Source organism: Bradyrhizobium sp. ISRA430 (genome assembly GCF_029909975.1).
Taxonomy (GTDB): Bacteria; Pseudomonadota; Alphaproteobacteria; order Rhizobiales; family Xanthobacteraceae; genus Bradyrhizobium.
Genome location: NZ_CP094516.1, coordinates 1,841,987 through 1,898,177 on the forward strand (window position 1 = coordinate 1,841,987; position 56,191 = coordinate 1,898,177).

The window sequence follows — 56,191 nt, forward strand, 5'->3', positions numbered from 1 at the left end:
GTGCAGTTGACGCGCGAGCAGGAGCACGCCTGGGAGCCCAAGGGCACCGCGCAGCTCATCGACGTCAATGGCGGTTTGAACGCCGACGGCAGCGTTGCCGGCTACGACCTCGCCACGCGCTATCCTTCGAACGCGGCGCCGACGTTGGCGCTGCTGCTCACGGGTCGGATTTCGCCGGAGCCGGCCGTGCTGCAAATGGGCGACCGCACCGCGATCCCGCCTTACGACTACGACCACATGCGCGTCGTCGCCCATGACATGCCGCCGATCGCGCGCGCCTCCTGGTTTCGCGGCGTCTCGGCGCTGCCGAACACCTTCGCGCATGAATCCTATATCGACGAGCTTGCGGCGGAGGCCGGCGTCGACCCGATCGAATATCGCCTGCGCTATCTGAAAGACCAGCGCGCCATCGATCTCGTCAACGCGGTCGCCGAGCGCGCCGGCTGGACGCCGCGGCCGGTGCGGCAGGACAAGGACGGTGAGGTCGTGCATGGGCGCGGCTTTGCCTATGCGCTCTATGTCCACAGCAAGTTCCCGGGCTATGGCGCGGCATGGTCGGCCTGGATCGCCGATGTCGCGGTGAACAAGACGACCGGCGACGTCAGCGTCACCCGCGTCGTCGCAGGCCAGGATTCCGGATTGATGATCAATCCGGATGGCGTGCGTCACCAGATCCAGGGCAACGTCATCCAATCCACCAGCCGCGCGCTGATGGAGGAGGTCTCCTTCGAGCGCGGCACGGTGGCGGCGCGCGAATGGGGCGCCTATCCGATCATCCCCTTCCCGGACGTGCCGAAGATCGACGTCCTGATGCTGCCGCGGCCGGACCAGCCGCCGCTCGGCGTTGGCGAGTCGGCTTCGGTGCCGAGCGCGGCGGCAATTGCGAATGCGATCTTCGATGCCACCGGCGTGCGCTTTCGCGAGCCGCCGTTCACGCCGGAGCGCATCCTGAAGGGACTATACGGCGAAGCGGCGGCGCCGCCGCAAGCCTTGCCGGCAGCCGCTGCCGCGCCTCCGTCACGCAGTTGGCAGAATCCTTTCGCCAAGCGCGCCGGCATGTTCGCGACGATGGCCGCCCTCTGCACCGCCGCGATCGGTATCGGCGCCGCGCTGCTGCCCGGGCGCGCGATCGCGCCGATCGCCCGGCCCGATGCCTCGGTCTATTCGGCGGCGACGATCGCGCGTGGCCAGCAGCTCGCAGCGCTCGGCAATTGCGCGGAGTGCCATACCAATATCGGCGGCGCGCTCAATGCCGGCGGCCGCGCGCTGGAGACGCCGTTCGGCACGATCTACAGCACCAACATCACGCCGGATGTCGAGACCGGCATCGGTGCCTGGTCGTATCCCGCCTTCGAGCGCGCGATGCGCGACGGGCTTCATCGCGACGGACGCCAGCTCTATCCCGCCTTCCCGTACACGCACTTCTCACGAACGAGCGATGCCGATCTCCAGGCGCTCTATGCCTACCTGATGGCACAGCCTTCGGTGCGCGCGAGCGCGCCTGCGAACACACTCGCCTTCCCGTTCAATCTTCGCCCTCTGCTTGCGGGATGGAATGCGTTGTTTCATCAGACCGGCTTGTTCAAGCCTGATCCAGCGAAATCCGAGCTGTGGAATCGCGGCGCCTATCTGGTCGAAGGTCTCGGCCATTGCAGCGCCTGCCATTCGCCGCGTAATGCGCTCGGCGCCGAGCAGCGCGAGGCCTATCTCGCCGGCGGCTTTGCCGAAGGCTGGGAGGCGCCGCCGCTGACCTCGCTCTCGCATGCGCCGATTCCATGGAGCGAGGACGAGCTCTACACTTATTTGCGCACCGGCCATTCGCGCTATCACGGCGTCGCCGCCGGCCCGATGGCGCCGATCGTCAGGGACCTTTCGGCCCTGCCCGACCAGGACATCCGCGCCATGGCGGTCTATCTCAACGCGTTCAACGACAGCGCGACCGATCCGCAGACGCAGGATGCACTTGCCGCGAAGCTCGAGAGCGCAACACAAGTTAGCGTCGGCGCCTCCGCCGGCGCGCGGCTTTATCTCGGCGCCTGCGCCGTCTGCCACGAGGTCGGGGGCCTGCCGCTGTTCGGCAGCCGGCCCTCGCTCGCGCTCAACAGCAATCTTCACAGCCAGGCGCCGGACAATCTCGTGCAGGTGATCCTGCACGGCATTGCCGAGCCGGCATCAAGCGATCTCGGCTACATGCCGGCCTTCAAGCACAGCATGAGCGACGCGCAGATCGAAGAACTCGTCACGTTCCTGCGCAAGCAGTTCGCGCCGGACAAGCCGGCCTGGACCGGCGTGCGCGAGACGATCGCGCGCGTGCGTGGGTCTGCGAATTAGGCGTGCTTCTTGACCTCCACCGGCGGCGTGCCGTGGGTGTGAAAGGATTCGATCGTCTTCAGGCCCCACGCCTGGCCCTTCTTGCGCTCCTCCTCGGTCCACACGATCGGCTTCCAGTCGGGCGCGAGGATCAGGCGCGCGCCGGCATTGGCGACCTCGACGCGGTTGCCGCCGGGCTCGTAGACATAGAGGAAGAAGGTCTGCTGGATTGCGTGCTTGTGCGGGCCGGTCTCGATGTAGACGCCATTCTCGAGAAAGATGTCGGCGGCGCGCAGGATTTCCTCGCGGCTGTCGAGCGCGTAGGTGACATGGTGGAAGCGCCCGGGCACGCCGGAATGGTCGAGCGAATAGGCGAAGTCGTAGCTCTTGTTCGACATCGTCAGCCACATCGCAGCTTCACGCCCGTCGTTGAGGACGATCTGCTCGGTGAGGCGGCATCCGAGGTAATTCTCGAAGAACTCGCGGTTGGCCTTGATGTCGACGGCGAGACAATTGAGATGGTCCAGGCGGCGGACGTTGACACCGCGCGCGGGAAAACGTTGCGCCTGGTTCTTTAGCGCCGGCTGCAACTCGGGCGGCGCCTGATACCATTCGGTCTCGTAATAGAGCTCGACGATATGGCCGTCGGGATCGCGGCAGCGGAATGTCGGCCCCTGCCCCATGTCGCCGTCAATCCAGCCGATGTCGAAGCCGGAACCTTTGAGCGCGGCGACGCGGCGCTCCAGCGCCTGCTGGCTGCGCGCGCGCAGCGCCATGTGGCCCATGCCCGAGGTCTTCGACGCCGTGAGCTTCAGCGAATATCGCTCATAATCGTCCCAGCCGCGCAGGTAGACCGACTCGCCCTTCTGTCCGCTGACGGTCATGCCCATGACGTCGACGAAGAATTTGAGGCTCTCGTCCGGCTTCGGCGTCAGGAGTTCCATGTGACCGAGGTGGGCGAGATCGAAAATCGGTTCGGGCTGCATGGTTTTCTCCAGGGCAAGGCGTGCAATCCTCTGCTTCGGATCGCGCAATCGGGCGCAGTACGCAACACGCGCGCACGGCCGGCGCGGTGCCGATGAACGCGGGTTTCATTTGTACTAATGTACAAATGATTAGGTCCCGTCAACAAACAGAACGTCCTGGACCCTCTCGGCGGTCGCATCGGCTTCGTTCCGCAGGGGGCATCGGTCGGTTGCTCAAATGGTAAAATCTTCCTTAAGCGTTTTCGGGGGGCAGACGGCCCCGGAAATCCAGCATTTTCCGGCCGATTCTGCCGACGCGTATACATCGGGGACAAACGTCTCGACCGAATTGTCGCGATTTAACAAAGCGGCCGCGTCTGCCGTTTAACAGTTTGTCCAGCGACGGCCCGCATAGTCGGGACAAACCCCTCGTTGTTGCCAGGTTCATCTATCGTGACATCCTTTGGACGCGTGATTTCGGTTCGCGGATCGCTCGCCCGGGTCGGGCTATTGGCTGAAGGCCGGATGCCGATCGCGGAGGTGCGGGCGACGGTCGGCCGTTTCGTCAGCATCCGCTGCGGCAACTCGGTCATCGTTGCCATGATCACCGAGGTTTCCTGCGAAAACTTGTCGAGCACCGACAATTACATCGCGATCGCCTCGGTCGACCTTCTCGGCGAAATCCTCAACGCCAGCGACAAGCCGAAATTCCAGCGCGGCGTCACCAACTATCCGACCATCGGCGACGCCGTCGACCTGATCACCAGCCAGGAGCTGCGTACGATCTACGCGCCGACGGGATCGGACCAGATCAATGTCGGCTTCCTGCAGCAGGACCGCTCCGTCGTCGCCTATGTCGACGTCGAGGAGATGCTGTCCAAGCACTTCGCCGTGCTGGGATCGACCGGCGTCGGTAAATCGACCGGCGTGTCGCTCCTGCTGAACGAGATCCTGAAGTCGCGCCCGAACCTGCGCATCTTCCTGCTCGACGTGCACAACGAATATGGCCGCTGCTTCGGCGACCGCGCGCTGGTTCTCAATCCGCGAAACCTCAAGCTGCCGTTCTGGCTGTTCAACTTCGAGGAAATCGTCGACGTGCTGTTCGCGGGCCGCCCCGGCGTGCCCGAGGAGCTCGACATCCTCGCCGAGGTCATCCCGATCGCGAAGGGCGTCTACACCCAGTATCAGAACACCGATCGCCTCGGTTTGAAGCGCATCGATCCCAAGCAGGTCGGCTACACCGCTGATACCCCGGTGCCCTACCGCCTGGTCGACCTGATCTCGCTGATCGACGAGCGCATGGGCAAGCTCGAGAACCGCTCCTCGCGCATCGTCTATCACAAGCTGATCTCGCGCATCGAAGCGGTGCGCAACGACCCGCGCTACGCCTTCATGTTCGACAACGCCAATGTCGGCGGCGACACCATGGCCGAGGTGATCAGCCATCTGTTCCGCCTGCCCGCCAACGGCAAGCCGATGACGGTGATGCAGCTTGCCGGCTTCCCGGCGGAAGTCATCGATTCGGTCGTCTCGGTGCTCTGCCGCATGGCCTTCGACTTCGGCCTGTGGAGCGATGGCGTCTCGCCGCTGCTGTTCGTCTGCGAGGAAGCGCACCGCTATGCGTCCGCCGACCGCAATGTCGGCTTCGGGCCGACCCGCAAGGCGGTGTCGCGCATCGCCAAGGAAGGCCGCAAATACGGCGTCTATCTCGGCCTCATCACCCAGCGTCCGGCCGAGCTCGACGCCACCATCATCTCCCAGTGCAACACGCTGTTCACGATGCGTCTTGCCAACGACCGCGACCAGGCGCTGCTGCGCGCCGCGGTGTCGGATGCGGCCGCGAACCTGCTCTCCTTCGTCCCCTCGCTCGGCACCCGCGAGGTGCTGGCGTTCGGCGAAGGCGTCGCGCTGCCGACCCGCCTGCGCTTCAAGGAGGTGCCGCCGCACCAGTTGCCGCGCGGCGAAGCCACCATCAGCAGCGTGCCTTCCGTTACCTCCGGGCACGACATGCATTTCGTCAGCGCCGTGCTCGAACGCTGGCGCGGTGCGACCTCGCAGCGCGACGTGCCGAACGATCCGGTGTTCTCGGCACCGCCTGCGAAATCGTTCTCCAGTGTGGATGCCCCAATGCTGCAACCCTCGATGGGGCTCGATCCGGACCGCTTCTCGCTGTTGAAGAAGCCGCTGCGGTAAGAGCGCCGCGTTCGCCCACGTTCCGCTGTCGTGCCCCGGCTTGACCAGGGCATCCAGTACGCCGTGGCGTCGCCGTATCCAATCACCGTCTCTGGAATACTGGATCGCCCGCCCAGTGCGCAATTGCGCACAAGGCTGGCGATGACACTGAGAGCGTGGCACGCGCGTTCCCCAATTCCGCCATTGCGAGCGCAAGCCCGATCGTCAGAGCACGTTGAGCGCGGGGCCCGCATCGACTATCCTTTGCCGCCATATCCGGAAAAACATGCCAATGACAAAGCCCCAACGCTTTCCCGCCCCCGCTCTCGACAGCCTGCCCGAGGACATCCGCACGCGTCTCCTCGCCGTGCAGGAGAAGAGTGGCTTCGTGCCGAACGTGTTCCTGACCCTGGCCTATCGCCCCGACGAGTTCCGTGCGTTCTTCGCCTATCACGACGCACTGATGGAAAAGGACTCGGGCCTCACCAAGGCCGAGCGCGAGATGATCGTGGTGGCGACGTCGGCGGCCAATCAGTGCCAGTATTGCGTGATCGCGCATGGGGCGATCCTGCGCATCCGCGCCAAGAACCCGCTGATCGCCGACCAGGTCGCGGTGAACTACCGCAAGGCGGACATCACGCCGCGGCAGAAGGCGATGCTCGACTTCGCGATGAAGGTTTCCGCCGACGCACAGCGGATCTCCGAGGACGATTTCGCCGCGCTTCAAGCCCACGGCTTCCGCGACGACGACATCTGGGACATCGCCGCGGTCGCCGCCTTCTTCGCGCTGTCGAACCGGCTGGCCAATTTCACCGGCATGCGGCCGAACGAGGAGTTCTACTTGATGGGACGCCTGCCCAAACAATGAACGAGCTCGACTGGTCCGATATCCTCCTGCGCCTCGCGGTTGCGACGCTTGCCGGCGGCGCGATCGGACTGGACCGCGACATTCACGGCAAGCCGATCGGGCCGAAGACGCTTGGCATCGTCAGCCTTTCCACCGCCACCGTCGTGCTGCTGGCCGTGCAGTTCACGGAACCGGGCAAGATGTCGGACGCGGCAAGCCGCGTCATCCAGGGCATCCTCACCGGTATCGGCTTTCTCGGTGCCGGCGTCATCGTGCGCGAGAGCCACCGTTTCCGCGTCCACGGACTGACGAGCGCAGCCTGCGCGTTTCTCGCTGCGTGCCTCGGCGTCGCCTGCGGCGCCGGACAATGGAAGATCGTCCTGATCGCGTTCGCGCTCGCCTTCATACTGCTCACGGTCGGTCGTCCCGTCGAGCGTTGGCTGCACCGCCTGTTCGGTGGCGAGGACGAAGCGCGTGAGGGCGATAAGCCGCACTGATCTGATCAACTGCTGCCACGACCGACCTGTACCTCGCCTGTCCTCGTAACAACGTAGTCGGGCATGGCTCGGTCGGGATAAAGCTGCGCCCAGGCGGCGGCCACATCCCTCTCGATCGATGCGCGATGCGGGCTGTCGCGACGAATGGCGAGGCCGTAGTTGAAGGCGCCGGCGATCACGACGTAGTGCTCGTAGAGACGAGGATCGGACAGCATTTTGGATCGCAGGCCGGTGTAGTCGCCGTGCGGAAACCAGATGACGTCGGGCTTGAAGCCGAGCAGATAGTCCATGCTGAGGCCGCTGCGGCCGATCTGGGTGTCGTTGAGGCCGACGAGATCGACGATGGCGACATGCGGCGCCACGCTTCCGATGTATCCGATCTCGGAGGCGGCAACGACGGCCCCCGCCGGCAATCGCGATACGATGTGATCGCCGATCTGCTGCACGACCGCGAACCACGACTTCACTGGCAGCGGCGTCGCCGCGCGATAGTCGAGCCTGGGCGCGGCGACCGCCTGAGACGTAAGCGCCGCGACGTTGAGGCGGCCGATGCCGGACTGCAACACGAGCACGCCGAGGAGAACAGCGAAGCCGCCCGCGATGCCGCGCGCCAGCGGGCGACCGAGATCGGACCAATTCAGCCCGCGCGCCAGCATCGCGTCGAGCGACAACAGGCCCGGGATTACGAGATAGGGCAGGAACGGAATGAAGAAACGGCCGTCCCAGCCCATGATCTGGCGCACCGTGAGCAGGTAGCAAACCGTCAGGCCGGCCGGCATCGCGAGCACCAGCATGGGCGGGCGGATGCCGTGGCGCATGCCCGTGATCAGGGCCGCGATGAAGGGAATGGCGCAGGACAGCGCCACGGCGAGATAGCGGATCGCGCTCTCGGGATTGAGGAAGCCGTCATAGCCGTGCGCCGATTTCGCGTAGAAGCTCAGCGGCAACGCGGAGCCGTAATAAAACTGCGCGAGGGCCAGAGAGGCCACTAGGAGCAGGAGCGGAAGCACGACGATATAGACGAGATCGCGCCAGCGCTTCGCCGGTGCTTGTGCCGCGAAGGCAAGGAGCGGCACGCCGAGCGCGCAGATGCCGTTTTCCGGCCGGGTCAGAATGGCGGCCAATGACACCAGACCCGATACGATCGCGGCGCCGGTTGACGGCACCTTGGCGTATCTCATGGCGACCAGCATGACCGCAGCGTTGAGCAGCAGCGACAGCATCGTGTCCATGCCGGTCGTGAGCTGCGCCGCGAAGGCCGGATGAAGCAGCAGCGGCAGCCCGACAGCGCCGATGGCCGCCGCAGAAGCGGAAAGCAGCGGGCTTTGCGCCTCGCGCGCGACGGTACGGCCCATCACCGCAACCGCCAGTCCGCCCGTCAGCCAGGACGCAAGCTGCAGCGCGCTGGCGGCCGACAACGGCAGCATGAACAGCGGCAGCAGCAGGAAGAGCCAGAGCTGGCTCGTCAATCCGTAGGTCGGCGCACCACCTTCGTTCCAGACGACGCCCAGCCCGCTCAGCACATGCGTGCCGTAGCGGTGAAACATGTAGGCATCGTCGAAGGTCAGGGGCCCGCGGCACGCGAACCAGAGCACCCACACCGTGACCGTCGCGCTGAGCAGGATGCTGCCCAGAAATGGGACGGCACGGGCCCTGGCATTGCTCCGCCCGAGCGCCGGCAAAGGCCCCGCTGATACCTCATGCGCCATGCCGCGAGCTTGTACGGCAGACACATTGAGAAACAGTTGCAGGGTCCGGCTAAACTTCCATCTGGTTGCGCAGGTTTTGCGGGCGGACCGCTAGTCGTCCGCCGCCGGCCCGCACCAGCCGGGCAGATAGATTGCGTCCTTGCTCTTGGCGGCGACCATGGCTTTCTCGATCGCCTTGTCAAAATCGGCATCCACCGCCTTGCGCGACAGTTTTCGACGCAAATAGTCGGCCCACAAGAATTCGGAAAACGGCGTGGTGTCCTTGGCGAAGCCGCCCATACGGCGAAGCTCGCCGGCAAGGCTCCGGAAGGGATCGTCCTTGAGGTCGGCGACCGATTTCGGCAGATCGCGGAAATGCCGCCGCTCGCCCTTGGCATCGTACGGATAGACCCAGCGCTTGTTGTCCATCACGCCCCAGAAGGCTTCGCGCTCGACCATCCTGAGATCGCCAACGACCGTTACCAGCACATCCTTGATGCCCTCGTCATGCAGTGCGCGGCCGAGATGGTGGTGGTCGATGACGTAGTAGCGCTCGTCCGGCCCGTACACCACGGGGATCATGTGCTTGCCGAGGAGATCGGCCTGCTTCTTCTTGTCGTGCTCGCGCCAGCGCTTGCGCTTCTCCTTGACCTCGCGCATGCCGACCGTCATCTGCGTCGGCCGCAGTGACAGGATCGGCACGGGATGCACTCTCGGTTCGCGCGTGGTCATGATCGAAGGCCCCTCGGATGGTTGCAATGGCAGTTTAGGACTACCCGGACTATGCCACGTGCCCGGTGGCGGCAAAATGCATTGGGCTGCGCCAGAGATCACAAGGCGATGTTCATGGGAATGACAGGCGCAAGCCCGGCGGTTGTTGCGACGCAACCGTACATGCGCGGCACTGGGACGGCGGCGGTTCCGGGCGCGTTCGAAACACCCATGAAAGATAATGCGAAAGCACAATTGCGCGTGCGCGCTCGGAAGATTTTCTGCAACGCCTGAAGTCCCTGTGCTATCTAAAATCGCTGCTTCGGAGTGATCCCACCGCGCCATGAAAACCCAGCGGCCCATAAGCTCGGACGAGGAGCATCGGGTGCTCCAGTTCAGGCCGCGCACCTCACCCTCCCCGTCGGTCCGGCAAGGCAACGGAACGGTGCAGCCGCTACGCGCGGTAACCCCGGAGCCCCTCGACCTGTCGCGCTACGAGCAGCCCCGCGAGGAGCCGGACGACTTCCGCCATCGCATGCTCGCCAACATCGCGGCGCTCGCCTTCACGATCGCACTGACGGCGATCGGAATCTGGCTCGCAGTGAGCATCGCCGACCTGCGCCGGACCCAGGATTGCGTGCTGATGGGCCGGCGCGACTGCGTCAAGATCACGACGCCGCATATCTAGGCAGCCGCGTCCCGGTCCGCCCTCCGTTTCGACCCCTGTGCGACAGGCATCCCCAGGGTGGCCCTCGGCCCTGTCCGGCTCCATTGAACTCAGGGCGGCGCTCCGATATACGGGCAATCGACCCGGCCAGAGGGGGGTTTGAGGGCGTCATCTGGGGCGCGATGCCCGCCCACCGTGCCACTCTGGAAAATCTGACAAATACCTACAATATATCAAAGGCTTAGTGATGTCCTCCACATTCGATCAGGTCGCCACGATCATCGCTGAAACCTGCGACATCCCGCGCGACACGATCACGCCGGATAGCCATGCCATCGATGACCTTGGCATCGACAGTCTCGATTTCCTGGACATCGCGTTCGCGATCGACAAGCAGTTCGGCATCAAGCTGCCGCTGGAAAAGTGGACCCAGGAAGTCAACGACGGAAAAGCGACCACCGAGCAGTATTTCGTGCTGAAAAACCTGTGCGCGCGCATCGACGAGCTGGTTGCGGCCAAGGGGGCGAGCGCCTAATCGCGCGGTCATGCAACTCGAATACTTCCACATGATCGATCGCATCGTCGACCTCAACGTCGACGAGAAGCGAATCGTCGTCGAGGCCCAGGTTCCGAACGCGAGCACTATCTTCGAGGGGCACTTCCCGGGCTATCCGCTGATGCCCGGCGTGCTGCTGATCGAATCGATGGCGCAGGCCTCCGGCTGGCTGCAACTCGGCGTGCTGAAGTTCGAGCGCATGCCGATCCTCGCCGCCGTCAAGGAGGCCAAGGTCCGCGGCTCGGTCTTCCCCGGCGATCTCATGAGCATCGAGGCGACCCTCACCCATCAGGGCTCGGGCTATGCGGTGACCGAGGCCAAGATCCGGGTCGGCGGCAAGCTGCGCGCCAACTCGACACTCACCTTCACGCAGATCCCCTTCCCCAATGCGGATATGCGCGGACACATGGACGCGATCGCCAAGCGCGTCGGATTTCCGCAACAGGCCGTTTCGCCATGACCGAGAATTCCGCTACGAAGCCCGACCAGACGGAAGTCTGGATCACCGGCATTGGTCTTGCCACCTCGCTCGGCGAAGGGCTCGACGCCAACTGGGCCGCGCTCGGCGAGCGCCGCATCAACGTCGACGAGACGGGCTTTGCGCCTTACATCGTGCATCCGCTGATGCCGGTCAGCTTCGACAGCCAAATCCCCAAGAAGGGCGACCAGCGCCAGATGGAAGCCTGGCAGCGCATCGGCACCTATGCCGCGGGGCTGGCGCTCGATTCCGCCGGGATCAAGGGCAATAAAGACATTCTCGCCAAGATCGACATGGTGATCGCCGCCGGCGGCGGCGAGCGCGATCTCAGCGTCGATTCCGGCGTGCTTACGGCCGAAGCCAAGGGCGCCAATGCGCCCGGCTTCCTCAATGAGCGGCTGATGAGTGACCTCAGGCCGACGCTGTTCCTGGCCCAGCTCTCCAACCTGCTCGCCGGCAACATCGCCATCGTGCATGGTCTCGGCGGCACCTCGCGCACCTTCATGGGTGAAGAGGTGGCGGGCGCGGATGCCGCGCGCATCGCGTTGGCGCGGATCGCCTCGGGCGAGAGCGACATTGCCCTGGTCGGCGGTTCGCATAATGGCGAGCGCAAGGACCTGCTGGTCCTCTACGAATTCGGCGACTTCAACCTGAGGGACAAGTTCGCACCCGTCTGGGCGCGGAAGGATCACGCCGGCTTCGCGCTCGGCTCGGCCGGCGCATTCCTGGTGCTGGAGTCCAGGGCTCACGCCGAGGCGCGCGGCGCAAAGCCGTTCGCAAAGCTGACGAGCGTGGTCGCCGATCTCGCCAAGCGCAAGCAGTCGGGCGACATGGCGGCAACCCTCGAGAAGCTGTGGGCGAAGCTGCCCAAACGCGAGGGCAAGGGCGCGATCATCACCGGCGCCACCGGCGCGGAGCCGGCGACCTCCGAGGAGCGAAGCTTCCTGCAGGGCCATACCGATTTCCCAGTACGCGCGACCGGTACGATGTTCGGCCACACCATGGAAACGCAATTCCCGCTGGGGATTGCGCTCGCCGCACTCTCGATCTCGCGCGGCGCGCTGTTCCCGCCGAACGATTCCACCGGAACCGAGATTGACATGCAGGGGGCCCCCACCCAGATCGTGGTGGTGGGAGCCGGACACTGGCGCGGCGAAGGCATGGCGCTGGTGGAGGCGGTTCGCTAAAGCGCGTCGCGCTTTAGCGGGTTATTGTTTGAGCATGATCTTCTCGAAAAACCGCGCCACACTTTTCCGGATCATGCTCTAGCTAGCGGGGGAAACATGACTGCAGCACGCGACAAATTCGGACGTCCCGTCGTCGTCGTCACCGGCATGGGCATCATGACCTCGCTCGGCACCGGCAAGGCCGACAACTGGTCAAAACTCGTCGCGGGCGAATCCGGCATCCGCACCATCACGCGCTTTCCGATCGACGGCCTGAGGACGACGATGGCCGGCACGGTCGATTTCGTCAGCGTCGAACCGTTCTCCTCCACCGCCCTCTCCGAGCGGATGGCGGAGATCGTCACGGAGGAAGCGCTTGAGCAGGCCGGGATCGGCGCCAAGGGCGATTTCCCGGGTCCGCTGTTCCTGGCGGTCGCACCTGTCGAGGTCGAGTGGCCGCAGCGCAGCGAGCTCGGCCGCGCCGTCGGCAAGCCCGATATCAACTACGACGATCTCCTGCGCATCTCCGGCGGCGGCAAGTACAGCGCCTATCATCATCGCTTCATGTTCGGCTCGGTTGCCGCCCACCTCGCCGAGACCTTCGGCACCAAAGGTTCGCCGATCTCGCTGTCGACCGCCTGCGCCTCGGGTGCGACCTCGATCCAGCTCGGCGTCGAGGCGATCCGCCGCGGCGAGACCGATGCCGCGCTGTGCGTTGCGACCGACGGCACCGTGAATCCGGAAGCCCTGGTGCGCTTCTCGCTGCTCTCGGCGCTGTCGACCCAGAACGATCCGCCGCAGGCGGCTTCCCGCCCCTTCTCCAAGAATCGTGACGGCTTCGTCATGGCCGAGGGCGCCGGCGCGCTGGTGCTCGAAAGCTATGAGGCGGCGACTGCGCGCGGCGCCAAGATCCTGGGCGTGCTCGCCGGCTGCGGCGAGCTCACCGATTCCTTCCACCGCACCCGCTCCTCGCCGGACGGCAAGCCGATCATCGGCTGCATGAAGAAGACGCTGGCCGATGCCGGCATGGAGCCGGACCGGATCGACCACATCAACGCCCACGGCACCTCGACGCCCGAAAACGACAAGATGGAGTACAATACGACATCGGCCGTGTTCGGCGAGCTCCTGCAGAAGATCCCGGTCACCTCGAACAAGTCGATGGTCGGCCACACCATCTCGGCGGCCGGTGCGGTCGAGGCGATCTTCTCGCTGCTCACCCTCGAGCATCAACGGATTCCGCCGACGATCAACTACGAGACCCCGGATCCCACGATCCTGTTCGACGTCGTCGGCAACAAGGCGCGCGACGCCCGCGTCACTGCCGTGATGTCGAACTCGTTCGGCTTCGGCGGCCAGAACGCCTCGCTGATCCTCACCCGCGAACCGGCCTGACCGGACGCATGGCACTGCTTCCTGCGAGCACGAAGGCCCGCGCGCGGGAGGCTGCCAAATCGCTGGGCGGGAGCCTGATTGGCGCTGCGACCGTCGGCATGCTGCGCACCACGCGCTATTTCGATCCGGTCAAGACATCGGATTTCTTCGCGCGCGTCACCCGCCTGATCGGCCCGCGCCTGCGCGAGCACCGCATCGGCCGCGCCAATCTCACCGCCGCCTTCCCGGAAAAGTCGCCGGAGGAGATCGAACAGATCCTGATGGGCGTCTGGGACAATCTCGGCCGCGTCGGTGCCGAATTCGCCCATATCGACCACGTCTGGGACTATGACCGCGACCATCCGGAGAAGAGCCGGATCGAGCTGACGCCGCGCAGCATCGAGCTGTTCGACCAGATCAAGGACGACGGCAAGCCGGCGCTGATCTTCGCCGCGCATCTTGCCAACTGGGAACTGCCGGCACTCGCCGCCGTCGCGCACGGGCTGGACACCGCGATCCTCTACCGCCGGCCGAACATCGCCTCCGCCGATCGCATCATCCAGCAGATGCGCCAGGTCAACATGGGCACCCTGATCCCTGCGGGGCGCGACGCGCCGCTCCGCCTTGCGCAGGCGCTGAAGGACGGCAAGCACGTCGCCATGCTGATCGACCAGTATCTGACCGCCGGCGTTGAGGTCACTTTCTTCGGCCGCAAGACCCGCGCCAATCCGATGCTGGCGCGGCTTTTGCGCCAGGTCGAATGCCCCATCCACGGCGTGCGCATCATCCGCCTTCCCGGTGGCCGCTTTCGCGGCGAGCTGACCGAAGAGATCCAGCCGGTGCGCGACGCCGACGGCAAGATCGACATCCAGGGCACGACGCAGGCGATCACGAGCGTGGTCGAAGGCTGGGTGCGCGAGCATCCGGAGCAGTGGCTGTGGCTGCACCGGAGATGGCGGTAGTTACTCCGTCATTGCGAGCGAATCGAAGCAATCCAGTCTGCCTCCGCGGAGAGATTCTGGATTGCTTCGCTTCGCTCGCAATGACGATGTGGAGGCAGATGCGCGCCAAACACCCAACTGTCATCGCCCGACTTGGTCGGGCGATCCAGTATTCCAGAGGTGCCGACGAATACGGAGAAGCCGCGGCGTACTGGATGCCCCGCCTGCCGCCTACGCTAAAGCTTCGGCGCCCCTAGACCGAAACCCCGGCGAAGCCTTGGCGTAGCCGGGTCGCGGGGCATGACCGCGAGGGTTAGGAAGCCGCTTGCCCCTCCTGACGCATCGAGAGCGGTATTGACCCTCATTGCCACGATGCAATTTTGCCGGTGTTTTGCCCGACAAGTCAAACGAGCAGAGGCTGATGACATCAGGCTCGTCCTGCGAAGTGCTTCAGGTTTTTTGCGCCTGCGGGGCGATTAAACCAAACCGCATCCCGACTTAAGCACCGTCACCGCCGGCAACGCGCCGGTAGCGGTTCTACTTTGCATGGGGTTGTTTTACGGAATTGAGTTGCCGGGTTGATCCCCGGAAGGATCGCGGCCCCCTCTACCTTCCCGTCTTCACCTTGGTCCAGAGCCGGTTGATGATGCGCTGGGTGGCGGGTTCGCGGGCGGTGATGACGAAGAGTTTTGCGAGCGTCGCTTCGTCCGGATAGATGTTCCGGTCGTTCAGGATCTTCGGATCGACCAGCTTCTGGCTGGCAAGGTTGCCGCTCGCGTAGGACAGGAAGTCCGAGTTCTTCGCCGCGACATCCGGGCGGTAGAGATAGTTGATCAGCTCGTAGGCTTCCCCAACGTTCTTGGCATCCGCGGGGATCGCCAGATTGTCGAAGAACATCTGCGCGCCCTCCTTCGGGATGGCGTAGCCGATTTCGATGCCGCTCTTGGCTTCAGTGGCGCGGGCGCGCGCCTGCATGATGTCGCCGGACCAGCCGACCACCAGGCAGATCTCGCCGGTCGCAAGCGCGCTCAGATATTCCGACGAGTGAAACTTGCGTACGGAGGGGCGGACCTTTGCTACGACGTCCGCGGCCTTCTCGAGGTCAGGCTGCTTGGTCGAGTTCGGATCGAGCCCGAGATAGTTCAGCGCCGCCGGGAAGATGTCGTCGGCGGAGTCGAGCATGTGCACGCCGCAGTCTTTGAACTTGGCGAGGTTCTCCGGCTTGAAGACGATGTCCCAGCTATCGATCTTCGCGTCCGCTCCCAAGATCGCCTTCACCTTGGCGACGTTGTAGCCGATGCCCGTCGTGCCCCACATGTAGTTGGCAGCGTAGACGTTGCCGGGATCGTAGGTCGCAAGGTGCTGCGTCACGAAGGGCCAGGCGTTGGCGAGGTTCGGCAGCTTCGACTTGTCGAGCTTCTGGAAGATGTTCGCCTTGATCTGGCGCTGCAGGAAATAGGCGGTCGGCACCACGACGTCGTAGCCGGACTTGCCGGCCATCAGGCGCGTCTCCAGCGTCTCGTTGGCGTCGAAGGTGTCGTAGACCACCTTGATGCCGGTCTCTTTGGTGAAGTCTTCAAGGACACCCGGCGCCATGTAGTTGGACCAGTTGTAGAAGTTGACGACGCGCTCCTCGGCCACCGAGGGCCGGGAGAGCAGCGTCAGCGCTGCGGCGATGGCCAAACCAAAGCAGAGCCCCGAGCGGCTGACGTTCGTCATCTCATCTAACCCTTGCGCCGGCGCACCGCGTCCGACAGCCGCTCCAGTGCGGTGTCGAGCGTCTGGTCCTTCTTGGCAAAGCAGAAACGCACCACCGAAGTCACCGGGTCTTGCTCGTAGAAGGCCGACACCGGGATCGCCGCCACCTTGTAGTCCCTGACGATCCGCCAGCAGAACTCGGCGTCGCTCTCGTTCAGCCCGAGCGGCGAGAGGTCGACGGTGAGGAAGTAGGTGCCTTGCGACTTCAGCACGGGGAAGCCGAGGCTCTCCAGGCCCCTGGTCAGGCGGTCCCTGCTGCGCGTCAGGTCCTTGCGCATCGACAGGAAGTACTCGTCCGGCTTGCCGAGGCCGTAGGCGACGGCGGCCTGGAGGTTCGGCGCGGTGGTGAAGGTGAGGAACTGATGCACCTTGGCCGCAACGCGGAGCAGCGGCGGCGCGGCGCAGACGAAGCCGATCTTCCAGCCGGTCAGCGAGAAGATCTTGCCGGCCGAGCCGACCTTGATGGTGCGCTCGCGCATGCCGGGGATGGTGATCAGCGGGATGTGCTTGTGCTCGTCGAAAGTGACGTGCTCCCAGACCTCGTCGCAGATCGCGATGACGTCGAACTCCTGGCAGTAGCGGGCAAGCAGCTCGAGGTCTTCGCGTGGATAAACCACCGCGGACGGATTCAGCGGATTGTTGAAGAGCACCGCCTTGGTCTTTGAATTGAAGACGCTTTTCAGCATGTCCTCATTCAGTCGCCAGCCCGGCGGCTCGAGCCGCACGAGGCGCGGAACACCGCCGGCCTGGCGGATGATCGGCAAGTAGGAATCATAGACCGGCTGGAAGCAGACGACCTCATCGCCGGGCTGAACCACGGACAGGATGGCTGAGGTCAGGGCCTCGGTGCCGCCGGAGGTCACCATCACCTCGCTCATCGGATCGAGCTTGAGGCCGTGCCAATGGCCGTAATGCGTCGCGATGGCCTGGCGCAGCTCCGGGATGCCCATCATCGACGGATACTGGTTGTAGCCGTTGAGCGAGGCATCGGCCGCGGCGCGGCGGATGTCCTCGGGACCCGGATCGTCGGGAAAGCCCTGGCCGAGATTGATGGCGGCATTGTCGCGTGCGGCCTGCGACATCGCCTCGAAGATGGTGACGGGAAGGTCGGCGAAGACCTTGTTCAGCGAGGAGCTCTTGGTCGTCATTACGGGGTCAGCCACCGACCTTGGTGGGAAGACCCGCCGCCTTCCAGCCGAGGATGCCGCCGGCCAGATGCTTGTCGTAGGCAAGGCCGGCCGCCTGCGCCGCCAGCGAGGCCGTCACCGAGCGCTTGCCGGAGCGGCAGGCGAACACGACCTCTTTGCCTTGGGGATCGGGAATCGCCTTGGGGTCGAAGGTCGAGAGCGGTACCACGACGCCGTAGGGATAGGCTTCAGCGGCGACCTCGTTGGGCTCGCGCACGTCGACGAGCAGATAGCGCCCTTCCGAAACACCCTTGGAGACCTCGTCCGGGGTGAGATCCTGTACCTGGTTTGACAAATCATCCTCCAACGTCCGAGCGCGCGCCGGAAAGCGATCCCGGCGGCGGCAACCTCGCCTCTCGGCTCACGAAAATCAAGCGCTACAAAGGCTTGAGCGATGCCCTGCAAGTTAAAGCTAAATCGCACGGACTTGAAGCGCAGCTTTCGGAACGGGCGCCTCAGATCGTCACCTGCGTTCCGACCTCGACCACGCGGCCGCTGGGGATCTGGAAATAATCGGTGGCGTCGTTGGCCGAGCGGCTGAGCGAGATGAACAGCCGGTCCTGCCAGCGCGGCATGCCGGAATGGGCGGCAGGCTTGAGCGCCCGGCGCGACAGGAAGAACGAGGTTGACATGATGTCGAATTGCCAGCCGAGCTTGCGGGCGATCGCCAGCGCCTTCGGCACGTTGGGCGATTCCATGAAGCCGAACTTCAGCGTCACCTTGGAGAAGGTCGGGCTGATCTGCTCCAGCTTGACGCGCTCGGCCGGATCGATGCGCGGGGTCTGCGCGGTTTCGATGGTGAGAATGACATTCTTCTCATGCAGCACTTTGTAGTGCTTCAGACTATGCATGAGCGCCGTCGGCGCGCTGAGCGGGTCGCTGGTCAGGAATACGGCGGTTCCGGGCACGCGCTGGGGTGGCCGCTTCTCCAGCATCGCCACGAGGTCGGCGAGCGGAAATTCGAGCTTGCGCGACTTGTCGAACAGCAGCCGGCTGCCGCGCCGCCACGTGTACATCAAGAGGATCATCAGCGAGCCGAGCGCCAGCGGCACCCAGCCGCCCTCGAACACCTTGAGCAGGTTCGCGGTCAGGAAGGTCAGGTCGAGGAAGAGGAAGGGGGCGATCAGCGCGGCCGCGGCGAGCGGCGACCACCTCCAGACCTTCCAGATCACGACAAAGCCCATCATCGCTGTGACCACCATGGTGCCGGTGACGGCGATGCCATAGGCAGAGGCCAGTGCGCTGGAGGAGCGGAACAGGAGCACCATCAGCATCACGGCGACAAGCAGAAGCTGGTTGATGCGCGGAATGAAGATCTGGCCGGAATGGGCCTCAGAGGTATGACGAATTTCAAATCGCGGCAAAAGCCCGAGCTGGATCGCCTGGCGCGTCAGCGAATAGGCGCCGGTGATGACGGCTTGGCTCGCGATGACGGTCGCCATGGTGGCCAGCACGACCATGCTCCCGCGGAACCAGCCTTGCGGAAACAACTGGAAGAACGGGCTCACGATCGCCCCGGGATCATCCAGGACCAGCGCCCCCTGCCCCAGATAGTTCAGCGCCAGCGACGGCAGCACGATGAACAGCCAGGCGGTCTGGATCGGCCGCTTGCCGAAATGGCCGAGGTCGGCGTAGAGCGCCTCGGCGCCCGTGACCGCCAGGAACACCGCGCCCAGCGTGACGAAGCCGATGATGCCGTGGTGGAGCATGAAGGACACTGCGTAGAGCGGGTTCAGCGCGTACAGCACCTGCGGCTGCTGGATGATCGGACCGACCGCTGCGACCGCGATCACCGCAAACCAGACGCACATCACCGGCCCGAAAAACGCCGCGACGCGGGCAGTGCCGTGCGATTGCACGGCGAACAGACCGAGCAGGATCACCACGGTCAGCGGGACGATGTAAGGCTCGAACGTCAAGGTGACGTCCTTCATGCCTTCGATCGCCGATAGCACCGAGACCGCCGGCGTGATCACGGCATCGCCATAGAACAGGGCGCCGGAAATGATGCCAAGCAGGACGATCGTCGCTCCGCGGGTGCCGACCGCGCGCTGTGCCAGCGCCATCAGGGCAAGCGTACCGCCCTCGCCATTGTTGTCGGCGCGGAGCAGGATCACGACGTATTTGAGCGTCACCACGACGATGAGCGCCCACAGGATCAGCGAGACCACGCCGAGCACAGCGGCGGTCGTGGGCGCCCCTTCCACGCCCGAGGCCACCATGACCGCCTCGCGAAACGCGTAGAGCGGGCTGGTGCCGATATCGCCATAGACGACGCCGATGCCGCCAAGCGTCAGCGCGCCGAACCCTGCGGTGGTATGGGCCTCGCCATGCCCATTGGCCGCCACCGTCGCCGGGGCGGGAACTGCTACGTCACTGGTCATGGGAGAGACTGGTGGCCTCTAAAAATGCTTCACTGCACAATGGCGGAAGAGAGCGCGCGGCTTATAGTCCTGCGCTGCCGGCATGGCCTAGCCCGATTTTGGGCCCTCGCCATGCAAAAATCGCATAAGTCCGCCAATCGCGTTCAAATAGTGACCTGCGTGCCGACTTCAACCACTCGGCCGGTGGGAATTTGGAAATAGTCGGTCGCATCATTGGCGGACCGACTCAGCGCGATGAACATATGGTCCTGCCAGAGCGGCATGCCGGATTGCGCCGAGGCTTTCAGTGACCGGCGCGACACGAAGAACGACGTCGACATGATGTCGAATTGCCAGCCCTGCTTGCGGGCGATCGCCAGAGCCTTGGGCACGTTCGGCTGCTCCATGAAGCCGAAGCGCAAGCGCACCTTGGAGAACTTGTCGCTGATCTTCTCCATGCGGAACCGCTCCGACAGATCGACCCGCGGTGTCTGCGCGGTCTCGATGGTCAGGATCACGTTGTGCTCGTGGAGCACTTTGTTGTGCTTCAGGTTGTGCAACAGCGCGGTCGGCACAAAGGCGGGATCGCTGGTGAGGAAGACCGCGGTGCCCCTGACGATGTGCGGCGGCCGCTTCTCCAGACTTCGGATCAGGTCGTCCAGCGGCACCTCGATACGGCGGGTCTTCTGCAGCAGAATCCCCGTGCCCCGGCGCCAGGTCCAGATCATCGCCACCATGGCCACGCCGAACAGCAACGGCACCCAAGCGCCCTCGAGTAGCTTGAGAAGATTGGCGCTGAAAAAAGTGATGTCGACCATGACGAGGGGCAGGATCACCGCCGCGGCGGTTGCCGCACGCCAGTTCCACAGCTTCCAGATCACGATGAAGCCCATGATGCCATCGGCGACCATGGTGGTGGAAACGGCGATGCCATAGGCCGAGGCCAGGCCGCTGGGGGTGCGGAACAACAGCACGAGCAGCATCACGCCGATCAAAAGCAGCCGGTTCACGCGCGGCAGATAGATCTGGCCGGCGTGGGTTTCGGAGGTGTATCGAACCTCGAAACGCGGCAAGAGACCAAGCTGCACCGCCTGATACACCAGCGAATAGGCGCCGGTGATCACCGCCTGGCTCGCGATCACGGTCGCGGCCGTCGCGAGTCCGACCAGCGGCAGCACCAATTGCTCGGGCACCATGCGATAGAAGGAGTGTTCGATCGCGCTGGGATCGGACAGCACCAGCGCGCCCTGCCCGAAATAGTTGATCAGGAGCGAGGGCAGCACGAAGAACAACCAGGCGGACTGAATCGGCTTGCGGCCGAAATGGCCGAGATCGGCATAGAGCGCCTCCCCGCCGGTCACCGCCAGGAAGACGGCGCCGAGCGTCACCAGGCCGATCGTGCCGTGCGATAGCAGGAATTGCAGCGCGTAGTACGGATTGATCGCAGCCAGCACCGACGGGTCATCGGCGATGTGAACGATGCCCATCACAGCCAGGCTCGCGAACCACACCACCATGACCGGACCGAAGGCGGACGCCACCAGCGCGGTGCCCTTGCTCTGCACCGCGAACAGCACCGCCAGGATGAGCACCGTCAGCGGCACCACGTAGTGTTCGAACGCCGGCGTCGCGAGTTTGAGGCCGTCGACCGCCGACAGCACCGAGATCGCCGGCGTGATCATGGAATCGCCGATGAACATGGAGGCGCCGACCACGCCGAGCGCGAGCAGGAACCAACTTCGCCGCCCCAACGCGCGCTGGCCGAGCGCCATCAGCGAAAGCGTGCCACCCTCCCCTTTATTGTCCGCACGCAGCAAGAGCAGGACGTATTTGGCGGTGACGACGATCAGGAGCGCCCATAGGATCAGCGAAAGCACGCCGAGCACGATGACGCGAGAGACCGGCTGACCATGGGCCGCGCCGCTGACCGCCTCGTGAAACGCGTAGAGTGGCGAGGTGCCGATATCGCCGAAGACGACGCCGATGCTCCCGAGCGTGAGGGCCCAAAAACCCGAGGTGACCGGCCCTTCCTGGGCCTCGGTCGATGTGATGCTCGCCGTCATGAGGGTGGAGAACGCTTCTTCCCTGGAATTGATCCGGCGCCTTTTGACGCTTCCGGCGCGCCTGTCAATTGTCACAGCATATAGCAGGCGCCGGAGCCGACGCTGTGACGGCGCCGCCACGCCCATCACCAGCGCGACGACATGCCTCAGGTAAAATGGTAGCGCAAGAGCGTTACGGCTTCAAATTCGGCGGCAACGGCGGATCTTCGCGCATCAGGGTGATCGTCACCCGCCGATTGGCGGCGAGCGACGGGTCGTCGGGAAACAGCGGCTGGGTATCCGCCTTGCCGGAGACGGCGAAGATGTGCGACGGCGGCAGGCCCTCACGTTCGAGAATCTGGCGCACGGCGTTGGCGCGATCGGCCGACAGATCGAACGCGCCATAGTCGCCGCGCGTCGGCACGAGGCCGGCAGCCGTATGTCCGGCGATGGAGACTCGCAACGGCGTCGATTTGAGCGGGATCGCGAGCTTCTCGATCAGGCGGCGGGTGCGATCATAGGGCACCTTGGAGCCGTCGGGAAACATCGAGCGGCCGTCCTGGTCGACGATCTCGAGATTGAGGCCCTGCTTGGTCTCCTCGAACATGATGTGCTTGGACATCTCGGTCAGTTCCGGCATGTCCTGCAAAGCCTGGCGGAGCGAGGCCGCGGCAAGCGCAAAGTCACGATCGACCTTGATCTTGGCGCCCGAGGTCCGGTTGCGATCCTCCTGGTCCGGCGTCGGCGTGTTGGAGGCATCTTCGGGCTGGATGTGGTCGATGTTCTTCAGCCGCGGACGCGTCGGCAGGCCGTCGGCCTCGACGATGCCGGCATAGCGCGCCTCGCTCTGGATGCCGAAGGCGTCGCGCATGGAGCCGGCGACGATCTTCAGCTTGTTCGCGTCCTGCGTCGAGAACGCGACGAGCATCACGAAGAAGCTCATCATCAGGCCCATCAGGTCGGCGAAGGTCACGAACCAGCCGTGACCGCCTCCATGTGCATCGCCGCGCTTCTTCTTGGCCATGTCTTACGATCCCGGCGGGCGGCGTCAGGCCGGCACCGGCTCGCCCTCGGCGTGGCGATGTTTCTCCGGCAGGTAGGCCAGCAGCATTTCGCGCACGAGCGTCGGGCTCTTGGAGTCGCGGATCATCAGGATGCCGTCGATGATCAGCGTGCGGTTGGTCTCCTCGTCGAGCAGCTTGCCGTGAAGCTTGTCGGCGATCGGCAGGCAAAACAGGTTCGCCACGAGCGCGCCGTAGAGCGTCGCGAGCAGCGCGGTCGCCATGAACGGGCCGAGCTTGGAGGGATCGGTCATGTTGGCAAACATCTGCACCATGCCGATCAGGGTGCCGATCATGCCAAAGGCCGGGGCGCAGTCGCCGATGGCGCGGTAGATCTTGCTGCCCTCGTCGAGATGCATGAGGAAATTGTCGCGGTCGCGCTCGAGATTGTCGCGGATGAAGTCGAGGTCGTAGCCGTCGGCGACGTAGCGGATGCCCTTGGCGAGGAACGGCTCGTCGGTCTCGACCTTTTCCAGGCCGACCGGACCCTGCTTGCGGGCGATCTCGGCGATGCGGGCGAGTTCGTCGACGAGATCATGCGCCGACAGCCGGCTCATGGTGAAGGCGAACTTGGCGCCGAGCGGGAGGCCATGCAGTAGCGCGCTGAGGGGAAAGCGGATCATGGTGGCGGAGATCGAGCCGCCGAAGATGATGATCATCGCATGTTCTGAGATGAACATGTGGAGGTCGCCACCCATGATCATCATCACTGAGATGACGATGATGCCTGCAACGAGGCCGGCGCCCGTCATGATATCCATGGGAGACTCCAACGCGAACGCAACAACGGCCGTCCTGGCCGATGGCACGGCCCAACCCCGAACCGCATCGGAAACCCTAATTGGCCGCCATTAAAGACGCGTAAAGGTTAAGTGCGGACGACGCGGCGAACCGGCGCGGGACGTGCCGAGAGGACGCCGGCTTCGCCGTCCGGCGACCGGAAACTCAACACTTTGCTAACCATAAGCGGCCGCCCTGAGGTCTAGGACGACAGCCCCACGAGCTTGAGGCTAAGCGCGCGCAGGCGCTTGCGGGCGTCGGCATCGTAGGCTTGCGGATTGGCGCGCGCCTCGTTCATGCCGTTGAAGAACAGGCCGCTACGGCCGGCGATGTCGTCGCCTTCGATGAGATGCAGGATCGCCGCACCGCCCTGCTCCACCGTCGAGATCGGCGTGATGCCGCCGGCGCGCACCATCGTGGTGTTCATGTAGGTCGCCGGATGCAGCGAGTTCACGGTGATGCCCATGCCCTTCACCTCTTCCGCGAAATCGATGGTGAACATGATCTGCGCGAGCTTGCTCTGCGCATAGGCGCGCGAGCCGCTGTAGCCCTTCGTGATCATGACGTCGTCGAAATCGATCGGATGCTGGCCAAGCGAGGCAACGTTGACGATGCGCGAAGGAGAAGCGGTCTTGAGCAGCGGCAGCAGGAGATGCGCGAGGAGGAAGCCGGAGAGATAGTTCACGGCGAAGCGCAGCTCATGGCCGTCCGCACTCTCCTGGCGTTGCGGCCCGCCGTTCTGCGAGCCGATGCCGGCACTGCTAACGAAGACGTCGAGACGGCGATGATCGCGTATCACGGCCGCGGCGAGCTCTTGCGTGCCCGACAACGACGACAGATCGGCCTGGTAAAACGTCGGCGCGACATGACCGGCCTTCACGATCTCGTCGATCAGCGTTTTGCCACGCAGGGCGTCACGGCCATGAATCAGGACCTTTGCACCGTCTTCGGCCAGCCGGCGAGCAACGTAGCGGCCGACGCCGTCCGTTGAGCCGGTTATCAAGACTGTCTTGTCACTCATCTTCATCGTGCCAGCACCTCCGGCTGCGGCCCTGCGCCACGGGTCGGGAACATCAAGGACAAGGTATTATCTGGGTGCGGCATGCTCTATCGCGAGAGCCATTCGCAATGCTGATGCTGTTCAGTCTTCTCACCGCGCTGCCCGCGGTTCTGGCGCTCCACCTGCTTGAACCGGAGCTTGTCCTACCGGCATTCAGCATCGTGCTTTTTGTCGAGGCCGCCTTCGCCGTGATCGCCGCGCGCCTCATGAGAGCCCCGGACAATGCGGAAGGCATCACTCTATGGGATTTTGCCGGCGGATTCATCCTGATTGGCTGCGCCGCCGCAATGCTCGGCGAGCCGGATCAGGCCGCCCTGTTCCTGGAGCAGGGCGGCCAACGACCGACATCGCGGCCGTAGATCGTTCACGCCGTCAGTGAATCTCCGCCGAACGCTTCAGCGCGGCCTTCAGCTTCTCCAGCGAGAAATCGGGGCTGCGCGCGATCTCCAGGATCGGCGTCTCGCGGCGGCCGCAGAGCTCGGCGGCTTCAGGAAGCTTAGCGGCGACGTCGAGCGGGATCACGATAGCGCCGTGCTGGTCGGCGTGGATCAGATCGTCGGACTTCACGGTCATGCCCGCGACGCGAACCTCGCCGCCAAAGCTCTCCGCATGGACCCAGGCATGCGACGGGCCGATCGAGCCGGCGAGCGCCTGGAAGCCCGGGGCCCATTGCGGGATGTCGCGGATCGAGCCGTCGGTGATGACGCCGAGGCAGCCGAGCGCCTTGTGCACGTTGCTCTGCACCTCGCCCCAGAACGCACCATAGCCGACGTCGGGACCGTCGATGTCCTGGATCACGGAGATACGCGGGCCGTGGCCAGTGCCGACATATTCGTAGTATTCGATGCGGCGCTTGGCCTGCTCTTCCGCCGGCAGCGAGGATTTCAGGACGGAGCGGATCGCAACCGTGCGGGCATAGCCGACGATCGGCGGCAGATCCGGAAACGGGCAGACCAACTGCTTCGTGGTGTAGCCGATGAGCCGGCGCTCCGGCGCCACGATCTCCATGGCGTTGCAGATCGTCGGCGTGTCATAACGGCCCAGCGCTTCGAGGACGGAAGCAGGCAGCAGCCCGGTCGCGGAATTCGTCACGGCGTTCTCTCCCAGATTGGCGGCTGCTTTGGCGCGATGCCGCCGGCACAGGGCGATATAGCCGAGATCGGGCCTCAACCCAACTCACTGGGCCTCATGGCAGATATTTGCACGCGACCGCTCAGTGCAGCCGTTCGGGCCGGTCGTCGTGCGCCTGATCCGGCAGGTTTGCCGCGAGCGCCGCGGATGATTGCGGCTGCGCCACCTCACTGGTTGACGGCGCTGTGGCCCCCGCGGCGCGGGCCTGGTCGCGGTACGACTTGTAGCCAAGCGGCAGGCTGAGCAGATACAGCACCGTGCCGGCCGAGAGGATGTACCAGGGATAACTGATCAGCAGCGCGATGAAGAAGATCACCGCGACGAAGGCCGGCAGCACCAGCTCAGGCGGTACGCGCATGCGCATGGTCTTGCCGGAGAACACCGGCAGGCGCGACACCATCAAGAAGCCTATCAGGAGCGTGTAGGCCGCCGTTACCGCGGCAGGCCAGCGCCCGAGTTCCAGGAACGCAACATAGATCGGCAGCAGCACCGTGATCGCGCCGGCGGGCGCCGGCACGCCGGTGAAGAAATTGGCGGCAAAGGCCGGCTTGTCGGGATCGTCCATGGTGGCGTTGAAGCGCGCGAGGCGCAGGCCGCCGGAAATCGCGAATACCATGGCGGCGATCCAGCCAGCGTTGCCGAGCTCGTGCAATTGCCAGAAGTACAGCATCAGGCCCGGCGCGACGCCGAAATTGACGAAGTCGGCAAGGCTGTCGAGCTCGGCGCCGAATTTCGATTGGCCCTTGATCATGCGCGCGATGCGGCCGTCGATGCCGTCAAGCGCCGCCGCGAACACGATGGCGTAGACGGCGAGCGACATCCGTCCCTCGATCGAGAGGCGGATCGCCGTCAGGCCCGCGCAGATTGCCAGCAGCGTGATGACGTTGGGCACCAGCATCCGCACCGGGATCGGGCGGAACCGCCGGCGGCGCGCAGCATCCGGATACTTGAAGTCATAGGGCGTCATGGCTCGTCCTCACCTTAAGGCGAGATATAGCAAGCCGCTTCCCCCTCCGCCATTGCGGCGGAACGCCCCTTTCGCCGATGTAATGGTTAATTGGCGCGGTAGGTGCGGCCCGGGTCGTCGGCGGAAAGATCGGCCAGGATCGTTTCGCCGGCGATCGCGGTCTGCCCTTCCGAGACCAGGGCCTTGGTGCCGAGCGGCAGATAGACGTCGAGCCGCGAGCCAAAGCGGATCAGGCCGAAGCGCTCGCCGGCCCCGATCGCCTGCCCTTCCTTGACGAAGCAGACGATGCGCTTTGCCACCAGCCCCGCGATCTGAATCACGCCGATCCGCGCCGTGGGCGTCGAGATGACCAGCGAATTGCGCTCATTGTCCTCGCTCGCCTTGTCGAGCTCGGCATTGATGAACAGGCCGGGCCGGTAGGCGATGCGGTCCACCCTGCCCGCCACTGGGCTGCGGTTCACATGGCAATTGAACACGCTCATGAAGATCGAGACCCGCGGCAGCGGGCGATCGCCGAGGCCGAGCTCGGCCGGCGGCAGCGCCATCGTGATCATCGACACGCGCCCGTCGGCCGGCGACACCACGAGCCCCTCGCGCACCGGAGTCACGCGCACGGGGTCGCGGAAGAACAGCGCACACCACACCGTGAGCACGGTCCCGATCCAACCGAGCGGCGACCACAGCCAGAACAGGACGAGGCTTACCAGCGCGAAGGCGCCGATGAAGGGATAGCCTTCCTTGTGGATCGGCGGGATCTGACGCTGGATCGAATCGAGAATGGACATCGCTATCTGCCGCTGAAGAGTTGATTGCGCGCCACGCGCGCCGGAGTTGTTTAGGCCAGAGTTGGGATCAGAGACAAGGTCACTCGGCGGCCGCAGGCGTCGTCAGGACATCCTGGACCGGCGGCGGCTCCCGGTTGGGCGCCTCGCTGCTCTCGCCCATCCTTGCCAGTTTCTCGCGCGCCGCCTCGGCCTCGCGCTGCCTGTTCCACATGCCGGCATAGAGGCCGCCGAGCGCGAGCAGGCTCGTGTGGGTGCCGCGCTCGGCGATGCGGCCCTGCTCCAGCACGATGATCTCGTCGGCGCCGACGATGGTGGAAAGCCGGTGCGCGATCACAAGCGAGGTGCGGTTCTTGGCGACGCGGTCGAGCGCACCCTGGATCTCGTGCTCGGTATGCGTGTCGAGCGCCGAGGTCGCCTCGTCCAGCACCAGGATCGGCGGCGCTTTCAGGACGGTGCGCGCGATCGCCACCCGCTGCTTCTCGCCGCCCGACAGCTTCAACCCGCGCTCGCCGACCTGGGTCTCGTAACCCTTCGGCGCCATGCGGATGAAATGGTCGATCTGCGCGAGCCGTGCCGCCTGCTCGACCTCGGCGTCGCTGGCGTCCCAGCGGCCATAGCGGATGTTGTAGCGGATGGTGTCGTTGAACAGCACGGTATCCTGCGGCACCATGCCGATCGAGGCACGCAGCGAGCCCTGCGTGACGTCGCGAATGTCCTGGCCGTCGATCAGGATCTTTCCGCCGGACACGTCATAGAGGCGGAACAGGAGGCGCGAGATGGTCGATTTGCCGGCGCCCGAGGGACCTACGATCGCGACCGTCTTGCCGGCCGGCACCTCGAAGCTGATGCCCTTGAGGATCGGCCGCGCCGCTTCATAGGCGAAGCGCACGTCCTCGAAGCGCACGGTGCCCGAAGAGACCATGAGCGGCTTCGCATTCGGCGCGTCCTTGATCTCGGCCTCGCGTCCCAGCACGCCAAACATCTTCTCGATGTCGATGATCGCCTGCTTGATCTCGCGATAGACCATGCCCATGAAATTGAGCGGCTGGTAGAGCTGGATCATCATGGCGTTGATGAGCACGAAATCGCCGACCGTGTTGTGTCCCTGGCGCACGCCGATCGCGCACATCAGCATGGTCGCCGTGAGTCCCAGCGTGAAGATCACGGCCTGGCCGGTGTTGAGCACGGCGAGCGAGGTATAGCTGTGGGTACTGGTCTCCTCGTAGCGCGCGATCGAGCGGTCGTAGCGCTGCGCCTCGCGCGCCTCGGCGCCGAAATACTTCACCGTCTCGTAGTTGAGCAGCGAGTCGATCGCCTTGGTGTTCGCCTCGGTGTCGGAATCGTTCATCTTGCGGCGGATGCCGATCCGCCACTCGGTCGCGATGTAGGTGTAGTACATGTAGACCGCGACGGTGATCAGGGTGGCGACCACGTAGCGCCAGTCGAACTGCCAGAACAGCACGGCCATCAAGAGCGAGACCTCGACGATGGTCGGGATGAGCTGCAAGATCACCATGCGCACGATGACCTCGATGCCCTCGCGGCCGCGCTCGAGCACGCGCGTCAGACCGCCGGTCTTGCGCTCGAGGTGGAAGCGCAGCGACAGTTCGTGCATGTGGATGAAGGTGATGGCGGCGAGCTTGCGCACGGCATGCATGGCGACGCGGGCAAAGATGCCGTCGCGCCACTGCGTCAATACCGCCATCAGGATGCGCATCGCGCCGTAGCTCGCGGTCAGCAGCAGGGGCGATGCGATCACCCAGAGATGCCAGTTGTCAGCCTGTAGCGGCGCAGTGTTGGCGCCGGTCAACGCATCCGTCGCCCATTTGAAGCTGAACGGCACGGTCAGCGTGATCAGCTTGGCCGCGAGCAACAGCACCATCGACCAGACCACGCGCATCTTCAGGTCGAAACGGTCGCTCGGCCAGATATAGGGCCACAGATGCGCCAGCGTCCCGATCAGGGTAGCCCGCTCCGGCAATGTGGCGGCCGCTTGGGGCGCTTCGGCGCCGACGGGCGAATGAGGGTGATCCATCCAAAAGCCTGAAGGCCCGCCGGATGCGGGCCCGTTGAGATTTGCAATTTTCGCCTGTCATATAGAGGCTTCCGCGCCTGAACGCACCCCGCCAGGAACCAATTCTTTGATTGTTTGTCGTCATTTACCGGTAGATCTTCGGGGTACGCGAATCACCGATTGGGCTTGACGCCCCTTCGCTGCAATGCATCATGGAGCCAATGAGCACGATCAAAACCGTCTGTGTCTATTGTGGCTCCGGCCCTGGAACAAATCCCCGCTTCATCGAAGGCGCCAAAGCGTTCGGCAAGGCCCTCGCCGAGAACAACGTCCGCCTCGTCTATGGCGGCGGCTCGCTCGGCATGATGGGAGCGGTTGCAACCTCGACCCTCGATCATGGCGGCAGCGTCACCGGCATCATTCCGGATTTCCTGACGCTGCGCGAGAACGCGCTGACCCGCGTGCAGGAGATGATCGTCACCCCCGACATGCACGAGCGCAAGCGGCTGATGTTCGAACGCTCCGACGCCTTCGTGGCGCTGCCGGGCGGCGTCGGCACGCTGGAGGAGCTGGTCGAGCAGCTCACCTGGAAGCAGCTCGGCCGTCACGCCAAGCCCGTGCTGCTCGCCAATATCGATAATTTCTGGGAGCCGCTGTTCTCGTTGCTGTCGCACATGCGCCAGACACAATTCATTCGCGACGGCCTCAAGGTCGACATCCTCAAGGCCGACCGCGTCGAGGAGATCCTGCCGAAGCTGAAGTCGGCTGCGGCGCAGGTCGCCGAGGCGGAGAAGGATCTCGCGCCGGACGTGGCGCGGCGGCTCTAACGGCCTACTCCGCCGGAAACGTCACCGCCTCGATCCGGTTGCCGTCGGGATCGACGACGAAGGCCGCGTAGTAGCGCACGCGGTCATGCGGACGGATGCCCGGCACACCGTCCGATGCGCCACCCGCCGCAAGCGCCGCAGCGTGAAACGCATCGACCTCAGACGTTGTCCTCGCACGCAGGCAGATGTGCACGCCGCTCTCGGGCGATACATACGGCATGCCCTCGCGCAGGTTGATCCAGAACTCGGGGTAGGACTTGCCGAAGCCGACCGTCCGTGGCCGCGTGACGAGCCGCGCGAGCCCGAGGGCCGCGAGGGTTGCTTCGTAGAATCTTGCCGAGCGTTCGAGATCGCCGACGCCGACGGAGATGTGGTCGATCATTGGTGACGCTTCCCCCTCTCCTCGTCATTGCGAGCGAAGCGAAGCAATCCAGAAGTGTATCCGCGGAGACAGTCTGGATTGCTTCGTCGCTTTGCTCCTCGCAATGACGGTATTTGTGCGCCTACGCCGGCGCGCCCGACTTCACGAGCTTGTAGATCACCGAATCCATCAGCGCCTGGAACGAGGCGTCGATGATGTTCGGGGACACGCCGACCGTGGTCCAGCTATCGCCGCTCTCGTCTTCGCTCTCGATCAGGACGCGCGTGACCGCGCCGGTGCCGCCGTTGAGGATGCGCACGCGGTAGTCGATCAGCTTCAGGCCCTCGATGTATTTCTGGTACTTGCCGAGATCCTTGCGCAGTGCGACGTCAAGCGCGTTGACGGGGCCGTTGCCTTCGGCCGCCGAGATCAGGTGCTCGCCGGCGACGTCGACCTTCACCACGGCCAGCGCCACGGTGACGCGCTCGCCGAGCGCGTTGTAGCGCTGCTCGACATTGACGTCGAACTGCTCGACCTCGAAATAATGCGGCACCTTGCCGAGCGTGCGACGCGCCAGGAGCTCGAACGAGGCGTTGGCGGATTCATAGGCGTAGCCGGCCGCCTCGCGCTCCTTCAGCTCCTCGACCAACCGCGTCAGCTTCGGATCGCTCTTCTCGTAAGCAATGCCGGCACGGTCGAGCTCGGCAATGACGTTGGAGCGGCCCGCCTGGTCGGACACCAGCACCTTGCGGTGATTGCCGACCGCGTCAGGCGCGACATGTTCGTAGGTCTGGGGATCCTTCAGCACGGCCGAGGCGTGGATGCCGGTCTTGGTAACGAAAGCGCTCTCGCCGACATAGGCCGCGTGCCGGTTCGGCGCGCGGTTGAGCATGTCATCGAGCATGCGCGAGACCTTTACCAGGCTTGCCAGCTTCTCGCCCGTCACACCGATCTCGAAGACGTCCGAAAACTCCTTCTTGAGCTTCAGCGTCGGGATCAGCGAGCAGAGATTGGCGTTGCCGCAACGCTCCCCGAGCCCGTTCAGCGTGCCCTGGATCTGCCGCACGCCGGCGCGCACTGCAGCGAGCGAATTCGCCACCGCCTGCTCGGTGTCGTTATGGGCGTGGATGCCGACGTGATCGCCGGGGATGTGCTCGAGGACCTCGGTAACGATGGCCTCGACTTCGTGCGGCATGATGCCGCCATTGGTGTCGCACAGCACGACCCAGCGCGCGCCGGCCTCATAGGCCGCCTTGGCGCAGGCGAGCGCGAAGCTCGCGTCTTCCTTGTAGCCGTCGAAGAAATGCTCGCAATCGAGCATCACCTCGCGGCCGGCGGCTTTTGCTGCGCTGACGCTGTCGCGGATCGAGGCGAGGTTTTCGTCCTTGGTGGTCTCGAGCGCGACGCGGACCTGATAGGCCGAGGATTTTGCGACGAAGCAGATCGCATCGGCCTTTGCCTCGAGTAGCGCGGCCACACCGGGATCGTTGGAGACTGAGCGGCCTGCCCGACGCGTCATGCCGAAGGCGGTGAAACGCGCATGGCTGAGCTCCGGCCTGGTGCCGAAAAATTCGGTGTCGAGCGGATTGGCGCCGGGATAACCACCCTCGACATAGTCGATGCCGAGTTCATCCAGCATTGTCGCGATGATCTGCTTGTCGGCCAGCGTGAAATCGACGCCATTGGTCTGCGCGCCGTCGCGCAGCGTGGTGTCGAACAGATAGAGGCGCTCTTTTGCTTGCGTGCTCATGAACGCCGTCCGTTGTTGTTACCTCCCCCCTTGCGGGAGAGGTCGACGATGCGCAGCATCGCCGGCTGGGGGGTGCCCTGGGAGAGATGGGAGTTTGTGGCTACCCCCCTCCCCAACCCTCCCCCGCAAGGGGGGAGGGAGAAGAGAGAGGATCCCAGGAGATAAAGGCGCTCCTTGCTCATTGCGGTGCTCCGAGCGTCTTCTTCATGGTGGTGTTGGCCAGCCACTCGTCGTTGACAGTGACGCTGTTGCGCTGCTGGGCAGCGTAGCCGCGCTTGGCGAAGAAGCCCTGTGCGGTGTCGCTGGCATCGACCGTCAGGCTCTTCGCGCCGCGGCCGCCGGCGAGCTTTTCCAGCGCATCGACCAGCATGGTCGCAATCCCTTGCCGGCTCACTGCCGGGTGCACATAGAGCATGCGGATCTGATCATTGCCGCGCAGCGAGGCAAAGCCCACGGGCGAACCGTCGAGCGTGGCGATCAGCGTCAGGTCGGCGGCGAGCCGGCGGCCGAATTCCTCGTCCTCCGCCGCCGCCATCCAGGCTTCCTGCTGCGCCTCGTTGTAGTCGTCGCCGGTCAGCTCCTCGATGCTTGCGGCGAAGATCGCGGCGAGGACCGGCACGTCGGCCGGCAGGAAGGGTCGCAAGCCAGGTTTTGGCAAAGTCTGTCCCATCGTCCTCACCACATCCCATAGAGCTTCAGCGCCAGCGCCACGGCCGCCGCGAGAAGCAGGATTTTCAGCGCAATGTAGTAGAGCCAATGCCTGGGAAAGGGCGTGTCGGGCCGCTTCATCGCGCAACCTCCCAACTCGTCCCCTCCTTGGAATCCTTGATCGCAACCCCCAGCGCGGCGAGCTGATCGCGGATGCGATCGGACTCCTTGAAGTCCTTTCGCGCACGCGCCGCGGTCCGCTCCGAAATCAGGCGCTCGACCTCCTTGGCATCGATGCCGCTCGCCTGCTGCTTGCGCCCCTCCCACTGCGCCGCGCTCTCGGAGAGGAAGCCGAGCAGGCGCAACGATGCCGCCAAAGCGCCCGCATCGCTGCGCAGGCCGTGCAGCGCCGCAATCGTCAGAGGGGTGTTCAGGTCATCGAGCAACGGTTCAATCACGGACACCGCCGGCTTGCCGGGCTCGACGTCGGCCGCAAGGCGATACCAGTCGTCGAGCGTCTTGGCGCTCTCTTCCAGAGACTTCAGGGTCCAGTCGATCGGCGAACGGTAATGCGTCTTGAGCATGTTGAGGCGCAGCACCTCGCCCGGCCAATCCGCGAGCAGGTCGCGGATGGTGATGAAGTTGCCGAGGCTCTTCGACATCTTCTCGCTCTCGACCTGAAGGAATCCGTTGTGCATCCAGTAGTTCGCCATGCGCGACTGGTGGAAGGCGCAGCAGCTCTGTGCGACCTCGTTCTCGTGGTGCGGAAACACGAGATCGATACCGCCGCCGTGAATGTCGAAATGCTTACCCAGATGCTTCCAGGCCATGGCCGAGCACTCGACGTGCCAGCCCGGACGGCCCTGCGCCTTGATGCCCGCCGGCGACGGCCATGACGGCTCGCCGGGCTTGGACGGCTTCCACAGCACGAAGTCAGTCGCATCGCGCTTGTAGGGCGCGACGTCGACGCGGGCGCCGGCGATCATCTCGTCGAGCGAACGCTTCGACAGCGCGCCGTAGCGCGGCAGCTCCGAGTTGGCCGCATTCATCGCCTGCGGCGAGAACAGCACGTGATCCTCGGCGACATAGGCAAAGCCGCCGGCGACGAGCTTTTCGATGATCTCGCGCATCTCACCGATATGCTCGGTCGCGCGCGGCTCGACGCTTGGCCTGAGCGCACCGAGCGCATCGACATCGGCATGAAACTGCCTGCCCGTCTCCTCGGTGACCTTGCGGATCGCCTCGTTCAGCGGCAGGCCGGGGAAATCCCGCGCGGCGCGATCGTTGATCTTGTCGTCGACGTCGGTGATGTTGCGGACGTATTTGACGTGTGCCTCGCCGTAGAGATGGCGCAGCAGCCGGAACAGCACATCGAACACGATCACGGGCCGCGCATTGCCGATATGGGCGAAGTCATAGACCGTCGGTCCGCAGACATACATGCCGACGTTCTTCGCATCGAGCGGCACGAACGGCCGCTTGTCCTTCGTCAGCGTATCGTAAAGGCGCAATTCCATATGGATACCCATCGGCTGTTGGCCGGGCGTCCAATGCTCTCAATGGTTTTGAGAAAAGACGGCTCCAGCCAGCGAATCGCTAGCTCGTAATCTCGCAAATGGCGCAAATGGCGAGGAGACCGTTCATGCGGGAACATATGGGCCACGAAGGGGCCCGGCGTCAAGGGAGCCGCGAAAATGCCGTCTTCTCTCCGCAAAGCGCGCTCGCCTCGCCATGATCGTTCATCATCCTTAACCTTTTGAGTTTATTCGGAAGCTGGCGGTTCCCCCAGCCCCCGGTGCACCATGCGACCCCTGCTCGCGCTCCTCTCCAGTGCCTTCATCGTCGCTGCGACCGCTGCATCGGCGGAGACCCGCGTCTTCATCATCAATAGCCAGGCAGACGGCTACGGCATCGACCAATGCCTCGCCAGGGGCGAGAAATGCGGCGCGCAGATCGCGCGCACCTATTGCCAGTCGCGGGATTTCGCCCAGGCCTCGGCCTATCGTCGGGTCGATCCCGACGAAATTACCGGCTCCGTCCCCAAACCCGGCGCAAACTGCTCCCATGGCCATTGCGACGAATATGTTGCAATCACCTGTCAGCGCTGAATTCGCGCAGAACTGGCGGGTCTTAGACCCAATCTGCACCCCGGAAACGACGTGACGATGCCCCGAGAAGCGGGTATTGGAAGGCGCGCTTTGGCACCACCGTCCGTGGGGCCGCGACCTCGCTAGAATGGCGGATATGCCTGAATTTTTGTCCCTGCCTCGCTCTCGTTTCCTCCTTGCAAGTGCCGTGCTTCTGAGCGCGCTGACGCTCGCCACTGACGCATTCGCGCAGGCAGGTCCGCCCGGACCTCCGCCTCCACCCCCGCAGGGCGGGCTCGGGCCGAACCCGATGTGCGCGCGGCTGGAGGGACAACTCGCCGCGCTCGACCGCGGCGCGGGTGGCGATCCGGCGCGCGAAGACCAGATCCGTCGCTACCAGGATTCCCAGACCCGCCAGCAGGCCGAGCTCGATCGCGTCACGATGCAGGCCAAGCGCATGGGCTGCGATTCTTCCGGCTTCTTCTCGCTGTTCAGCGGTCAGTCGGCACAATGCGGTCCAGTCAACACCCAGATCCAGCAGATGCGCGCCAATCTGGACCAGATCACCGCCAGTCTCGAGCGCTTGCGCGGCGGCGGCCCCGGCGGCTTCAGCCCCGAGCGCGACAACCAGCGCCGCTCGGTGCTGCTCGCGCTCGCGCAGAACAATTGCGGGCCACAATATGCCAACGCGGCGCAGTCACAGGGCGGCAACTTCCTGAGCAATCTGTTCGGCGGCGGCAACAGCGCCAACAATCCGCCCGGCGCCCCGCCGCCGGCCGATCTCGGCCCGCAGTCCGGCACCTATCGTACCGTATGTGTCCGTACCTGCGACGGCGCCTATTTCCCGATCTCGTTCGCGACCGTGCCGGCGCGGTTCCCCGACGACGAGAAGACCTGCAAGGCGCTGTGCCCGGCGGCGGACGCGTCACTCTATGCCTATCGCAATCCCGGCGAGGACATGAACTCCGCCGTCTCGGTCAGCGGCCAGCCCTACACGGCGCTGCCGAATGCGTTCAAATTCCGCAGCGAGTTCAACCCGTCCTGCTCATGCAAGGCTGCGGGCCAGAGCTGGGCCGACGCGCTGAAATCGGTCGACGACAAGGCCGCCGCCGAGCAGCAGGGCGACATCATCGTCACCGAGGAGAGCGCCAAGAAGATGCAGCAGCGGCAGCTCGCCAAGGGCACGCCCGCCAATGCCAAGAAGGGCGCGCCGCCGCCGGTCACGGCCAACACGCCGGCCGCGGCACCGCCTGCGGATACGACCACGGCTGCAACCTCCGAGAACAAGCCGATCCGCTCGGTCGGGCCGACCTTCCTGCCGCAGCAGCAGAAGTAGGCCTCCTTGTGCAACTGTCATGCCCCGCGCAGGCGCGGCATCCAGTACTCCGCGGCACCAGTCGGTTTCTATGACGTCTGCCGCGGAGTACTCATCATCCGCCTTCGCGGATGGTGACAGCGATCAACGGGGGCGCAATCGCCCGTCTCACTCGCAACCGTTATCCCTCGAACGTCGCAACCGGCGCTCTCGGCGCTACTCGCCCTCGCGGCTCCACGGGAAGAGGTTGGCGGGAAAATCCGCTGCATAGCGCCTCCCCTTCGGGGGCGGCGGCGGCTCGTCCGGGGGATTCGGATTCGGCTCGACCACCCGCCGATAGAGGTGCCAGGTGGCATGACCGAGCACCGGCAGAGTGACAGCGAGACCGACGAACAGCGGCAGCGAGCCGAGCACGAGCAACGCTGCCACGATGAGGCCCCATCCGGCCATCGCAACCGGATTCGCCGCCACCACTCGCAGCGACGTGCGGATCGCATCGATCGCAGTCGCATGCCGGTCGAGCATCAACGGAAACGACACGACGCTGATGCACAGGGCCGCGACCGCAAACAGGAAGCCGACACCGCAACCGACGATGATGAGCCACCAGCCTTCCGGGGTCGTCAGCACGCGCGTTGCGAAGTCGGGGATGCTTGCAGCCGGCGCGTTGCCGAAGATCGTGACGTAGATTGCATTGGCGACACCGATCCAGGCCCCGAACAGGACGAGCAGGAGCACGCCAAGCTCGAGCATCGCGCCGAACGACGGCGCGCGCAGCACCTTGATCGCGTCCCAGGCACCGACCTCTTCGCCGCGCTCGCGGCGACGGCTGAGTTCGTAGAGACCGATCGCGGCAAAGGGACCGATCAAGGCAAACCCGGCGGCCAGCGGAAACAACAGCGGCAGCACCGAATAACCGAGGACCATCCTGAACAGGACGAGACCGAGAACGGGATAAATCACGCACACAACGAGCGCGTGACTTGGCATCGCCTGGAAATCCTCCCAACCCAGGCGCAGCGCCTCGGTCAGGTCGGACAAACTGATCTTGCGGATGGGATACGAGGCCGCTTCGCCGAATACATGCCGCCTCAAGATGTCGTGGGAGTACAGAGTGGCCATGAACGCACCCTCCCGTGCTGAAAATCGCGGTTTCGATAACACGCGCTTTTCAGCCACGCGTGTCCGCCTCTCGAGCGAGAAACGCGATGGGCCGAGTACCGCAACCCAGGTTCAGCGAAACGAGCCTGGCCGGACGGAACCCGTCGCGACCTGCATCACAAGCTTAGCGCGCACGGAAAACGACTGCACTCACGGTTGGGTGAATTGTGCATCCGCACATATTTGTGCGTTGCGTCAACCAAGCGGCCGCCACCTAACAGGTGCAACCGACGCTCTGCCGATTTCCCGGGCGACAGCAACGCCCGCGCCACATCAGCACGCCGACATGCTCTATTGACGCCGGGTTCGGCTGGGATCATCTTTAAACGCAGACGCCCTTAGCTCCGATGAGATTGGTGGTCACGACGGTTCTCTTGCTGTCGCGACCAGTGGAATGGGCGAGGCAAGAGGCCGGCGATGGCATAGACGCCAACCAAGAAAAGCCAGCCATCGCGACAGACGTGAGCTCCGCCCCGGATTCGTATCCGCAGCCTTTGATGGCAAGGATGGATCAGGATGGCTGTCGCACTGATACTGCTTTTGGTCGCGATCGGCTCGGTGCTGTTTCACCTCTACAGCCCGTGGTGGTGGACGCCGATCGCCACGAACTGGGCCTATATCGACCACACCATCAACATCACGTTCTGGATCACGGGCTTCGTTTTCGTCGCGGTCATCGCCTTCATGGCCTATTGCGTCTTCCGCTTTCACCACAAGGAGGGAAGAAGGGCTGACTATAATCCGGAAAACAAAAAGCTCGAATGGTGGCTTAGCGTCGGGACCGGCGTCGGCGTCGCGGCCATGCTGGCGCCCGGGCTCGTGGTCTGGCACCAGTTCGTGACGGTGCCAGCGAATGCCACCGAGGTCGAAGTCATGGGCCAACAATGGCAATGGAGCTTCCGCCTTCCGGGCAAGGATGGGCGGCTCGGCACATCCGATGTCCGCAACATCGGACCCGACAATCCGATGGGGCTCAATCGCGACGATGCACAATCGCAGGACGACGTCGTGATCGAGAACGGCGACCTGCACCTTCAAGTGGGAAAGCCGGTCAAGGTTCTCCTCCGCTCGGTTGATGTCCTGCACGATTTCTACGTGCCCGAATTCCGGGCCAAGATGGACATGGTTCCAGGCGTGGTGACGTATTTCTGGATAACACCGATCCGAACCGGAACGTTCGACGTTCTCTGTGCGGAGCTTTGTGGCGCTGCCCATTATCAGATGCGGGCCAAGGTCATCGTCGACGAAGAGCATGAATATCACGCCTGGCTGGACCAACAGAAAACGTTTGCAGAATTGTCGTCCGGAAAGGCCGTCGTGAAGGCGACGTATCAAGCCGGCAGCAAGTAGCAAGGTGCCGCCGCGAAGACAGATCGGGTGCGTGCAACCAACGCGTCGCTCCCGATGGAAACGACCGAGGAGGTTTTTCTATGGTCGATATTCCATATGAAGGGATCGCAGACATCCCGCCTGCCGAAGTACCTGATGTCGACCTCTATCATCCGAGGAGCTGGTGGACACGGTATGTCTTCTCGCAGGACGCCAAGGTGATCGCCGTTCAGTACGCGCTGACGGCTTCGGCCATCGGGCTGGTTGCCCTGGTGCTGTCGTGGCTGATGCGACTGCAGCTCGGATTCCCTGGTATCTTCTCTTTCATCGATGCCAACCAGTACCTCCAGTTCATCACCATGCACGGCATGATCATGGTGATCTACCTGCTCACCGCATTGTTCCTGGGCGGATTCGGCAACTACCTGATCCCGCTGATGGTCGGCGCCCGGGACATGGTCTTCCCCTATGTGAACATGCTGAGTTACTGGGTCTACCTGCTCGCAGTCCTGGTGCTGGCCTCGACATTCTTCGTGCCCGGCGGCCCCACGGGCGCCGGCTGGACGCTGTACCCGCCGCAGGCAATCCTCTCCGGAACGCCCGGGCAGGATTGGGGCATCATTCTCATGATGTCGTCGCTGATCCTGTTCATCATCGGCTTCACCATGGGCGGGCTGAATTATGTGGTCACGGTGCTCCAGGCGCGCACCCGCGGCATGACCTTGATGCGCCTGCCCCTCACGGTGTGGGGCATTTTCACGGCGACCGTCATGGCGCTGTTGGCATTCCCCGCGCTCTTCGTCGCCTCGGTGATGCTGCTGCTCGACCGTCTCTTGGGAACGAGCTTCTTCATGCCCTCCCTCGTCGAGATGGGCACTCTCTCGAAATATGGTGGCGGCAGCCCACTGCTTTTCCAGCACCTGTTCTGGTTCTTCGGCCACCCCGAGGTCTACATCGTCGCCCTGCCAGCCTTCGGCATCGTCTCCGATCTGATCAGCACGCATGCGCGCAAGAACATCTTTGGCTACCGCATGATGGTCTGGGCGATCGTGGCCATCGGCGCACTCAGCTTCATCGTATGGGCGCACCACATGTATGTGAGCGGCATGTTCCCGCAGTTCGGGTACTTCTTCGCCACCACGACGCTCATCATCGCCATCCCCACCGCGATCAAGGTCTACAACTGGGTGCTGACCCTGTGGCGCGGCGACATTCATCTCACGGTGCCGATGCTGTTCGCCCTCGGCTTCATCATCACCTTCGTGAACGGCGGGCTTACCGGCCTCTTCCTCGGTAACGTCGTCGTGGACGTGCCGCTCTCGGACACCATGTTCGTGGTCGCGCATTTCCACATGGTGATGGGCGTGGCACCGATCATGGTCGTGCTCGGCGCGATCTATCATTGGTACCCCAAGGTCACGGGGCGGATGCTGAACGAGGTCCTGGGCAAGCTTCACTTCTGGGCCACCTTCCTCGGCGCCTACCTGATCTTCTTCCCCATGCACTATCTCGGACTGCTCGGGGTCCCGCGTCGGTATTTCGAGCTCGGCGACGCGGCGTTCATCCCGCCCTCGGCCCATTCACTGAACGCCTTCATCTCTGTGGTGGCCCTGACCGTCGGCTTCAGCCAAATGGTGTTCCTGTTCAATCTTGCCTGGAGCCTGTTCAAAGGTAAGCCCTCGGGCGGCAATCCGTGGCGGGCGACGACCCTGGAGTGGCAGACGCCGGAGACGCCCCCCGGGCACGGCAACTGGGGCAAGGAGCTCCCGATCGTTTACCGCTGGGCCTATGACTACAGCGTGCCCGGTGCCGCGGAGGACTTCATTCCGCAGAACCAGCCGCCGCGCGCGACGCAGGTCGTTCAGGGAGCTGCTTCGTGAGCGCCATCATCCTGTTCCTGGCTGTGATCGCGGTCATCGCCGGATGGTGGCTGTCGCAACAGCGACTAATGGCAAAGCCTTGGCTGGAGGAAGGTCCGGTTGGTGACTTCCCCGGCGGTGATGCCATAACCTGGCCGGCCGCGAAGATCGGACTTGGCGTGTTTCTCGCCGTCGCGGGCGCATTGTTCGTCCTCTTCATCAGCGCCTACTCGATGCGCATGAACGAGGTGGACTGGCGGGCGCTGCCCGTGCCGCGGCTGCTGTGGCTCAACACGGGCGTCCTGGTCCTCAGCAGCGTCGCACTGCAGTACTCGTATGTGGCTGCGCGCCGAGATAACACCGAGGGCGTCATGGTCGGCCTGCTCGCGGGCGGAGCATCTGCGGTGATCTTCCTCGCCGGACAGCTCCTGGCCTGGCAGCAACTCAACGCGGCCGGATATTTCGTGGCGTCCAATCCGGCGAATTCGTTTTTCTACCTGTTGACCGCGGTGCACGGACTGCATCTGACGGGCGGCCTGGTGGCCCTCGGCCGAACCTCAGCCACGGTGTGGCGTGGCGCCGCGACCGTTGACATGCGCTTGAGCGTGGAGCTGTGCGCCATCTACTGGCACTTCCTGCTGCTGGTCTGGCTCGTCCTGCTCGGGCTCCTCACAGGCTGGACAGACGATTTCGTCAACATCTGTCGCCAATTGCTGAGCTAGGGAGGCAGGATCAGATGGCTGAGACCGTGCTGACAAATCCGGGCCAATCGCCTGCGCGGCCTGAAGGCTGGCGCGGCATCGCCGCCGACTGGGCGTCCGATCAGCGCGCCTTCAAGAACGTGTCCTGGGGCAAGGCCATGATGTGGATCTTCCTCCTCAGCGACACCTTCATCTTCAGTTGCTTCCTGCTCTCCTACATGACGGCACGCATGTCGACGACGGTGCCGTGGCCCAATACCAGCGAAGTCTTTGCCCTCAACATCGGCGATACACATATCCCGATGATCCTGATCGCCATCATGACCTTCATCCTGATCAGCAGTAGCGGCACGATGGCGATGGCCGTCAATTTCGGCTACCGCCGCGATCGTGTCAGAACCGCAGCCCTGATGCTGGTCACGGCGGCCTTCGGCGCGACCTTCGTCGGTATGCAGGCTTTCGAGTGGACCAAGCTGATCAGGGAAGGCGTCCGGCCCTGGGGCAACCCGTGGGGCGCGGAGCAATTTGGTGCGAGCTTCTTCATGATCACCGGCTTCCACGGCACCCACGTGACGATTGGTGTGATCTTTCTGATCGCCATTGCGCGGAAGGTCTTGCGCGGTGACTTCGACGTCGAGCGGCGCGGCTTCTTCACGAGCCGCAAGGGGTATTACGAGATCGTCGAGATCATGGGGCTGTACTGGCACTTCGTCGATCTCGTGTGGGTGTTCATCTTTGCCTTGTTCTATCTTTGGTGAGGTCGGCGCATGACAAACGCGGCAGTACACATGGAAGGACAGCTCCACGCTCCGGTGCATGGCGCAGTCGCAACAGCGGCCGTTCACACGAAGGGGCAACAGCACCCGATCAAGCTCTACCTCGTGGTCTGGGGCTGGTTGTTCGTCCTCAGCACCTGCTCCTTCCTCGTCGACTATTTTGGCCTTCATGGCTTTCTCAGGTGGTCGCTGATCCTGCTGTTCATGGTGGTGAAGGCCGGCCTGATCGTCGCCGTCTTCATGCACATGGCCTGGGAGCGGCTGGCCCTGACCTATGCCATCCTGGCGCCGCCGATCGCGGTGTTGGTATTTGTTGCCATCATGGTGCTCGAATCCGAATACACCCACTTGCTTCGGGTGCTGTTCTTCGCAGCCCCGTCGTAGCGGCAAGCCGAGTTCTCACTGTCACGCCAAGTTCTCACTGTCATGCCCCGCGAAGGCGGGGCATCCAGTACTCATTGGCCGGACTCGTCCCCGACGAACTCCGCCGCGGCGTACTGGATCATCCGCCTTCTCGGATGATGACAGGTAAGCGTGTAGCGAGACCGCCCGTCTCTCTCGGGTGCTACCCCTCGAACGCGTCGATCGAAGCGCGGCTGGCGGCTGACACGAGCGTCTCGTCCGGCGCGGGCAACGGTGCACCCCTGTCGCGGAAGCGGTTGGTGATGGGATAGCGGCGGTCGCGGCCGAAATTCCTGCCGGTCACCTTCACGCCGGGCGCGGCCTGGCGGCGCTTGTATTCGGCAACGTTGAGCAGATGGTCGATGTGCACGACCACCTCGCGCGCAAAGCCGGCGGCGATGATCTGGTCCAGCGGTTCCTCGCGCTCGACCAGACGCTCCAGGATGGCGTCGAGCACGTCATAGGGCGGGAGCGAATCCTGATCGGTCTGGTTCTCGCGCAGCTCCGCCGTCGGCGGTCGGGCGATGATGTCGGGCGGAATGATCTCGCCCGCAGGACCGAGCGCGCCATCCGGCTTCCACACGTTGCGCAACGCCGCCAGGCGGAACACCTGCGTCTTGTAGATGTCCTTGATCGGATTGAAGCCGCCGTTCATGTCGCCGTAGAGCGTGGCGTAGCCGACCGACATTTCCGACTTGTTGCCGGTGGTCACGACCATCAGCCCGGTCTTGTTCGAGATCGCCATCAAGAGCGTGCCGCGGGTGCGAGACTGAAGGTTCTCTTCGGTGATGTCAGGCGGCAGATTCTTGAATATATCGGAAAGGATGTTCTCGAAGCCGTTCACCGCCTCCGCGATCGGCAGGACCTCGTAGCGGATGCCGAGGTGGCCGGCGAGCTCACCGGCATCGGCGATCGAGCTCGCTGCCGTGAAGCGATAAGGCAGCATCACGCCGTGCACCTGATCCGCGCCGAGCGCGTCGACGGCGATCGCCGCGCACAGCGCTGAATCGATGCCGCCGGAAATGCCGAGCAGCACGCCGGGAAAGCCGTTCTTGGCGACGTAGTCGCGCAAGCCCAGCACACAGGCCGCGTAATCGGCCTGGTCGCCCTCGGGCAGCGCGGCGATCGGACCCGTGCAGCGCCAATCGTCACCATTCTTGCTGAAGCGCAGCGTGGTGATGCTCTCCGCAAACGCCGGCAGTTGCGCAGCGAGCGAAAGATCGCCGTTGAGTGCGAAGGAGGCACCATCGAACACCAGCTCGTCCTGGCCGCAGACCTGGTTGAGGTAGACCAGCGGCAGGCCACTCTCGGTGACGCGCGCGACCGCAACCGACAGGCGCACGTCGGCCTTGTCGCGGGCGTAAGGCGAGCCGTTCGGCACGAGGATGATCTCCGCGCCGGTCTCGGCGAGCGTCTCGACGACGTTCTCGTAGTCCTCGGATTCCTCCAGCCAGATATCCTCGCAGATCGGCACCCCGATCCGCACCCCGCGCACGATCACGGGACCGGCCGCGGGTCCGTGCGCGAACAGCCGCTTCTCGTCGAACACGCCGTAATTCGGCAGGTTGCACTTGAAGCGCAGTGCGGCGATGCGTCCCCCATCGAGTAGCGCGCAGGCATTGTAGAGCCTGCCCTCCTCGACCCAGGGCGTGCCGACCAGCATCGCCGGGCCGCCGTCCGCGGTCTCGCGCGCAAGGCTTTCGATCGCCGCGCGGCAGGCGGCCTGGAAGGCAGGCTTCTGCACGAGGTCTTCCGGCGGATAGCCGGCAATGAACAATTCCGGGAACAGCACGAGGTCGGCGCCGTCGGCCGCGGCCTGCGCCCGCGCGGCACGCGCCTTCTCGGCGTTGCCATCGATGTCGCCCACCGTCGGATTGAGCTGGGCGAGCGTGACCGCGAATTCGTTGAGACGTTCGGTCATGGGCGCCGCGCTCCGATCATCCCGCTAAACGAATCCCAATCGCTCGACCAGGGCAAAGATCCAGAACGCACCGGCCATCAGCAGCGCCACACCGACGGCGGCCGAGCCCATGTCCTTGACCCGCCCGATCTGCTTGTCGTGGTCCATGGTCAGGCGGTCGGCGAGCTTTTCGATCGCGGTGTTGAGCAGCTCGACCACCAGCACGAACGCGACGGCGCAGACCAGCTCGACCGCGCGCATGGCGGTCGCGCCGATGAACCAGGCGAGCGGCAGCGACAAGAGGAGCGCAAAAATCTCCTCGCGGACGGCCTGCTCCGAGCGGATCGCAAAGGCCAGACCGTTACGGGAATTGATCGTGGCCTTCCAGAGCCGCAGCAAGGTGTCAAAGCCCCGCTACGGCCGGCATCGGCTTGACCTTGCCAGCACGTTCCTGCTTGAGCAGCTCCGCGATCAGGAATGCCATGTCGATCGATTGTTCGGCGTTGAGGCGGGGATCGCAGACCGTGTGGTAGCGGTCATTGAGGTCCTCGTCCGTGATCGCACGGGCGCCCCCGAGGCACTCGGTGACGTCCTTGCCGGTCATCTCCAGATGCACGCCGCCGGGATGCGTCCCCTCGGCCGCGTGGATGGTGAAGAACGATTTCACCTCCGACAGGATGCGGTCGAACGGCCTCGTCTTGTAGCCGGTCGTCGAGGTGATGGTATTGCCGTGCATGGGATCGCAGGACCAGACCACCACTTTGCCCTCGCGCTTCACCGCGCGGATCAGGTTCGGCAGATATTCGGCCACCTTGTCGGAACCGAAGCGGCCGATCAGCGTCAGCCGGCCCGGTTCGTTGTCGGGGTTGAGCACGTCGATCAACTTCAGCAGCTCGTCGGCCTTCAGCGAAGGACCGCACTTCAATCCGATCGGGTTCTTGATCCCACGGAAATATTCGACATGACCGTGGTCGAGCTGACGGGTACGGTCGCCGATCCAGATCATATGGCCGCTTGTCGCGTACCAGTCGCCGGTGGTGGAGTCGACACGGGTCATGGCCTGCTCGTAGCCGAGCAGCAGCGCCTCGTGGCTGGTGTAGAAATCGGTTGCGCGCAGCTCGGGATGGCTCTCGAGATCGAGGCCGCAGGCACGCATGAAGTTGAGCGCGTCGGAGATGCGATCGGCCAGCTCCTTGTAGCGGCGGGACTGCGGGCTATCCTTGAGGAAGCCGAGCATCCACTGATGCACGCTGCCGAGATTGGCGAAGCCGCCGGTGGCGAAGGCGCGGAGCAGGTTCAGCGTCGCCGCGGACTGCCTATACGCCATCAACTGGCGCTGCGGATCCGGGACGCGCGCCTCCTTCGTGAACGCGATGTCGTTGACGATGTCGCCGCGATAGCTCGGCAGTTCGACGCCGTTCACCTTCTCGGTCGGCGAGGAACGCGGCTTGGCGAACTGACCGGCGATGCGGCCGACCTTCACCACCGGGACGGCGCCGGCATAGGTGAGCACGACCGCCATCTGCAGCAGCACGCGGAAGAAGTCGCGGATGTTGTTGGCGCCGTGTTCGGCAAAGCTCTCGGCGCAGTCGCCGCCCTGCAGCAGGAAGGCCTCGCCGGCCGCGACCCGCGCCAGCGCCTTCTTCAGGTTGCGCGCCTCGCCCGCGAACACCAGCGGCGGAAAGGTCGCAAGCTGCGCCTCGACGTCGGCCAGCGCCTTGGCGTCGGGATAATCGGGGACCTGTAGCACCGGCTTGCTGCGCCAGCTCTCGGGCGTCCACCGCTCGGACATCGCAATCTCTCCGTGAAGCAAAAAGTACAACCTGATCTGTGGGTTGCGAAGGGCCGCGTTATACACAGGCTGGCAACCGACCGCCAGTTGTAAATCCGTTTCGCATTGCAACCTCTTGCGAGGAAAGCCGAATTCGCATTTGCTGTAAACTGCGGGGAAACTGGAAGGACGCCGGCGCCCATGGAAGCGGCACTGGACGTCTTCGTCGACGATATCACCTTCCCGGCCACCGACGGCTATTCGCTGGCCGGCACCCTGTTCCTGCCGCGCGGCGCCAAGCGCCATGCCGTCCTGATCGATTCGGCAACCGCGGTCCCCCGCAAGATCTGTCGCGGCTTTGCCTCCTGCCTCGCCCACCGCGAGGTGCTGACGGCGAGGCCGTCCGAGGTCGGCGCCAAGGCGATCGGCCATTTCAGCTTCTTCCGCGCCGAGCACCGCGACACGCTGTGGCGCGGCGTGGCGGAATGGATCCAGGCGGAGTGAGACCCTGGCCTAACGAATGAACGTCGTCAGAGACGAATAGCGCTTGCCGGACCTTGGTTCCCTGGGCGCGAACTGCGCGAAGGCGTCGCTGACGCGCGCCGCCGGCGCCGTGCCGCTTGCAAATCGAAACTCCCTGGATCGCGGCGCGTAGAAATCGCTGCTGTAGTAGGTGTCGTCGAAGCGCGCCTCGCCGATGCCGAACAATGCGTCGCACACGAACAGGAGCGCCCAGACTCCCGCGACGGCCGCGATGATCTCCTTGAGAACAGACATGCTGATGCCCCGCCTTTTGCGGGAAGGATGCACGTCGGTTCCAAAGCTCAGGTTTAAGGCGGCGCGGTTCTTGCGCGCAGGGTTTGCCGCCGCTGAGCGGGTTGGGAACAATTTTAACGATCTTAAAAAGCGAAGCCCGCCTGACCAAATGATCGGGCGGGCTCCAGAGCTGGCCGCTCGGAGGTATCGGACGGCCAGGTTCATCCAGACGACCTTGGGCTCGGTGCGATGCACACCGTGCGGTGACGGCAACACCGAGCCGAGGTGACCTCAACCGTGCCCCATCTCCTTGCGATGCGCGTTGTCGGCGAGCCGATCGACCCATGCGATGCCGATCGCGGAGATGATGAAGGTCAGGTGGATCAGCACCTGCCACATCACGCCGGTCTCGGTGAAATTGCTGCGCGTCGTGCCGAGATTTCCCGCTTCGATGAAGGTTCGAAGCAATGAGATCGAGGAGATGCCGACGATCGCCATCGCGAGCTTGATCTTGAGCACGCTGGCGTTGACGTGGCTCAGCCACTCCGGCTCGTCCGGATGGCCGCGCAAATTGAGGCGCGAGACGAAGGTCTCGTAGCCGCCGACGATCACCATCACCAGCAGGTTCGAGATCATGACGACGTCGATCAGCCCGAGAACGGTGAGCATGATCTGCTGCTCGTTGACGTCGAACCAGTGCGCGGCGAGATGCCAGAGCTCCTTCAGGAACAGCAGCACATAGACGGCCTGCGCGACGATGAGGCCGACATAGAGCGGCAACTGCAGCCAGCGCGAGCCGAAGATCAGCTTCGGAAACAGGCCGATCGGCGGCTGGCCCGCGGAAGGTGCTTGGGCTTTGGACGTCATTGATCACTCCGGATTGCGGACAAGAGTTTTGGCATCAGAGGCTCGCAATAACCGGCGCGAGCTCGAGCGAGCCGCGATAGATCATCTCGACCGCGACATAGACGATGATGGCGAGACCGACATAGGCGATCCAGCGCTGCTTCTGCAGCACGCGGCCGAGCAGGTCCGCAGCGACGCCCATCATCGCGACCGACAGCAAGAGGCCGAAGGCGAGGATGTAGGGATGCTCGCGCGCCGCGCCTGCAACCGCCAGCACATTGTCGAGCGACATCGAGACGTCGGCAGCGACGATCTGCGCCGCCGCCTGGCCGAAGGTCTTTCGCGGTGCCGGTGCGCCATTTGCGCCGCCGCCATGGCTGAACGCAAGCTCGCGCCTGTGCGAAGATTGCTCGCGCAGCTCGCGCCACATCTTCCAGCACACCCATAGCAGCAGCACGCCGCCAGCGAGCAACAGGCCGATCACCTGCAGGAGCTGGGCCGCAATCCCGGCAAAGACGATACGGAGCGCGGTGGCTGCGGCGATGCCGACGATGATGGCGCGGCGGCGCTGGTCCGCCGGCAGGCCCGCCGCGGCGAGGCCGATGACGACGGCGTTGTCGCCGGCCAGCACCAGGTCGATCAGCACGACCTGGAACAGCGCAGCCAGCGCGTCGGCGGCGAGAAATTCAGTCATGGCGGATCATTTTTTGCTGCGGACGGATCGAGCCAATGCGGCTTGCGCCGCTCGACCCAATCGAGGACCTTCGAACGCGAGGCGCGCAGCGCGGGTACGTCCTCGGCAAGCAGCGCCAGACCAAGCGGCAGCATCCAGATGCCGAGCACAGGCAGGAAGGAGAGCACGCCGCCGACGACGAGCAGCGCGCCCGAAGGAATCCTGACCCAGCGGCTTGACGGACGGAGCAGGTAGGAGACGGCATCGCCCATGCGCGGCGGCAGACGATGAACCAGCGCGTCAAAGCGCGCGTCGCCACCGGTCGACTGGCCGTGGGCGCCATCACGCGTCGTGCGCTGGTCCGGAATCGTGCTCATGCTCACTCCGCGGAGGCCGCAGGTTGCACGGCATGCGCGGTGCGGGACGGGACCTGTTTTGCCCGTGGCAACACCAGCGTCAGCAGGCGCAACAGCTTGATCGCCTGCACCTCGTGAGGATGCACGTCCTCGTCCGCGGCCGCGACGCGCTCGGACAGATCCATGAGATGGGCGGCGAGCGGCAGATCGGCGACCGGCCGCAGCGTGTCGATCACCACGTTGGCGAAATCGGGCTGTTCGAGCCGCTCGGCGAGCTCGTCGAATATCGCGATGAGCCTGTCATCGCCGATGTGCGGCGCCAGTCCGCGGTCCCTGATGAAGCGGATCACCTCGTCGCGCTCGACAGGCGAGACGCGCCGGTCGGCGACGGCGACGAGCGCGCCGGCAATCACCAGCGCCACCGCAGCCTGCTCATTGAGGCTGGACGGCTCCGTGATCTCGATCTCGAGCGGATTTGAATGGTTGGCGTGAGACATCGTTGCTCCTCATCATTGCGCAAATGGCCGCGAGGAAGAGCGATGAGGACGATGTCGGAGAGAACAGACAGGCTGGGCCCGACGATCGGCCGATCCATCGCATTCGCGCGCGGGACAGGTCATCCGACATCGCGAGGTTTACCGACACCGTCGGTGTCCTCGCCAGAGGGGCCCGGATTCTTGTTGCTCTGAGAGATAACGGCGACCGGATCGGAATCAAGGCGGCACCCGTGCGACCAGCCGCCGCATCGGTTCCATGTTGCGATATGCGGGCAAGCCAGCTCAGGCGTCGGCGTTCCTGCGCGCCGGGGCACGATCCGGCTGTTTATGCTCCCACGTCTGTCACGACGCCGCAACATCCCCAGGTGTACGCAACCGCCTCCACACCGTCATTGCGAGCGCAGCGAAGCAATCCAGGCTGTTGCTGCGGAAAGACTCTGGATTGCTTCGCTGCGCCCGCAATGACGAAACTGGGGTCGGCTGCTGCCCCACAGTCGACACGGACGGCCGAACAGCGACGCCGCCTTAAAAACTCCGCGGTTGTTGTAGGCAACGTCCTGTGACACCATCCGAGCGCCGAGTTTTCATAGCCTTTCAGATGCCCTATGCGACGCCGGAAATATGCTTGGGAAACGCTGTCGGATGAGCAGTTGCTCAAGCAGCGCCTCAGTAGCCTGAGGGTTACGGTCAAAGGCACCTGGCTCGAGGATTGCGTCCACACTTTATACGAGGAGCTCGGCGAGCGGGGCATCCGGCTGCGGCCACACACGTGGATATCGAGCGAATGGTTTAGTCCGGCAAACGTGCCCGGCATTGCCATCCCGTTCTATCTCGCCCATCCCCGCCTGATGAAACTCGAGAAGAAGATGATGCTCGACGTCGAGGGCGGCGCTTGGTCCGAGTGCATGGCTATCCTCCGTCACGAGGCGGGTCATGCTTTGCAACACGGCTACCAGCTTCAACGTCGCCGGCGTTGGCAAAAGCTATTCGGCCCTTCTTCGAAGCACTACCCGCGCTACTACCGGCCCAATCCGGCCAGCCGGCGTTATGTCCAGCATCTTCGGCTCTGGTACGCGCAGAGCCATCCAGACGAAGACTTTGCCGAAACCTTTGCCGTGTGGCTGCGGCCGCGGTCCAACTGGCGAACACGTTATGCTGGCTGGTCAGCGCTGAAGAAGCTAGAATATGTCGACGAACTGATGGACGAGATTGCGGGGAAACCGCCGCTGCTCACGACGCACGAGCGCGTCGATCCACTGCGCGAACTCAACCAGACGCTTGGTGAACATTACCAAAAGAAGCAGGCGTTCTACGCTTTCAAGCCACCGAAGACCTACGACCGTGACCTGTCTCGGCTCTTTTCGAACGATCCACGGCATCGCCGGAAGGAAGCGGCATCAGTCTTCATTAGGCGACACCGGGCCCAGATCAGGCAGTTGGTGGCACGATGGACCGGCGAGAACCAACTTACGCTGGATGCTGTGCTGGACGGCATGATCTCCCGCTGCCGCGAGCTCGATCTGCGTGCCGTCGGCCCTGAGCGGAGGCTCGTGATGGACTTTACCGTCCTGTTGACTGCCAAGACGATGCACGCGCTGTTCGGGCCGTCGCAGCGCAAATGGATCGCGCTATGAGGCGCCTGCGTATCCTGGTTCTCATGCATCCGGACTTTATGCCTCCGGACTCTACCGACGGATACACCGAGCGACAGATCAATGAATGGAAGACGGAATACGACGTCGTAAGTACCTTGCGCGCGGCTGGCCATGACGTTCGTCCGCTCGGCGTTCAGGAGGAAATCAAGCCGGTGCGCGACGAGATCGACGAATTCAAGCCGCATGTGGTCTTCACGTTACTGGAGGAGTTCCACTATCAGACTGCGTATGACCAGCACATCGCGAGCTACCTCGAGTTGATGCAGATTCCGTACACAGGGTGCGGTCCGCGCGGCCTGGTGCTGGCGCGAGGCAAGGACTTGTCGAAAACGCTGGTGCATCATCGCCGGATCGCGGTGCCGGCCTTCGCGGTGTTCCCGATGCGTCGCAAAGTCAAAAGGCCTGCCCGCCTTTCGCTGCCGCTTATCGTCAAGAGCCTGAACGAGGATGGATCCCGGGGTATCTCGCAAGCTTCCGTCGTCGATACGGACGAGAAGCTCGCCGAGCGCGTCGCCTTCATCCACGAGCGGATCGAAACCGCTGCCATCGCGGAGCAATTTATCGAGGGACGAGAGCTCTACGTCGGCGTGCTCGGCAATAATCGGCTACGAGCTCTGCCGGTTTGGGAGTTGAAATTCGGTAGCATGGGAGGCCACGGCGCCCGTCACATCGCCACCGAGAAGGCCAAACACGATCCCACCTATCAGGAGCGCGTCGGAATTGCAGATGGGCCCGCCGACGACCTCGCGCCGGAAGTATCCGCCCGTATTCAGCGAACGGCGAAACGCATTTACCGGACACTGGGGCTCGATGGATATGCGCGCATCGACTTTCGCCTCTCGTCCGATGGCACGCCGTATTTCATTGAAGCGAATCCCAATCCCGAAATCGCCAAGAGCCAGGAATTCGCAACAGCGGCTCGGCATGACGGCCTCGACTACCCGGACCTGTTGCATCGCATTCTGGCTCTGGGAATGAGACGGGCAAAAGCGGGTGTATCCATAGGCTGAAAGGCAGCAAGGAGGCGCCGAAGCGGACATGGGACCCGGCCACGCAACGTGTCGGCGAATGACCCACGCGAACGTCGAGTGGACCTTCGGCAAGTGCTGCCAGCATAGACTGCGCCCACATCATTCCGGCAGGCCGGCCGCGTGCAGCGCGCGGCCAAGTTTCGATGCCAGCTCCGCCTCGCAGTTGACCCCGGCGAACTGGTTGCCGACGCGGAAATTCGGCTGCAACTCCAGAACGCAGGCAGCCGCCGCCCTCGCCTCGTCGAGCCGCCCGAGCGCAGCGAGCGATGCTGCGAGCTGGACCCAGGTGATGCTGTGCGCGGGATTGGCGAGATTGGACTTGTAGGCTGCGCTTGCCGCCTCCTCGTGGCGATCCCTGCGGAAATGGCCGAGCGCCTGCGCATCATAGGCGGCAAAGGCCCACGGATCGTACGGACTGAGGCGCATGCCGCGCTCGCTCCAATCGATCGCACGCTCCGCCTCACCAGCCCAGCCGGCGACGACGCTGCCGAGAATCCAGGCCAGCGCAGTCGAGGGGCTGAGCGCAAGCGCCGCCTCGAATGCGGCGAAGGCCGCCTGGCGGTCATGAGCGTCCATGCCGAGCGAGAAGCCGGCAAAGGTCAGCGCGAGCGCATCGTCGCGCCCGTGCTCGATTGCAAGTCGCGCGTGACGGACCGACGCCAGCCGGTCCTCTTCCTTCAGCCCTGCCCGCAGAAACCGATTGTGATAGCTCATCGCTGCCAGGCCGTGAGCCAGCGCATAGGTGGGATCAAGCGCCATGGCCCGCTGGAGCTCCGGCAACGCGAGCGCCGCACGATCGGGCATGCCCGAGTCGACGTCGGGCTGGGCGCGCAGCACGAGTTCGTAGGCATCGAGACTGTCAGGGCGTTTGCGTCGGATGCGCTCGACCTCGGCGCGACGCAGGCTCGGCTCGATCGCACCGACCACGGCGAGCGCGATCTCGTCCTGCAAGGCGAACAAATCGCCCACGGTTCGATCATAGCGCTCGGCCCAGATATGGGTGCCGCTTCCGGCGTCCGCGAGTTGCACGTTGATGCGGAGGCGGTCGGCGGCGCCCCGCACGCTGCCCTGCAGGACATAACGCACGCCGAGGTCGCGGCCCACCTGCTTGACGTCGGCGACGCGGCCCCGCCAGACGAAGCTGGAATTGCGCGCGATCACGAACAACCATCTGATCCGGGACAGCCCAGTGATGATATCGTCGGCCATGCCGTCGGCAAACCAGGCGGCTTCGCCTGAATGCTCGAACGGCAGTACGGCGATCGACGGCTTTACCGGCACCAACAGCGCAGTCCGATGGCCGGCTTCGTCCGCATTCGCCTTGACGCATGCCACCGGCGGGCCGACATAGCGGTACCCGCGACGCGGCAACGTCTCGATCCAGCGTCCTCCGCCGTCCTGCTCGAGCGCGCGCCGCAGTGCGGCGATCTGCACCGTGAGATTGCTTTCCTCGACATTGAGCCCCGGCCACGCGGCATCGATCAACGCATCCTTGCTGACGGGAGACCCGGCACGTTCCAACAGGATGCGCAGCAGTGCCGCACCGCGTTGGCCAAGCAATGTCGGCGCGGTGCCGCAAAACAGCGCGCCCGTCTCGGCATCGAGGGCAAAGGCGCCGAACTTGTAGGTGTCTGGTGCGGGCTGCGGGGCCATTTCGGGGACATTTTGCAACAATTTCGGAGGTCTTTCACGACCTTTGGAGGCGGCGAGAGCAGGCTGAGGCTCCCAACCACCGCAAATTGGAGCGTTTGGAGATGAGTGCAAAGCCGATCATCCGCAGGCCCGGCGAAGGCAAGCAGGTCAGGCTTGCCGGCCATCCCATGGCATTTCTGGTCACCGGCAACGACACGCGACACACCTCGATGTTCGAATGGACCATTCCGGCCGGCTTCTCGACCGGCCTGCATGTTCATCGCGTGCAGGAGGAGACGTTCTATGTCCTGGAGGGCGAGTGCGACTGGCAGGTCGGAAACGAGCGCGTGCGGGCCACGCCCGGCACCTACCTTTTTCTCCCGCCGGGCGTGCCACACAACATCGGCAACTCCTCCGACAAGGTCGCCCGCGTGCTCATGACGGTGTCCCCGCCCGGCCACGAGCGCTACTTCGAGGAGCTGGCCGAGACCGTGGCGCGCGGCGGCGCGGCCGATCCCGCCGAGATCGCGGCTTTGCGGGCCCGCTATGACACGGATCAGCTATCGGCACTGAAGAGTTAGCCCCGCGTTGTCAATTTGGACGCCATGTGGGCTGGGTCGCGTTGATTGAGAGCGACCCGGCTGATATCAGGCAGGCAGCGTATGCAAATACATTCAGCTCGCGCAGGAATGCGCCGTTATGCGCTCATTCCTGACGACAGCTTGAACCAGCTTGCGCGCGACGCCATCAAAGTCCGAGAGCTCGAGATAACCTTGAGCATAGGCTTCCCGCGTCAGGCGCTCAATGCGATGGTCGTCACCGGTCGACCATTGTTTGGCGATGTAGTCTGCGCCGGGCTGCCCAAAGATTTCAGGATAGCGTTCCATTTGGTTCTGGCGGTGGTAGTAGTATTCATTGATGGCGCTGATAAACTGCTTCCGCCCATCTCCCGCACAGCGCGCTCCGTAGGGACGCTCGAACGCCAGAGCAGCTTCGCTGCGCTGGCTTGCTCTCCCTTTCACCAGATACACTTCGTCGGAGCCATAGCCCGGACCGTCGATCGCCGTTGGGCGCTGGACTGTGTGTTGCGGCGCGAACGCCCACGCGGCCACCTGACACACGATAAGGGCCCAGATGATGAACCAGCCACGGCTCATTTGGAGTTCGCCGTCGCGCGTTGTCGCGGCAGGCACACTGGAGACGGATCGGACCACAAGCCAGGCCCCGCGAAGGCAAACACAGCGAGGCGGATATCCTCTGGAAAATCCTCCTGGACGACGCCTTTTTGTTCGAACGCCTCAGCAAGCGCCGCCTTAACGCGAATATCCAGCGGTGTTGAATAGGCCGCATTCGCCTGATCACGTTTCTTTTCGCTGCAGAACATCCCCAGCGCCGGATTTGGGCAGTCGTAAATCTTGATCCAGCCTCGCGCATAGGCGGACGTGGCTGCGATGAGGTTCGCTTTCATGGTCTTGTCGCACGGCGACATGGCGTAAGCGGTGCCTGCCTGGAGCGCGTCCATCCGCAGCGCATCGAGTTGTGGATCCTTGTCGCTTTGTAGGGTGTGCTCGGCTTCCCACATTTTTCGCTCACGAGCCTTTGCGCTCTCATCGCCGAACGACGCACTGAGCGTGGGCTTCAACCCACCGGTTGGTGAAGAGGTCGAAACAGGAAAGCCGCGAATCGCCCAGGAGACGCCGACGAATGTGGAGACGAACGCCATACATGCGAGAAGAGCAAATCGGCTCATGATGCGCACTCAAATTAGCCGCCACAACCTAGCCGTGTTACGTTAAGAGAAGTATTAATTTGCGGGTTCCGCTGCACAGGGTAAATGAACGTCTAAGAATGCCGTGCAGATTGAGCCACCGACGTCACCGAATGAGCCGTTTGAAGCATTCGCATCGCACGAGGCAACAAAGATCGGATTGTAGCCATCGGCTTCATGGTCATTTACATCCTTGGATTGCGTTAAACGTTGCTGAACACGTCGCAAGGCATAACCGCCCGCACGTAGCGACGCGGAGGACAACGACATGTGGCAGCCAGTTTGGCAGTTCCTGACCGCATCGGCTGTCGCACTCGGCTCTCTGATCGTGCCAGTCAGTGGGATCGCTCAAAACGCTCCTGCTCTGCCGACCCAGAGTCCCGGCCAGCCGCCGAGGCCCGTCGTCGCGTTCGATCTCGATGCGCATATCGCACAATCATTGGCGCCGGGCCTGCGGTATTATGCATTCCAGGAGCAGATCAAGGTACCCTTCAACGTCCATGACCTTGATCGCGACGGCGCGATTACGGAGGTCGACCGTCAGCGCAACCGCTCGAAGCATGAAGCCAT

At 64.1% G+C, this 56,191-nt stretch carries 54 protein-coding genes and 1 pseudogene (2 of these 55 cut by a window edge); 24 read left to right on the forward strand and 31 right to left on the reverse strand.

Annotation, left to right across the window (positions count from 1 at the left end):
* Positions 1–2,331: the 3' portion of a molybdopterin cofactor-binding domain-containing protein gene (locus tag MTX21_RS09435; RefSeq protein ID WP_280964526.1), read on the forward strand. Its footprint begins 1,197 nt before the window's first position; 2,331 of the gene's 3,528 nt are visible here — the last part of the coding sequence; its start codon lies beyond the left edge, outside the window; it ends in the stop codon at positions 2,329–2,331.
* Here the strand turns inward: MTX21_RS09435 and MTX21_RS09440 are convergent.
* Complete coding sequence (locus MTX21_RS09440; RefSeq protein ID WP_280964527.1) at positions 2,328–3,296, reverse strand: catechol 2,3-dioxygenase; 969 nt, start codon at positions 3,294–3,296, stop codon at positions 2,328–2,330. The genes MTX21_RS09435 and MTX21_RS09440 overlap by 4 nt on opposite strands.
* A 432-nt stretch (positions 3,297–3,728) precedes the next feature.
* Between MTX21_RS09440 and MTX21_RS09445 the strand changes: the two genes are divergently transcribed.
* From MTX21_RS09445 to MTX21_RS09455, 3 genes are all read left to right on the forward strand, one after another.
* Complete coding sequence (locus MTX21_RS09445; protein ID WP_280964528.1) at positions 3,729–5,468, forward strand: DUF87 domain-containing protein; 1,740 nt, start codon at positions 3,729–3,731, stop codon at positions 5,466–5,468.
* Positions 5,469–5,739: 271 nt separating this feature from the next.
* Complete coding sequence (locus MTX21_RS09450) at positions 5,740–6,315, forward strand: peroxidase-related enzyme (RefSeq protein WP_280964529.1); 576 nt, start codon at positions 5,740–5,742, stop codon at positions 6,313–6,315.
* A complete protein-coding gene (locus tag MTX21_RS09455; RefSeq protein WP_280964530.1) occupies positions 6,312–6,791 on the forward strand; it encodes an MgtC/SapB family protein in 480 nt (159 codons plus the stop codon). Before MTX21_RS09450 ends, MTX21_RS09455 begins: the two co-directional genes overlap by 4 nt.
* A gap of 5 nt (positions 6,792–6,796) precedes the next feature.
* Here MTX21_RS09455 and MTX21_RS09460 read toward each other — a convergent pair whose 3' ends face one another.
* Both MTX21_RS09460 and MTX21_RS09465 read right to left on the reverse strand, forming a co-directional pair.
* Complete coding sequence (locus MTX21_RS09460; protein WP_280964531.1) at positions 6,797–8,500, reverse strand: hypothetical protein; 1,704 nt, start codon at positions 8,498–8,500, stop codon at positions 6,797–6,799.
* A 90-nt stretch (positions 8,501–8,590) separates the two neighbouring features.
* Entirely contained in the window at positions 8,591–9,214 is a 624-nt protein-coding gene (locus MTX21_RS09465) for a ParB-like protein (protein WP_280971015.1), read from the reverse strand.
* Positions 9,215–9,533: 319 nt separating this feature from the next.
* On the opposite strand from MTX21_RS09465, the gene MTX21_RS09470 reads away from it, so the two are divergent.
* The 6 genes from MTX21_RS09470 (at position 9,534) to MTX21_RS09495 (ending at position 14,393) form a co-directional block, all read left to right on the forward strand.
* A complete protein-coding gene (locus tag MTX21_RS09470) occupies positions 9,534–9,878 on the forward strand; it encodes a hypothetical protein (protein ID WP_280964532.1) in 345 nt (114 codons plus the stop codon).
* Between the two features lie 226 nt (positions 9,879–10,104).
* Positions 10,105–10,392 (forward strand): acyl carrier protein, encoded by a 288-nt coding sequence (locus MTX21_RS09475; RefSeq protein WP_007592476.1) that lies wholly within the window; start codon positions 10,105–10,107, stop codon positions 10,390–10,392.
* Between the two features lie 10 nt (positions 10,393–10,402).
* On the forward strand, positions 10,403–10,873 hold the full coding sequence (locus MTX21_RS09480; RefSeq protein WP_280964533.1) for a 3-hydroxyacyl-ACP dehydratase FabZ family protein: 471 nt from the start codon (positions 10,403–10,405) through the stop codon (positions 10,871–10,873).
* Positions 10,870–12,078: a beta-ketoacyl-ACP synthase gene (locus MTX21_RS09485; RefSeq protein WP_280964534.1), complete on the forward strand. Its 1,209-nt coding sequence runs from the start codon at positions 10,870–10,872 to the stop codon at positions 12,076–12,078. The genes MTX21_RS09480 and MTX21_RS09485 overlap by 4 nt, the downstream gene beginning before the upstream one ends.
* A 96-nt stretch (positions 12,079–12,174) precedes the next feature.
* Positions 12,175–13,452, forward strand: a complete 1,278-nt coding sequence (locus MTX21_RS09490; protein ID WP_280964535.1) for a beta-ketoacyl-ACP synthase — start codon at positions 12,175–12,177, stop codon at positions 13,450–13,452.
* Between the two features lie 8 nt (positions 13,453–13,460).
* Positions 13,461–14,393, forward strand: a complete 933-nt coding sequence (locus MTX21_RS09495; protein WP_280964536.1) for a lipid A biosynthesis lauroyl acyltransferase — start codon at positions 13,461–13,463, stop codon at positions 14,391–14,393.
* A 585-nt stretch (positions 14,394–14,978) separates the two neighbouring features.
* On the opposite strand, the gene MTX21_RS09500 is transcribed toward MTX21_RS09495, so the two are convergent.
* The 8 genes from MTX21_RS09500 to MTX21_RS09535 all read right to left on the reverse strand — a co-directional run bounded on the left by MTX21_RS09500 (position 14,979) and on the right by MTX21_RS09535 (position 24,590).
* Positions 14,979–16,091, reverse strand: coding sequence for a polyamine ABC transporter substrate-binding protein (locus MTX21_RS09500; RefSeq protein WP_280964537.1), 1,113 nt, complete (start codon positions 16,089–16,091; stop codon positions 14,979–14,981).
* A gap of 5 nt (positions 16,092–16,096) precedes the next feature.
* Positions 16,097–17,278, reverse strand: coding sequence for an aminotransferase (locus tag MTX21_RS09505; protein WP_280964538.1), 1,182 nt, complete (start codon positions 17,276–17,278; stop codon positions 16,097–16,099).
* A 7-nt stretch (positions 17,279–17,285) separates the two neighbouring features.
* Positions 17,286–17,612, reverse strand: a complete 327-nt coding sequence (locus MTX21_RS09510) for a rhodanese-like domain-containing protein (protein WP_280964539.1) — start codon at positions 17,610–17,612, stop codon at positions 17,286–17,288.
* Positions 17,613–17,772: 160 nt separating this feature from the next.
* Positions 17,773–19,701, reverse strand: a complete 1,929-nt coding sequence (locus MTX21_RS09515; RefSeq protein ID WP_280964540.1) for a potassium transporter Kup — start codon at positions 19,699–19,701, stop codon at positions 17,773–17,775.
* A 143-nt stretch (positions 19,702–19,844) separates the two neighbouring features.
* Entirely contained in the window at positions 19,845–21,743 is a 1,899-nt protein-coding gene (locus MTX21_RS09520; RefSeq protein WP_280964541.1) for a potassium transporter Kup, read from the reverse strand.
* Between the two features lie 172 nt (positions 21,744–21,915).
* Positions 21,916–22,746 carry a flagellar motor protein MotB gene (locus MTX21_RS09525; RefSeq protein WP_280964542.1) on the reverse strand — a complete coding sequence of 277 codons (831 nt, stop codon included), beginning with the start codon at positions 22,744–22,746 and terminating at the stop codon, positions 21,916–21,918.
* A gap of 24 nt (positions 22,747–22,770) precedes the next feature.
* Positions 22,771–23,544: a MotA/TolQ/ExbB proton channel family protein gene (locus MTX21_RS09530; RefSeq protein ID WP_280964543.1), complete on the reverse strand. Its 774-nt coding sequence runs from the start codon at positions 23,542–23,544 to the stop codon at positions 22,771–22,773.
* Between the two features lie 221 nt (positions 23,545–23,765).
* The gene (locus MTX21_RS09535) at positions 23,766–24,590 is read right to left on the reverse strand and encodes an SDR family NAD(P)-dependent oxidoreductase (protein WP_280964544.1); all 825 of its coding nucleotides are present in this window, start codon (positions 24,588–24,590) and stop codon (positions 23,766–23,768) included.
* A gap of 101 nt (positions 24,591–24,691) precedes the next feature.
* Here MTX21_RS09535 and MTX21_RS09540 point away from each other — a divergent pair, with 101 nt between their 5' ends.
* On the forward strand, positions 24,692–24,982 hold the full coding sequence (locus tag MTX21_RS09540) for a hypothetical protein (RefSeq protein WP_280964545.1): 291 nt from the start codon (positions 24,692–24,694) through the stop codon (positions 24,980–24,982).
* A gap of 13 nt (positions 24,983–24,995) precedes the next feature.
* Here the strand turns inward: MTX21_RS09540 and MTX21_RS09545 are convergent, their stop codons facing one another.
* The 4 genes from MTX21_RS09545 to MTX21_RS09560 form a co-directional block, all read right to left on the reverse strand.
* Positions 24,996–25,715, reverse strand: a complete 720-nt coding sequence (locus tag MTX21_RS09545; protein WP_280964546.1) for an RraA family protein — start codon at positions 25,713–25,715, stop codon at positions 24,996–24,998.
* A gap of 121 nt (positions 25,716–25,836) precedes the next feature.
* A complete protein-coding gene (locus MTX21_RS09550; RefSeq protein ID WP_280964547.1) occupies positions 25,837–26,721 on the reverse strand; it encodes a phosphatidylcholine/phosphatidylserine synthase in 885 nt (294 codons plus the stop codon).
* An 86-nt stretch (positions 26,722–26,807) separates the two neighbouring features.
* Positions 26,808–27,512: a phosphatidylserine decarboxylase gene (locus tag MTX21_RS09555; protein WP_280971406.1), complete on the reverse strand. Its 705-nt coding sequence runs from the start codon at positions 27,510–27,512 to the stop codon at positions 26,808–26,810.
* A gap of 73 nt (positions 27,513–27,585) precedes the next feature.
* A complete protein-coding gene (locus tag MTX21_RS09560; RefSeq protein ID WP_280964549.1) occupies positions 27,586–29,541 on the reverse strand; it encodes an ABC transporter ATP-binding protein/permease in 1,956 nt (651 codons plus the stop codon).
* A gap of 200 nt (positions 29,542–29,741) precedes the next feature.
* Here MTX21_RS09560 and MTX21_RS09565 point away from each other — a divergent pair, with 200 nt between their 5' ends.
* Positions 29,742–30,347 (forward strand): TIGR00730 family Rossman fold protein, encoded by a 606-nt coding sequence (locus MTX21_RS09565; RefSeq protein ID WP_280964550.1) that lies wholly within the window; start codon positions 29,742–29,744, stop codon positions 30,345–30,347.
* A gap of 4 nt (positions 30,348–30,351) precedes the next feature.
* On the opposite strand, the gene MTX21_RS09570 is transcribed toward MTX21_RS09565, so the two are convergent.
* The 4 genes from MTX21_RS09570 to cysS all read right to left on the reverse strand — a co-directional run bounded on the left by MTX21_RS09570 (position 30,352) and on the right by cysS (position 34,623).
* Positions 30,352–30,729 (reverse strand): VOC family protein, encoded by a 378-nt coding sequence (locus MTX21_RS09570; protein WP_280964551.1) that lies wholly within the window; start codon positions 30,727–30,729, stop codon positions 30,352–30,354.
* 121 nt (positions 30,730–30,850) lie between these two features.
* A complete protein-coding gene (cimA, locus tag MTX21_RS09575; RefSeq protein ID WP_280964552.1) occupies positions 30,851–32,458 on the reverse strand; it encodes a citramalate synthase in 1,608 nt (535 codons plus the stop codon).
* 178 nt (positions 32,459–32,636) lie between these two features.
* Positions 32,637–33,128 (reverse strand): GNAT family N-acetyltransferase, encoded by a 492-nt coding sequence (locus MTX21_RS09580; RefSeq protein WP_280964553.1) that lies wholly within the window; start codon positions 33,126–33,128, stop codon positions 32,637–32,639.
* A 115-nt stretch (positions 33,129–33,243) separates the two neighbouring features.
* Positions 33,244–34,623, reverse strand: coding sequence for a cysteine--tRNA ligase (gene cysS / locus MTX21_RS09585; RefSeq protein WP_280964554.1), 1,380 nt, complete (start codon positions 34,621–34,623; stop codon positions 33,244–33,246).
* A 285-nt stretch (positions 34,624–34,908) separates the two neighbouring features.
* Between cysS and MTX21_RS09590 the strand changes: the two genes are divergently transcribed.
* On the forward strand, positions 34,909–35,214 hold the full coding sequence (locus MTX21_RS09590; protein ID WP_280964555.1) for a hypothetical protein: 306 nt from the start codon (positions 34,909–34,911) through the stop codon (positions 35,212–35,214).
* Positions 35,215–35,341: 127 nt separating this feature from the next.
* On the forward strand, positions 35,342–36,529 hold the full coding sequence (locus MTX21_RS09595; RefSeq protein ID WP_280964556.1) for a DUF2865 domain-containing protein: 1,188 nt from the start codon (positions 35,342–35,344) through the stop codon (positions 36,527–36,529).
* A 195-nt stretch (positions 36,530–36,724) separates the two neighbouring features.
* On the opposite strand, the gene MTX21_RS09600 is transcribed toward MTX21_RS09595, so the two are convergent.
* Positions 36,725–37,630: a DUF2189 domain-containing protein gene (locus MTX21_RS09600; protein WP_280964557.1), complete on the reverse strand. Its 906-nt coding sequence runs from the start codon at positions 37,628–37,630 to the stop codon at positions 36,725–36,727.
* 555 nt (positions 37,631–38,185) lie between these two features.
* Between MTX21_RS09600 and MTX21_RS09605 the strand changes: the two genes are divergently transcribed.
* The 5 genes from MTX21_RS09605 (at position 38,186) to MTX21_RS09625 (ending at position 42,718) form a co-directional block, all read left to right on the forward strand.
* On the forward strand, positions 38,186–39,019 hold the full coding sequence (locus MTX21_RS09605; protein WP_280964558.1) for a cytochrome c oxidase subunit II: 834 nt from the start codon (positions 38,186–38,188) through the stop codon (positions 39,017–39,019).
* An 80-nt stretch (positions 39,020–39,099) separates the two neighbouring features.
* Positions 39,100–40,878 (forward strand): cbb3-type cytochrome c oxidase subunit I, encoded by a 1,779-nt coding sequence (locus tag MTX21_RS09610; RefSeq protein WP_280964559.1) that lies wholly within the window; start codon positions 39,100–39,102, stop codon positions 40,876–40,878.
* A complete protein-coding gene (locus MTX21_RS09615) occupies positions 40,875–41,579 on the forward strand; it encodes a cytochrome c oxidase subunit 3 (protein WP_280964560.1) in 705 nt (234 codons plus the stop codon). The genes MTX21_RS09610 and MTX21_RS09615 overlap by 4 nt, the downstream gene beginning before the upstream one ends.
* 14 nt (positions 41,580–41,593) lie before the next feature.
* The gene (locus tag MTX21_RS09620; protein ID WP_280964561.1) at positions 41,594–42,316 is read left to right on the forward strand and encodes a heme-copper oxidase subunit III family protein; all 723 of its coding nucleotides are present in this window, start codon (positions 41,594–41,596) and stop codon (positions 42,314–42,316) included.
* A gap of 9 nt (positions 42,317–42,325) precedes the next feature.
* Positions 42,326–42,718, forward strand: a complete 393-nt coding sequence (locus tag MTX21_RS09625; RefSeq protein ID WP_280964562.1) for a cytochrome C oxidase subunit IV family protein — start codon at positions 42,326–42,328, stop codon at positions 42,716–42,718.
* Between the two features lie 181 nt (positions 42,719–42,899).
* Here MTX21_RS09625 and MTX21_RS09630 read toward each other — a convergent pair whose 3' ends face one another.
* Genes MTX21_RS09630 through MTX21_RS09640 form a run of 3 tightly spaced genes read right to left on the reverse strand, consistent with a single transcriptional unit; the run spans position 42,900 to position 46,428 of the window.
* The gene (locus tag MTX21_RS09630) at positions 42,900–44,657 is read right to left on the reverse strand and encodes an NAD+ synthase (protein WP_280964563.1); all 1,758 of its coding nucleotides are present in this window, start codon (positions 44,655–44,657) and stop codon (positions 42,900–42,902) included.
* 24 nt (positions 44,658–44,681) lie between these two features.
* Positions 44,682–45,035: a diacylglycerol kinase gene (locus MTX21_RS09635; RefSeq protein ID WP_280964564.1), complete on the reverse strand. Its 354-nt coding sequence runs from the start codon at positions 45,033–45,035 to the stop codon at positions 44,682–44,684.
* Between the two features lie 4 nt (positions 45,036–45,039).
* Entirely contained in the window at positions 45,040–46,428 is a 1,389-nt protein-coding gene (locus MTX21_RS09640) for a 3-deoxy-7-phosphoheptulonate synthase class II (RefSeq protein WP_280964565.1), read from the reverse strand.
* A 180-nt stretch (positions 46,429–46,608) separates the two neighbouring features.
* Here MTX21_RS09640 and MTX21_RS40065 point away from each other — a divergent pair.
* Positions 46,609–46,800, forward strand: a pseudogene (locus tag MTX21_RS40065) (alpha/beta hydrolase); the annotation flags it as partial.
* Positions 46,801–46,920: 120 nt separating this feature from the next.
* Here MTX21_RS40065 and MTX21_RS09650 read toward each other — a convergent pair.
* The 5 genes from MTX21_RS09650 to MTX21_RS09670 all read right to left on the reverse strand — a co-directional run bounded on the left by MTX21_RS09650 (position 46,921) and on the right by MTX21_RS09670 (position 49,535).
* Complete coding sequence (locus MTX21_RS09650) at positions 46,921–47,184, reverse strand: hypothetical protein (protein WP_280971368.1); 264 nt, start codon at positions 47,182–47,184, stop codon at positions 46,921–46,923.
* A gap of 270 nt (positions 47,185–47,454) precedes the next feature.
* A complete protein-coding gene (locus MTX21_RS09655; protein WP_280964568.1) occupies positions 47,455–48,030 on the reverse strand; it encodes a TIGR00645 family protein in 576 nt (191 codons plus the stop codon).
* Positions 48,031–48,064: 34 nt separating this feature from the next.
* Positions 48,065–48,703 carry a TerC family protein gene (locus tag MTX21_RS09660; protein WP_280964569.1) on the reverse strand — a complete coding sequence of 213 codons (639 nt, stop codon included), beginning with the start codon at positions 48,701–48,703 and terminating at the stop codon, positions 48,065–48,067.
* Positions 48,700–49,059, reverse strand: a complete 360-nt coding sequence (locus MTX21_RS09665; RefSeq protein ID WP_280964570.1) for a hypothetical protein — start codon at positions 49,057–49,059, stop codon at positions 48,700–48,702. The genes MTX21_RS09660 and MTX21_RS09665 overlap by 4 nt, the downstream gene beginning before the upstream one ends.
* Before the next feature lie 2 nt (positions 49,060–49,061).
* On the reverse strand, positions 49,062–49,535 hold the full coding sequence (locus MTX21_RS09670) for a tellurite resistance TerB family protein (protein ID WP_280964571.1): 474 nt from the start codon (positions 49,533–49,535) through the stop codon (positions 49,062–49,064).
* Between the two features lie 605 nt (positions 49,536–50,140).
* Here MTX21_RS09670 and MTX21_RS09675 point away from each other — a divergent pair.
* Entirely contained in the window at positions 50,141–51,169 is a 1,029-nt protein-coding gene (locus MTX21_RS09675; RefSeq protein WP_280964572.1) for a putative zinc-binding metallopeptidase, read from the forward strand.
* The gene (locus MTX21_RS09680; protein WP_280964573.1) at positions 51,166–52,200 is read left to right on the forward strand and encodes an ATP-grasp domain-containing protein; all 1,035 of its coding nucleotides are present in this window, start codon (positions 51,166–51,168) and stop codon (positions 52,198–52,200) included. The genes MTX21_RS09675 and MTX21_RS09680 overlap by 4 nt, the downstream gene beginning before the upstream one ends.
* 120 nt (positions 52,201–52,320) lie before the next feature.
* Here MTX21_RS09680 and MTX21_RS09685 read toward each other — a convergent pair whose 3' ends face one another.
* Complete coding sequence (locus MTX21_RS09685) at positions 52,321–53,874, reverse strand: winged helix-turn-helix domain-containing tetratricopeptide repeat protein (RefSeq protein ID WP_280964574.1); 1,554 nt, start codon at positions 53,872–53,874, stop codon at positions 52,321–52,323.
* Positions 53,875–53,975: 101 nt separating this feature from the next.
* On the opposite strand from MTX21_RS09685, the gene MTX21_RS09690 reads away from it, so the two are divergent.
* Positions 53,976–54,434 carry a cupin domain-containing protein gene (locus MTX21_RS09690; protein ID WP_280964575.1) on the forward strand — a complete coding sequence of 153 codons (459 nt, stop codon included), beginning with the start codon at positions 53,976–53,978 and terminating at the stop codon, positions 54,432–54,434.
* Positions 54,435–54,527: 93 nt separating this feature from the next.
* On the opposite strand, the gene MTX21_RS09695 is transcribed toward MTX21_RS09690, so the two are convergent.
* On the reverse strand, positions 54,528–55,010 hold the full coding sequence (locus tag MTX21_RS09695) for a hypothetical protein (protein WP_280964576.1): 483 nt from the start codon (positions 55,008–55,010) through the stop codon (positions 54,528–54,530).
* Entirely contained in the window at positions 55,007–55,603 is a 597-nt protein-coding gene (locus tag MTX21_RS09700; RefSeq protein ID WP_280964577.1) for a hypothetical protein, read from the reverse strand. The genes MTX21_RS09695 and MTX21_RS09700 overlap by 4 nt, the downstream gene beginning before the upstream one ends.
* A gap of 457 nt (positions 55,604–56,060) precedes the next feature.
* Here MTX21_RS09700 and MTX21_RS09705 point away from each other — a divergent pair, with 457 nt between their 5' ends.
* Positions 56,061–56,191, forward strand: the 5' end (the start) of a protein-coding gene (locus MTX21_RS09705; RefSeq protein WP_280964578.1) for an EF-hand domain-containing protein. 649 nt of this gene lie beyond the right edge of the window; the window shows 131 of its 780 coding nt (coding positions 1–131); its start codon is at positions 56,061–56,063; its stop codon lies beyond the right edge, outside the window.

Bases quoted from the DNA above. Each gene is read 5' to 3' on its own strand.
- MTX21_RS09610 (WP_280964559.1), top strand. From the start codon at position 39,100: ATGGTCGATATTCCATATGAAGGGATCGCAGACATCCCGCCTGCCGAA.
- MTX21_RS09535 (WP_280964544.1), bottom strand. From the start codon at position 24,590: ATGAAGATGAGTGACAAGACAGTCTTGATAACCGGCTCAACGGACGGC.
- MTX21_RS09695 (WP_280964576.1), bottom strand. From the start codon at position 55,010: ATGAGCCGTGGCTGGTTCATCATCTGGGCCCTTATCGTGTGTCAGGTG.
- MTX21_RS09525 (WP_280964542.1), bottom strand. From the start codon at position 22,746: ATGGCCAAGAAGAAGCGCGGCGATGCACATGGAGGCGGTCACGGCTGG.
- cimA (WP_280964552.1), bottom strand. From the start codon at position 32,458: ATGAGCACGCAAGCAAAAGAGCGCCTCTATCTGTTCGACACCACGCTG.
- MTX21_RS09655 (WP_280964568.1), bottom strand. From the start codon at position 48,030: ATGACGTCCAAAGCCCAAGCACCTTCCGCGGGCCAGCCGCCGATCGGC.
- MTX21_RS09660 (WP_280964569.1), bottom strand. From the start codon at position 48,703: ATGACTGAATTTCTCGCCGCCGACGCGCTGGCTGCGCTGTTCCAGGTC.
- MTX21_RS09540 (WP_280964545.1), top strand. From the start codon at position 24,692: ATGCTGATGCTGTTCAGTCTTCTCACCGCGCTGCCCGCGGTTCTGGCG.
- MTX21_RS09480 (WP_280964533.1), top strand. From the start codon at position 10,403: ATGCAACTCGAATACTTCCACATGATCGATCGCATCGTCGACCTCAAC.
- MTX21_RS09565 (WP_280964550.1), top strand. From the start codon at position 29,742: ATGAGCACGATCAAAACCGTCTGTGTCTATTGTGGCTCCGGCCCTGGA.
- MTX21_RS09505 (WP_280964538.1), bottom strand. From the start codon at position 17,278: ATGACGACCAAGAGCTCCTCGCTGAACAAGGTCTTCGCCGACCTTCCC.
- MTX21_RS09685 (WP_280964574.1), bottom strand. From the start codon at position 53,874: ATGGCCCCGCAGCCCGCACCAGACACCTACAAGTTCGGCGCCTTTGCC.
- MTX21_RS09560 (WP_280964549.1), bottom strand. From the start codon at position 29,541: ATGGATCACCCTCATTCGCCCGTCGGCGCCGAAGCGCCCCAAGCGGCC.
- MTX21_RS09470 (WP_280964532.1), top strand. From the start codon at position 9,534: ATGAAAACCCAGCGGCCCATAAGCTCGGACGAGGAGCATCGGGTGCTC.
- MTX21_RS09640 (WP_280964565.1), bottom strand. From the start codon at position 46,428: ATGTCCGAGCGGTGGACGCCCGAGAGCTGGCGCAGCAAGCCGGTGCTA.
- MTX21_RS09605 (WP_280964558.1), top strand. From the start codon at position 38,186: ATGGCTGTCGCACTGATACTGCTTTTGGTCGCGATCGGCTCGGTGCTG.
- MTX21_RS09475 (WP_007592476.1), top strand. From the start codon at position 10,105: ATGTCCTCCACATTCGATCAGGTCGCCACGATCATCGCTGAAACCTGC.
- MTX21_RS09570 (WP_280964551.1), bottom strand. From the start codon at position 30,729: ATGATCGACCACATCTCCGTCGGCGTCGGCGATCTCGAACGCTCGGCA.
- MTX21_RS09520 (WP_280964541.1), bottom strand. From the start codon at position 21,743: ATGACGGCGAGCATCACATCGACCGAGGCCCAGGAAGGGCCGGTCACC.
- MTX21_RS09650 (WP_280971368.1), bottom strand. From the start codon at position 47,184: ATGTCTGTTCTCAAGGAGATCATCGCGGCCGTCGCGGGAGTCTGGGCG.
- MTX21_RS09690 (WP_280964575.1), top strand. From the start codon at position 53,976: ATGAGTGCAAAGCCGATCATCCGCAGGCCCGGCGAAGGCAAGCAGGTC.
- cysS (WP_280964554.1), bottom strand. From the start codon at position 34,623: ATGGAATTGCGCCTTTACGATACGCTGACGAAGGACAAGCGGCCGTTC.
- MTX21_RS09490 (WP_280964535.1), top strand. From the start codon at position 12,175: ATGACTGCAGCACGCGACAAATTCGGACGTCCCGTCGTCGTCGTCACC.
- MTX21_RS09630 (WP_280964563.1), bottom strand. From the start codon at position 44,657: ATGACCGAACGTCTCAACGAATTCGCGGTCACGCTCGCCCAGCTCAAT.
- MTX21_RS09550 (WP_280964547.1), bottom strand. From the start codon at position 26,721: ATGACGCCCTATGACTTCAAGTATCCGGATGCTGCGCGCCGCCGGCGG.
- MTX21_RS09500 (WP_280964537.1), bottom strand. From the start codon at position 16,091: ATGACGAACGTCAGCCGCTCGGGGCTCTGCTTTGGTTTGGCCATCGCC.
- MTX21_RS09665 (WP_280964570.1), bottom strand. From the start codon at position 49,059: ATGAGCACGATTCCGGACCAGCGCACGACGCGTGATGGCGCCCACGGC.
- MTX21_RS09670 (WP_280964571.1), bottom strand. From the start codon at position 49,535: ATGTCTCACGCCAACCATTCAAATCCGCTCGAGATCGAGATCACGGAG.
- MTX21_RS09625 (WP_280964562.1), top strand. From the start codon at position 42,326: ATGACAAACGCGGCAGTACACATGGAAGGACAGCTCCACGCTCCGGTG.
- MTX21_RS09495 (WP_280964536.1), top strand. From the start codon at position 13,461: ATGGCACTGCTTCCTGCGAGCACGAAGGCCCGCGCGCGGGAGGCTGCC.
- MTX21_RS09675 (WP_280964572.1), top strand. From the start codon at position 50,141: ATGCGACGCCGGAAATATGCTTGGGAAACGCTGTCGGATGAGCAGTTG.
- MTX21_RS09455 (WP_280964530.1), top strand. From the start codon at position 6,312: ATGAACGAGCTCGACTGGTCCGATATCCTCCTGCGCCTCGCGGTTGCG.
- MTX21_RS09485 (WP_280964534.1), top strand. From the start codon at position 10,870: ATGACCGAGAATTCCGCTACGAAGCCCGACCAGACGGAAGTCTGGATC.
- MTX21_RS09580 (WP_280964553.1), bottom strand. From the start codon at position 33,128: ATGGGACAGACTTTGCCAAAACCTGGCTTGCGACCCTTCCTGCCGGCC.
- MTX21_RS09530 (WP_280964543.1), bottom strand. From the start codon at position 23,544: ATGGATATCATGACGGGCGCCGGCCTCGTTGCAGGCATCATCGTCATC.
- MTX21_RS09440 (WP_280964527.1), bottom strand. From the start codon at position 3,296: ATGCAGCCCGAACCGATTTTCGATCTCGCCCACCTCGGTCACATGGAA.
- MTX21_RS09700 (WP_280964577.1), bottom strand. From the start codon at position 55,603: ATGAGCCGATTTGCTCTTCTCGCATGTATGGCGTTCGTCTCCACATTC.
- MTX21_RS09680 (WP_280964573.1), top strand. From the start codon at position 51,166: ATGAGGCGCCTGCGTATCCTGGTTCTCATGCATCCGGACTTTATGCCT.
- MTX21_RS09450 (WP_280964529.1), top strand. From the start codon at position 5,740: ATGACAAAGCCCCAACGCTTTCCCGCCCCCGCTCTCGACAGCCTGCCC.
- MTX21_RS09460 (WP_280964531.1), bottom strand. From the start codon at position 8,500: ATGGCGCATGAGGTATCAGCGGGGCCTTTGCCGGCGCTCGGGCGGAGC.
- MTX21_RS09620 (WP_280964561.1), top strand. From the start codon at position 41,594: ATGGCTGAGACCGTGCTGACAAATCCGGGCCAATCGCCTGCGCGGCCT.
- MTX21_RS09515 (WP_280964540.1), bottom strand. From the start codon at position 19,701: ATGACCAGTGACGTAGCAGTTCCCGCCCCGGCGACGGTGGCGGCCAAT.
- MTX21_RS09590 (WP_280964555.1), top strand. From the start codon at position 34,909: ATGCGACCCCTGCTCGCGCTCCTCTCCAGTGCCTTCATCGTCGCTGCG.
- MTX21_RS09595 (WP_280964556.1), top strand. From the start codon at position 35,342: ATGGCGGATATGCCTGAATTTTTGTCCCTGCCTCGCTCTCGTTTCCTC.
- MTX21_RS09600 (WP_280964557.1), bottom strand. From the start codon at position 37,630: ATGGCCACTCTGTACTCCCACGACATCTTGAGGCGGCATGTATTCGGC.